Annotated in this window: 33 protein-coding genes and 1 rRNA gene (1 of these 34 running past the window's edge); 29 read left to right on the forward strand and 5 right to left on the reverse strand. The window is 63.8% G+C overall.

Features of this window, described 5'->3' with window-relative positions:
* The first annotated feature begins 91 nt into the window (after positions 1–91).
* Both rrf and ACK6AU_RS01810 read left to right on the forward strand, forming a co-directional pair.
* Positions 92–207 (forward strand): 5S ribosomal RNA (gene rrf / locus ACK6AU_RS01805).
* Positions 208–669: 462 nt separating this feature from the next.
* Positions 670–2550 carry a methyl-accepting chemotaxis protein gene (locus ACK6AU_RS01810; RefSeq protein ID WP_409297435.1) on the forward strand — a complete coding sequence of 627 codons (1881 nt, stop codon included), beginning with the start codon at positions 670–672 and terminating at the stop codon, positions 2548–2550.
* A 69-nt stretch (positions 2551–2619) separates the two neighbouring features.
* Here ACK6AU_RS01810 and ACK6AU_RS01815 read toward each other — a convergent pair whose 3' ends face one another.
* Positions 2620–3384, reverse strand: a complete 765-nt coding sequence (locus ACK6AU_RS01815; protein WP_185702206.1) for a thioesterase II family protein — start codon at positions 3382–3384, stop codon at positions 2620–2622.
* Positions 3385–3616: 232 nt separating this feature from the next.
* Between ACK6AU_RS01815 and lapG the strand changes: the two genes are divergently transcribed.
* Together lapG and lapD are read left to right on the forward strand one after the other, a co-directional pair.
* Positions 3617–4309, forward strand: a complete 693-nt coding sequence (gene lapG / locus ACK6AU_RS01820) for a cysteine protease LapG (protein WP_185702205.1) — start codon at positions 3617–3619, stop codon at positions 4307–4309.
* A 14-nt stretch (positions 4310–4323) separates the two neighbouring features.
* Positions 4324–6270: a cyclic di-GMP receptor LapD gene (lapD, locus tag ACK6AU_RS01825; RefSeq protein ID WP_409297438.1), complete on the forward strand. Its 1947-nt coding sequence runs from the start codon at positions 4324–4326 to the stop codon at positions 6268–6270.
* Between the two features lie 41 nt (positions 6271–6311).
* Here lapD and ACK6AU_RS01830 read toward each other — a convergent pair whose 3' ends face one another.
* Positions 6312–6650 carry a tryptophan synthase subunit beta gene (locus ACK6AU_RS01830; protein ID WP_185702203.1) on the reverse strand — a complete coding sequence of 113 codons (339 nt, stop codon included), beginning with the start codon at positions 6648–6650 and terminating at the stop codon, positions 6312–6314.
* Between the two features lie 161 nt (positions 6651–6811).
* The gene (locus ACK6AU_RS01835) at positions 6812–19180 is read right to left on the reverse strand and encodes a retention module-containing protein (protein WP_409297441.1); all 12369 of its coding nucleotides are present in this window, start codon (positions 19178–19180) and stop codon (positions 6812–6814) included.
* A 361-nt stretch (positions 19181–19541) separates the two neighbouring features.
* Between ACK6AU_RS01835 and ACK6AU_RS01840 the strand changes: the two genes are divergently transcribed.
* The 7 genes from ACK6AU_RS01840 (at position 19542) to ACK6AU_RS01870 (ending at position 29762) form a co-directional block, all read left to right on the forward strand.
* Positions 19542–20894, forward strand: a complete 1353-nt coding sequence (locus ACK6AU_RS01840) for a TolC family outer membrane protein (protein WP_152898918.1) — start codon at positions 19542–19544, stop codon at positions 20892–20894.
* 38 nt (positions 20895–20932) lie between these two features.
* Positions 20933–23089, forward strand: a complete 2157-nt coding sequence (locus ACK6AU_RS01845; protein WP_185701681.1) for a type I secretion system permease/ATPase — start codon at positions 20933–20935, stop codon at positions 23087–23089.
* Positions 23079–24446 (forward strand): HlyD family type I secretion periplasmic adaptor subunit, encoded by a 1368-nt coding sequence (locus ACK6AU_RS01850; RefSeq protein WP_185701680.1) that lies wholly within the window; start codon positions 23079–23081, stop codon positions 24444–24446. The genes ACK6AU_RS01845 and ACK6AU_RS01850 overlap by 11 nt, the downstream gene beginning before the upstream one ends.
* Positions 24447–24599: 153 nt before the next feature.
* Positions 24600–25523, forward strand: coding sequence for a LysR family transcriptional regulator (locus tag ACK6AU_RS01855; protein WP_185701679.1), 924 nt, complete (start codon positions 24600–24602; stop codon positions 25521–25523).
* 116 nt (positions 25524–25639) lie between these two features.
* Complete coding sequence (locus tag ACK6AU_RS01860) at positions 25640–27184, forward strand: MFS transporter (protein ID WP_185701678.1); 1545 nt, start codon at positions 25640–25642, stop codon at positions 27182–27184.
* Positions 27185–27210: 26 nt separating this feature from the next.
* Positions 27211–28281, forward strand: coding sequence for an HlyD family secretion protein (locus ACK6AU_RS01865; RefSeq protein ID WP_185701677.1), 1071 nt, complete (start codon positions 27211–27213; stop codon positions 28279–28281).
* Positions 28278–29762: an efflux transporter outer membrane subunit gene (locus ACK6AU_RS01870; RefSeq protein ID WP_409297445.1), complete on the forward strand. Its 1485-nt coding sequence runs from the start codon at positions 28278–28280 to the stop codon at positions 29760–29762. The genes ACK6AU_RS01865 and ACK6AU_RS01870 overlap by 4 nt, the downstream gene beginning before the upstream one ends.
* Here the strand turns inward: ACK6AU_RS01870 and ACK6AU_RS01875 are convergent.
* Both ACK6AU_RS01875 and ACK6AU_RS01880 read right to left on the reverse strand, forming a co-directional pair.
* A complete protein-coding gene (locus ACK6AU_RS01875) occupies positions 29725–30474 on the reverse strand; it encodes a DUF3142 domain-containing protein (RefSeq protein ID WP_409297447.1) in 750 nt (249 codons plus the stop codon). The genes ACK6AU_RS01870 and ACK6AU_RS01875 overlap by 38 nt on opposite strands.
* Positions 30444–32660, reverse strand: a complete 2217-nt coding sequence (locus tag ACK6AU_RS01880; RefSeq protein WP_409297449.1) for an outer membrane assembly lipoprotein YfiO — start codon at positions 32658–32660, stop codon at positions 30444–30446. The genes ACK6AU_RS01875 and ACK6AU_RS01880 overlap by 31 nt, the downstream gene beginning before the upstream one ends.
* A gap of 230 nt (positions 32661–32890) precedes the next feature.
* Between ACK6AU_RS01880 and ACK6AU_RS01885 the strand changes: the two genes are divergently transcribed.
* The 18 genes from ACK6AU_RS01885 to ACK6AU_RS01970 all read left to right on the forward strand — a co-directional run.
* Entirely contained in the window at positions 32891–34477 is a 1587-nt protein-coding gene (locus tag ACK6AU_RS01885; RefSeq protein ID WP_409297451.1) for a glycosyltransferase family 39 protein, read from the forward strand.
* 155 nt (positions 34478–34632) lie between these two features.
* Positions 34633–35094 (forward strand): aminoacyl-tRNA deacylase, encoded by a 462-nt coding sequence (locus ACK6AU_RS01890; protein WP_185701672.1) that lies wholly within the window; start codon positions 34633–34635, stop codon positions 35092–35094.
* 14 nt (positions 35095–35108) lie between these two features.
* Positions 35109–35354: a DUF2789 domain-containing protein gene (locus tag ACK6AU_RS01895; protein ID WP_068576250.1), complete on the forward strand. Its 246-nt coding sequence runs from the start codon at positions 35109–35111 to the stop codon at positions 35352–35354.
* Between the two features lie 64 nt (positions 35355–35418).
* A complete protein-coding gene (locus tag ACK6AU_RS01900) occupies positions 35419–35664 on the forward strand; it encodes a type II toxin-antitoxin system prevent-host-death family antitoxin (protein ID WP_085598199.1) in 246 nt (81 codons plus the stop codon).
* Positions 35654–35935 carry a type II toxin-antitoxin system RelE family toxin gene (locus ACK6AU_RS01905; protein WP_409297453.1) on the forward strand — a complete coding sequence of 94 codons (282 nt, stop codon included), beginning with the start codon at positions 35654–35656 and terminating at the stop codon, positions 35933–35935. The genes ACK6AU_RS01900 and ACK6AU_RS01905 overlap by 11 nt, the downstream gene beginning before the upstream one ends.
* Positions 35936–36066: 131 nt before the next feature.
* Positions 36067–36495: a MarR family winged helix-turn-helix transcriptional regulator gene (locus ACK6AU_RS01910; RefSeq protein ID WP_185701670.1), complete on the forward strand. Its 429-nt coding sequence runs from the start codon at positions 36067–36069 to the stop codon at positions 36493–36495.
* On the forward strand, positions 36492–38579 hold the full coding sequence (locus ACK6AU_RS01915) for an FUSC family protein (protein WP_185701669.1): 2088 nt from the start codon (positions 36492–36494) through the stop codon (positions 38577–38579). The genes ACK6AU_RS01910 and ACK6AU_RS01915 overlap by 4 nt, the downstream gene beginning before the upstream one ends.
* On the forward strand, positions 38576–38785 hold the full coding sequence (locus ACK6AU_RS01920) for a DUF1656 domain-containing protein (RefSeq protein ID WP_022643266.1): 210 nt from the start codon (positions 38576–38578) through the stop codon (positions 38783–38785). Before ACK6AU_RS01915 ends, ACK6AU_RS01920 begins: the two co-directional genes overlap by 4 nt.
* A complete protein-coding gene (locus tag ACK6AU_RS01925) occupies positions 38782–39672 on the forward strand; it encodes an HlyD family secretion protein (protein ID WP_185701668.1) in 891 nt (296 codons plus the stop codon). The genes ACK6AU_RS01920 and ACK6AU_RS01925 overlap by 4 nt, the downstream gene beginning before the upstream one ends.
* Positions 39669–41114 carry an efflux transporter outer membrane subunit gene (locus tag ACK6AU_RS01930; RefSeq protein WP_185701667.1) on the forward strand — a complete coding sequence of 482 codons (1446 nt, stop codon included), beginning with the start codon at positions 39669–39671 and terminating at the stop codon, positions 41112–41114. The genes ACK6AU_RS01925 and ACK6AU_RS01930 overlap by 4 nt, the downstream gene beginning before the upstream one ends.
* 90 nt (positions 41115–41204) lie before the next feature.
* Complete coding sequence (locus ACK6AU_RS01935; RefSeq protein WP_409297457.1) at positions 41205–41840, forward strand: NADH:ubiquinone oxidoreductase subunit N; 636 nt, start codon at positions 41205–41207, stop codon at positions 41838–41840.
* A gap of 203 nt (positions 41841–42043) precedes the next feature.
* Positions 42044–43546 carry a YdgA family protein gene (locus tag ACK6AU_RS01940; protein WP_409297459.1) on the forward strand — a complete coding sequence of 501 codons (1503 nt, stop codon included), beginning with the start codon at positions 42044–42046 and terminating at the stop codon, positions 43544–43546.
* 282 nt (positions 43547–43828) lie between these two features.
* Positions 43829–46306 carry a poly-beta-1,6 N-acetyl-D-glucosamine export porin PgaA gene (pgaA, locus tag ACK6AU_RS01945; RefSeq protein ID WP_409297461.1) on the forward strand — a complete coding sequence of 826 codons (2478 nt, stop codon included), beginning with the start codon at positions 43829–43831 and terminating at the stop codon, positions 46304–46306.
* Positions 46307–46318: 12 nt separating this feature from the next.
* Positions 46319–48316: a poly-beta-1,6-N-acetyl-D-glucosamine N-deacetylase PgaB gene (gene pgaB, locus ACK6AU_RS01950; RefSeq protein ID WP_409297463.1), complete on the forward strand. Its 1998-nt coding sequence runs from the start codon at positions 46319–46321 to the stop codon at positions 48314–48316.
* 3 nt (positions 48317–48319) lie between these two features.
* Positions 48320–49669 (forward strand): poly-beta-1,6-N-acetyl-D-glucosamine synthase, encoded by a 1350-nt coding sequence (gene pgaC, locus ACK6AU_RS01955; RefSeq protein ID WP_409297465.1) that lies wholly within the window; start codon positions 48320–48322, stop codon positions 49667–49669.
* Positions 49669–50181: a poly-beta-1,6-N-acetyl-D-glucosamine biosynthesis protein PgaD gene (pgaD, locus tag ACK6AU_RS01960; protein ID WP_185701661.1), complete on the forward strand. Its 513-nt coding sequence runs from the start codon at positions 49669–49671 to the stop codon at positions 50179–50181. Before pgaC ends, pgaD begins: the two co-directional genes overlap by 1 nt.
* 483 nt (positions 50182–50664) lie before the next feature.
* Positions 50665–52398, forward strand: a complete 1734-nt coding sequence (locus ACK6AU_RS01965) for a ShlB/FhaC/HecB family hemolysin secretion/activation protein (protein ID WP_409297467.1) — start codon at positions 50665–50667, stop codon at positions 52396–52398.
* Between the two features lie 27 nt (positions 52399–52425).
* On the forward strand, positions 52426–57671 hold the 5' portion of the coding sequence (locus tag ACK6AU_RS01970) for a hemagglutinin repeat-containing protein (protein ID WP_409297469.1). The gene runs 3940 nt beyond the window's last position; only the first 5246 of its 9186 coding nucleotides appear in the window; it begins with the start codon at positions 52426–52428; its stop codon lies off the right edge, out of view.

Genomic DNA, 57671 nt, shown 5'->3' on the forward strand with positions numbered 1-57671 from the left:
CGAAAGCAGTTGGGGTTTTGTCTTTATGTAGAAGCTACTGATTTTGCTGGCACGTTTGACTTCAAGGTCCAACGGATCAGACACAGAATTTCTTGACGACCATAGAGCATTGGAACCACCTGATCCCATCCCGAACTCAGCAGTGAAACGATGCATCGCCGATGGTAGTGTGGGGTTTCCCCATGTGAGAGTAGGTCATCGTCAAGATTGAATTCCGAAACCCCAATTGCGAAAGCAGTTGGGGTTTTGTTTTTCCAGATCAGAAAACCTGAGCGAGCCACCCCTGGGCATTCCCTTTCCCTGCGTACCTATCATCCCCGGGCTCGACTTGCCGCCTTTTGAAGTTGTCCTACAGAGTCAACCTTACAGGCGACTTACCCACAGCCCTTGGCCTCGATGCTACTCCTCCAGGCGGTGCCAGGCCTGGTACTTCCTGTGGACAAGTCTTCCAGCACAAGAGTCACGACCGCTCTAGCGTGCCGCTCGGCGGTATTCTGATAAATTAGGCGAGTAATTCAGATAATTCCCTAAGGGTTCGAGGATTCTTGCCGACAGAGTGTTGAGACATGCGTGCACCAAGTAGAGCGGTCAGAGAATGTCGCCTGCGCTGTTACCTGGAATGTTGCATTCCGTACGCATCCCCACTTTCGGCATAAGAAGTCCCATGAAATGAATCTCAAGTTCAGCCATAAAATCCTTTTGGCCGCCTCTGGCGTAGTGGTTCTGGCTTTTGCGTTGTTCACTCTGTACAACGACTACCTGCAACGCACTACCATCCGACAGAACCTCGAATCCTCTATCCAGCAAGCCGGCGAGCTCACTTCCAGCAGTGTGCAGAACTGGATGAGTGGACGGATTCTGGTGCTCGAGAACCTGGCGCAGAACGTCGCTCATCAGGGGCATAACGCCGACTTCCCGGGCCTGGTCGACCAGCCGGCCTTCACCACGAATTTCCAGTTCACCTACGTTGGCCAGGCCAATGGCACCTTTACCCAGCGTCCCGACGCGAAGATGCCCGACGGCTACGATCCACGCCAGCGTCCCTGGTACAAGCAAGCTGTCGCTGCCGACAAGACCATGCTGACCCCGCCCTACATGGCGGCTGTCGGTGGTCTGGTGGTGACCATCGCCATGCCGGTGAAGAAGCAGGGCGAGTTGCTGGGCGTCGTCGGTGGTGACCTGAGCCTGGAGACCCTGGTCAAGATCATCAACTCGGTGGACTTCGGCGGCCTCGGCCATGCCTTCCTGGTCAGCGCCGACGGTCAGGTGATCGTCAGCCCGGACAAGGACCAGGTGATGAAGAACCTCAAGGACATCTACCCTGGCGCCAACGTACGGATCGAGAACGGCAACCAGGAAGTGGTCCTGAACAAACAGGAGCGCATTCTCTCCTTCACTCCGGTGACCGGCTTGCCGAACGCCGAGTGGTACATCGGCCTGTCCATCGACAAGGACAAGGCCTATGCGCCGCTTAGCCAGTTCCGTACCTCGGCGCTGATCGCAATGTTCATCGCCGTGGGCACGATCGCCGTGCTGCTGACCCTGCTGATCCAAGTCCTGATGCGCCCCCTGGTGACCATGGGTCGTGCGATGCAGGATATTGCCCAGGGCGAGGGCGACCTGACCCGTCGCCTGGTGGTGGTGAGCAAGGATGAGTTCGGTGAACTGGGCAGCTCCTTCAACCAGTTCGTGGAGCGTATCCACGCCTCGATCTCCGAAGTGTCCTCGGCCACCCGCCAGGTCCACGATCTGTCCCAGCGGGTGATGACATCGTCCAACGCCTCGATCATCGGCTCCGATGAGCAGAGCGCCCGTACCAACAGCGTAGCGGCGGCGATCAACGAGCTGGGTGCCGCCACCCAGGAAATCGCCCGTAACGCTGCCGACGCCTCCGAGCACGCCAGCGGCGCCAGCGATCAGGCCGACGACGGGCGCCAGGTGGTCGAGCAGACCATCCAGGCGATGACCGAGCTGTCGCAGAAGATCAGCCTGTCCTGCACCCAGATCGAGACCCTGAACGCCAGCACCGACAACATCGGGCATATCCTCGACGTGATCAAGGGCATCTCCCAGCAGACCAACCTGCTGGCACTCAACGCCGCCATTGAGGCGGCCCGCGCCGGTGAAGCCGGCCGTGGTTTCGCCGTGGTGGCCGACGAGGTGCGCAACCTGGCGCATCGCACCCAGGAGTCGGCGGAAGAGATCCACAAGATGATCACCTCCCTGCAGATCGGTTCCCGCGAGGCGGTGGCCACCATGAACGCCAGCCAAGTATCCAGCGAACAGAGTGTCGAAGTGGCCAACCAGGCCGGCGCCCGCCTGATCAGCGTGACCCAGCGCATCGGCGAGATCGACGGCATGAACCAGTCGGTGGCTGCCGCGACCGAGGAGCAGACCGCGGTGGTGGAAGCCCTCAACATCGACATCAGCCAGATCAACCTGCTGAACCAGCAAGGTGTCGCCAACCTAAATAAAACGCTGAAGGCTTGCGATGCCATGTCGCAACAGGCCAGCCGCCTGAAGCAACTGGTCGACAGCTTCAAGATCTGAAGCCCGCCCCTGGGGTGCTCAAGGCCCGTTCCTGCCTCATGGCAGGGCGGGCTTTTTCATGGCCGGGATTCAGCCCAGGGGTTCGCCCAGCAGCCCCAGGTGGGTATTGATTACCTGCAGCAGGCGCTGGCGTTGGGACTTGATGAAGAAGTGGTTGCCCAGCACCTCGATCAGCTCGAATTCGCGGGTGGTGAACTCCCGCCAATTGAGCATGTGGCTGGCGGTCGCCAGTGGGTCCTCGCTTCCGTAGAAGGCCGTCATCGGTACGTTGAGGCAACCACTGGAAGTGTCGTACCAGGTTTCGAAGAGCTTCAGGCCGGTGCGCAGCAATTGCTCATAGGCTTGCAGGTCGTCCTGTCCACGGGGGATCTCCAGGGGGCTGCCACCCAAGGTCAGGATCGCCTCGCGAAAGGCCGCATCGGGCAGGGTATGCAGCAAGGGGCGGCGGGGCAGGCTGTCAGGGCTGCGGCAGCCGGAGACGAACAGATGGCGGGTTTGCCGGGGAAACCGCTCCTGGGCATATTTGCAGGCCTCATAGGCCAGCAGCGCTCCCAGGCCATGGCCGAACAATGCATGGGGCTTCTGCAGCCAGGGGGCCAGCGCCGCGAAAGTATTTTCCAGCAGGCTCGGCCAGTTGTCACAGGGAGCTTCGTAGCGTCGCGGGCCGTGCCCTGGCAAATTGACCACCACCAGTTCGATATGATCGGCCAATCCGCTGGACCAGACTCGCAGTTGCTCGGCGGCGGCCCCGGCCTGGGGAAAACAGATCAGGCGGATCTGCGTGGCTTGTCCAGAGTTGACCACCAGGGTCCATTGTCGGGTATCGGTATCCACAGCTTTTCCTTAAGCATGGGGCCGGCAGTTCCTCTTCCGGCGCGACAGGGCATCTAAAATAGTGGCTGATGCCGATGAATGCACGCGCTCGTCAGGCTCTCGTGCACAGCAGGCGACGGCTGCCCGCCGCGGAGCACATTCTGCCGGTGACCGATCTCAAGGTGCCATTGTTTTTTGCCGGGCCAGCCTTCACCATCAGCCAATTCACGAAAGCTCCCTTGGATGCGACGCATTGGCGGCACGTTTAGCTCTTTCCCGGACCCTGTGCTGGTTCGGCTCGGCATTGCTGCTGGCCGGCGTGCTGTTGGGCGGCCTGCACGCCGACTGGGACTTCTCCCTGATCAGCCGGCGGGCCACGGCGCTCTATGGGCCCCTGGGCGAAGGCCAGCAACGCATCGACGCCTGGCAGCACCTGCTGGCGACCCAGAAGCAGGTGGCCGAGCGCGAGCAACTGAAAGTGGTCAACCTGTTCTTCAACAAGAACATGCGTTATGTCGAGGATATCGACCTCTGGCACCAGGTGGACTACTGGGAAACACCGATCGAGGCCTTGTGGAAGGGCGCCGGCGACTGCGAGGACTATGCCATCGCCAAGTATTTCAGCCTGCGCCGCCTTGGAGTCGCCAGTGACAAATTGCGCATCACCTATGTCAAGGCCCTGCGCCAGAACCGCGCACACATGGTCCTGACCTACTATTCCACCCCGGACGCCATGCCGCTGGTACTCGACAGCCTGGAGGACTCGATCCGCCCGGCCAGCGAGCGAACCGACCTGTTGCCGGTGTACTCCTTCAATGCCGAAGGGCTGTGGCTGTCGGGAGCCAAGGGCAACAAGCGTGTCGGTGACACCAAGCGCTTGTCGCGTTGGCAGGATGTACTGAAGAAAATGCAGGCCGAAGGATTCCCGGTCGAGACGACTAACTAGGAGCACGAGCCCAGATGTCTTTGTTCAAACAACTGCTGATCGCAATCTGCGTGTTCCTGGTGGTGGCCTTCAGCGGCAGCTTCATGGTCAGCCTGGAAAGCTCGCGCACCCAGTACGTCAACCAACTGCGTTCCCATGCCCAGGATGCGGCCACCGCCCTGGCCCTTTCGCTGACGCCGAATATCGATGACCCGGCGATGGTCGAGCTGATGGTCAGCTCCATCTTCGACAGCGGCTACTACGCCAGCATCCGGGTGGTGGACCTGGCCACCGACAAGACCATCGTCGAACGCAGCGGCATTCCCGAAGTGGGCAACGTGCCCCAGTGGTTCGTCAGCCTCATCGGCCTGGAGCCGGCCGGTGGCGATGCCATCGTCAGCCGTGGCTGGGAGCAGGCGGCCCGGGTCGAGGTGCTCAGCCACCCGATGTTCGCCGTGGCCAAGCTGTGGCAGAGCGCCCTGGGCAGCCTGGGCTGGCTGTTGATCTGCGGAGCGGTGAGCGCGGTGCTCGGGGCGCTGTTGTTGCGTCGTCAACTGCGGCCGTTGGACTACATGGTCAAGCAATCCCATGCCATTGCCCGGCGCGAGTTCCTCAGCCTGCCGGAACTGCCGCGGACCCCCGAGCTGCGCCGGGTAGTTCAGGCCATGAACCAGATGGTGGAGAAGCTCAAGGCGCTGTTCCAGGAGCAGGCCGAGCGCAGCGAAAAACTGCGCGCCGAGTCCTATCAGGACAGCCTCACCGGGTTGGCCAACCGGCGATATTTCGAAATGCAGTTGCATGCCCGGGTCAGCAATCCGGAGCAGGCCAGCTCCGGCTATCTGTTGCTGTTGCGGGTCAAGGATCTGGCCGGACTGAACCAGCGCCTGGGCGGACAGCGCACCGACCAGTTGCTGGTGGCGGTGGGTGAACAGCTGCTGCGTGAATGCAACAAGTATCCCGAGACCCACAACCTGGTCACCCGGGTCCGTGGTGGCGAGTTCGCGGTGCTGGCCCCTGGCCTGGTGCGCGAGGAAGCCATCCATCTGGCTCAGAACCTGGACAGCGCCCTGGGCAACCTGCACGCCACGGGCGCCACCGATGTGGCGTCGGTCGCGTCCATTGGCCTGGCGGCCTTTGCCCATGGCGATTCGCCCCAGGCGGTGCTGAGCCTTGGCGACCAGGCCCTGGCCCAGGCCGAGGCCCAGGGCGATGCCAGTTGGGCTTGTCTTGACCAGAGCGCCAGCGCCCAGGTCGGGGACGATCACCATGCCTGGCACAAACTGTTGGACCAAGCCCTTTCGCAACGGCGCTTCCAGCTGTATTTCCAGCCGGTGGTGGCGGTCCGGGATACCTCGCAGGTCTTGCACAACAAGGTGTTGTCGCGGTTGCTCGACGAACAGGGCCAAACCATTCCCGCCGGGCGCTTCCTGCCCTGGCTGGAGCGTTTCGGCTGGACCTCGCGCCTGGACCTGCTGATGCTCGAACAGGTGCTCGGGCATCTGGCAGGCCATTCCGAGTCCCTGGCGTTGAACCTGTCGGCCGCCACCCTGGCCGATCCGCACGCGCTGAACCGGGTCTTCGATCTTCTGCGCCAGCACGCCGACCTGGGCCCTCGCCTGACCCTGGAGATCGGCGAGGAGCAATTGCCGGACCAGGCCCGCCTGGAGCAGTTGACCCGGCAACTGCGCGAGCTGGGCTTCTCCCTCAGCCTGCAGCGTTTTGGCGGCCGCTTCAGCATGATCGGCAACCTGGCGCGCCTGGGCCTGGCCTACTTGAAGATCGACGGCAGCTACATCCGCGACATCGATCAGGAAAGCGACAAGCGCTTGTTCATCGAAGCCATCCAGCGTGCCGCCCACAGCATAGACCTGCCGCTGATCGCCGAGCGGGTCGAGACCCAGGGCGAGCTGCAGGTGATCCGTGAAATGGGCTTGTTCGGGGTACAGGGGCAGTTGTTCGGCGAGCCCGCGCCCTGGAATTGAGGAGCCGGATCACGCCCCGCCGGCAGGCCGGTAGGGCGGATTCAGATCAATCCGGTTTCATCATCGTTGATCAAGCGGCTCAAGCCACCTAGCGCCTCACGGGCGTTGCTGCGGTCCAGCAGCTTGACCTGGGCCGCTTCCGGCAAGTCGGTGATGCGGATCACGCCCTTGCGGGTCAGGACCTGGATCAGGTCGTCCAGCACCCGGATCATATCCAGGTCACTGTGCTTGAGCTGCTTCAGGCTGACTTCCACCGCCTCGTTGGCGTACCAGGTCTGGATCTCGTGGTGGTCGGCGGGCAGCGTCTCGGTGGCTTCGGCGTAAGCGGCGGCTTCCACGCGAATCAGCTGACCTTGTGCATCGCGTTGCACGTAGAACATGGCATATCCCTCAGGCATTTTTCTCAGCGTCTAGCCGCCGGCAGCATAGGCCAACGCGGTACTCAGGAAGCGAGTATGCGTCGTGCCGGGCCAATCGTCACGGCGCTTGCTGTCTGCCGGGGCCTGGCCACCGCTGGCGAGCGGCGGTGGCCAGGAGCCGATCAGCTGTTGTTGTGGTCGATCTTGATGGTCGGATCGCTGCCGGCGATCAACGAGTTGATGCTGGCATTGGACCAGTTGTTGCCTTCCAGCTTGATCGTCACATCGGCGTTGGCCAGGCCGCCGGCGGCGTTGAGTTTGCCTTCGGAGCTGACCTGCAGGGTCGAGACCCCGTCCACGGTGGTGATCTTGAGGAAGTTGTCGATGGTGCTGGCGCTCTCGCCTTGCAGCAGGTCCCGCAGGTCGATCCGGTCACCTTCGCTGGCCTTGAAGTCCTTGATCACGTCGTTGCCAGTGTCACCGGCCTTCCAGACGAAGGTATCGGCCCCTGAACCACCGATCAGGATGTCGTTGCCCTTGCCTCCGATGAGAGTGTCGTTGCCGGTGCCGCCCAGCAGGATGTCATTGCCCTTGCCGCCGTCCAGCAGATCGTTGCCGCCCTGGCCGAAGAGAATGTCATTGCCGGCACCGCCCAGCAGCGTGTCGTTGCCATCGTGGCTGCCAGACACATCGAACTCGGTGTAGTGCTCGGTGATGTACTGGTGCACGTTGCTAGCAGTGACCTTGCTCACCTCGACCCCGGTCTGCTTGGCCACATAGGCCTGCATGGCCTGGTAGCCCTCGCCGGCCACACCGTTGAAGCTCACCAGGTCGCCGAACAGGATGTCGTTGCCATTGCCGCCGTTGACGGTATCCGCCCCCGGCATGGTGGCCTCGGTATGGCCGATGATCGAGTTGGCCAGGTCCTTCGGATCGATGTTGGTCTGCGGCTTGCCATCGGTGTCATACGGCTTGAGGTCGTTGAGGCTGACACCGCTGTTCAGGCCAATGGCCTCCACTTCCGACAGCTTGCTCAACAACGCGAAGCCGGAATTGGAGTTGTTGGTGGTGCTCCAGTCGGTACTGCTGCCTGAACCGGCACGGTACGACAGCTCATAGGTGCCATCGCCCTGGGCGTGCAGGGTTCCAAGGGTCGCGCTATTCCAGCCGTTATCCCACCAGTTGCTGCTGTAGGTCTGCAGTACCACCGTACCGTTGGCATTCACGCTGAAGATATGGGTGTCATCGAGACGGACAGTGAAGCTATCGCCCAGCTTGTACTTATTGACGTCGATCACATCATCGAGCTTCGGACCGCCGTTGTAGAGCGTCGGGTTGGTCTGCTCGCCGGCCTGGTAGTAGGTCGGCTTGCCGTCGGTGATGAAGTACGTCAGGTTCTTGGCATTGGTGTTGCTGGTGGCCTGGTTGCTCTGGAAGAAGTTGGCCGTGGCCTTGAACACGTCTTCATAGTTGGTGCCGCCGTCGGATTTCATCGAGTCCAGTACGGCCTTGAGCTGGTTCAGGGCATTCGGATCGTTGAGGTTCACCGAAACCGACTTGTTGACCTGGGAGCTGAAGTCCGCGAGGAAGATGTTCACCGTGCCTGAGCCGGCGCCGCCAATGCTGTTTTTCAGGGTATTGAACACCGACGCCAGGGACTCCTTGGCCGCGTTGATGGAACTGCCCATGCTGCCCGAGGTGTCCACCATGAAGGCGATGTTGTAGTTGGTGCCCGGGACCACGGTCAGGCCACCGATGTCGGCGACCACGATGTCGTTGCCTTCGGTGCCGGTGAAGGTGTCGTCGCCGGAAGTGCCGACCACCGGGTTGTACACGGCCGGGTAGACCTTGACCGGGATCTGCGCCGAGGTGCTGGCAGAGCCGCCCAGGGACTCGGTGGAGGTCGAGGTCACGTTGAGGTTGAACGTGCCGTTGTAGTAAGGCGGCGGAGTGACCGTCAGGCTGCCCAGGTTCCAGCCGGTGACGTTGGCCTCGCCGTTGGTTGCCGTCGCGGTGAAGGTGTGCCCGGCGCCATCGCTGAGTACCGAGCCGGCCGGGATGCCGCCGATCTTCACGCTCAGGGTTTCCGAGCCATCGGTATCGGTCAGTGCGGTGGTGATCTTCGCCAGCTTGACGGTGCCGCCTTCGGCGCCTTCATTGAACTTGTAGCCGTCGTAGTAGCCCTCGCCGTTGCTGCCGTGCAGCTCGGAAAGGGTGACGCCGGCATTGTTCAGCGCGGTTTCGTTAGGGTACATCGGGATGTTGGCGTTGCTCAGGTCGACTGGTGCACCGCCATTGACCGACAGGTTGACGTCATAGCTCCCCGGGCCGCTCTGGTTGGCATGGTAGATGTCCAGGGTGTAGTAGCCGCTGGTGGTCGGGGTGAACGAGCCGCTGATGCCGCCACCCGAGCCCCAGACGGCGGTAGCCACGTTCTTGCCGCCAATGGTGATCAGCAGGCTGTCGTCGCCGGTACCACTGAAGCTGTAGGTCTTGCCGGCCTCCAGGTAGATCAGGCCGGACGTTTTCGAACCGCTGCCCCCTGGGACGCTGGCATCGGACTGGGCATTGGTCACCGTCGTGCTGCTGGTGGGTTTGCCGGAGTTGTCGAACACCGCCTTGAGCGCGTCGCCGGTAATGCCGTTGCCGTTGGTTCCCAGGCCGTTGAGGCTGGTCCAGGTCTCCTTGAGCAGGCCGACGGAGTCCACATTGTTGTTCGCCACGCCCAAGCTCGGCGCATCGGCCACCGGAGTGATGTCGATGGTCACCGTGCCGGTGTTGCCCAGGGCCTGGCCGTCGGTGGGCTGGAACTTGATCTGCGCGTAATCCGCCTGCTGGTTGCCCACGCCGTGGCCGCCATAACCATTGGTGCCGGATTCATTGGCATCAGGCGTGAAGCGCAGCTTGCCGGCATCGATATCGGCCTTGCTGAAGGTCTGGTTGTTGGCCACGTCCTTCCAGGTCGAACCGTCGAGGTACTGCAGCTTGCCGTCGCTCGGCAGCTGGGTGATCTTCACGCCGAGGCTGGACGCCGGGCTGTCGACATCGCTGACGCCGAAGTTGTTCCAGGTCAGGGTCAGCGCGGTGTCTTCGGTACCGGTCACGGCGCCGCCGGTGGCTACCGGAGCATCGTTGACCGCCACCACGTTGACCGTGGTGGTGGCGACGTTGGAGTAGTTGCTGCCATCGGTCACGGTCACGGTGATGGTCCGTGGCGTGGTGCTCGGATCTTCACTGTTGTTGGTGAAGGTAATGTTCTTGATCTGCTGCATGTAGTCGGCCAGGGTCGCGTTGCCCGACAGGGTCAGCGTGATCGAACCGTCTTTGCTGTTGGCGTTGATCGTGATGCCGTTGACGCTGTTGCCCAGGTTCAGCGAGTCCCCGGGCTGACGGTTGGTCAGCACGATGGTGGCGCCGGTGAGCATGGTGCTGTCCGGATCGGTGATGCTCAGGTCGGTATCGGCGATCGACACGCCAGGGCCGCTGGTGCCCTCGGTGAAGGTGACCTTGTAGTCGGCGCCGGTGGCACCGCTGGAGTTGTTGGCATCCAGGTCGATGACCGGCGGCGCGTCGTTGTCGATGATCGACGTGGTGACGCTACCGTTGGTGCCGCTGACCACCAGTTTTTCGAAGTTGCCGCCAGTGGCCGAGTCGATCTTGACCACGAAGTTTTCCGTGCTCTCGGTGATCTTGTCGTCGATGGTCGCCACGTTGAAGGTGGCGCTGCTGGCGCCGGCCGGGATCTTCACGGTGTAGACGCCGGTGAAGTCCGAGCCGTCGGTGGCCGTGCCGCTGTAGCTGATCTTCAGGGTGACTTCGGTTTGCGCCGGGTGGGTCAGGCTCACGGTGTAGCTGGCGGCCTGGCCCTCGACCACCGAAGCGCTACCGGTGATGCTGACCGACGTGGTGTCGATGGTATCGGTGACGTTGGTCACGGCCGGCGTGGTATCGGTGACCAGCTTCTCGAAGTTGCCACCGGTAGCGCCGCTGATGCTGGCGTTGACCTTGCCGGCGTCGATGTACACGTCGTCCGCTGGCGCGGCGACGGTCACGGTACCAGTGGTCTTGCCCGCAGCGATGGTGATGACCGCGCCGTTGTTCAGGGTGACGGTCACCGGCGTGCCGGCGGCGTTGCTCAAGGTGGCGGTGTAGACGATCGAGCCGCCCTCGGCCACGGTGCCGGTAGCGCTGAGGCTAAGGGTCGTGGTGTCGACGGTGTCGGTCACGGTGGTATTGACCGGAGTCTTGTCCCCTACGAGTTTCTCGTAGTTGCCGCCGCTGACGTCGGTGATCGAGTTGGTCACGGAGCTGTGGCCGACCAGCGCGTCGTTCGGGGCCGTGATGCTCACCGAGCCAGTGCTCTCGCCAACCGGGATGGTGATTTTTTCACCATTGGCCAGGGTTACGGTCACCGGCGAACCGGTGACCGGCGCGGTGACGGTAGCAGTGTAGGTGATGGTTCCGCCTTCGGCCGCCGAAGGCGTGGCCTTGAGGGTCACGGTGGAGGTATCGATGGTATCGGTGACGTCGGTCACGGCTGGCGTGGTGCTTGGAACCAGCTTCTCGAAGTTACCGCCTTCGGCTTTGGTAATGGTCGCTTCAACCTTACCGGCGTCCTTGTACACATCATCGGCCGGAGCCGGAACGGTGACGGTCCCAGTGGTTTTACCCGCTTCGATGGTGATGACCGCACCGTTGCTCAAGGTCACGGTGACCGGAGTACCGGCAGCGTTGGTCAAGGTAGCGGTGTAAGTGATCTGGCCACCTTCAGCCACGGACGGTGTAGCCGTCAGCGACAGGTTGGTGGTGTCGACGGTGTCGGTCACGGTGGTATTGACCGGAGTCTTATCAGCTACGAGGTTCTCGTAGTTCCCACCGCTCACATCGGTGATGGAGTTGGTCACCGAACTGTGGCCAACCAGCGCATCGTTCGGTGCAGTAACGTTGATCGAGGCGGTAGTTTCACCCACTGGGATGGTGATTTTTTCACCATTGGCCAGGGTGACGACCACAGGCGAGCCCGTCACTGGGGCGGTGACGGTGGCGGTGTAAGTGATCTGGCCGCCCTCGGCTGCCGTCGGAGTCGCTTTGAGCGACACGGTGGAGTCGTCGATGGTGTCAGTGACGTTGGTGACCGCTGGCGCTGGGTTAGTCACCAGATTCTCGAAGTTACCGCCTTCAGCCTTGGTAATGGTCGCTTCGACCTTGCCCGCATCCTTGTAGACGTCGTCGGCAGGCGCAGGAACGGTGACGGTCCCAGTGGTTTTGCCGGCCTCGATGGTGATCACGGCACCGTTGCTCAGAGTCACGGTGACGGGAGTACCGGCAGCGTTGGTCAAGGTAGCGGTGTAGGTGATCTGGCCACCCTCAGCCACAGTTCCAGTAGCACTCAAGCTAAGCCCAGTGTCATCAACGGTATCGGTAACGTTGGTATTGACGGGTGTCTTGTCGGCTACAAGGTTCTCGTAGTTACCACCGCTGACATCCGTGATGGAGTTGGTCACGGAGCTATGGCCAACCAGTGCATCGTTTGGCGCGGTGATGCTAATGGAGCCGGTAGTTTCACCCACTGGGATGGTGATTTTTTCACCGTTAGCCAAAGTCACCACGACCGGAGAACCAGTCACTGGAGCGGTGACGGTGGCGGTGTAAGTGATCTGGCCACCCTCGGCTGCCGAAGGCGTGGCCTTCAGCGACACGGTGGAGTCGTCGATGGTGTCAGTGACGTTGGTGACAGCTGGCGCTGGGTTGGTTACCAGGTTTTCGAAGTTACCGCCTTCAGCCTTGGTAATAGTGGCTTCGACCTTACCGGCGTCTTTGTACACGTCGTCAGCCGGAGCTGGAACGGTCACGGTGCCGGAGGTCTTGCCTGCCTCGATGGTGATGACCGCGCCGTTGCTCAAGGTCACGGTCATTGGAGTACCGGCAGCGTTGGTCAGGGTGGCGGTGTAAGTGATCTGGCCACCTTCAGCCACAGTTCCAGTAGCACTCAAGCTAAGCCCAGTGTCATCAACGGTATCGGTAACGTTGGTATTGACGGGTGTCTTGTCGGCTACAAGGTTCTCGTAGTTACCGCCACTCACATCGGTAATGGAGTTGGTCACGGAGCTATGGCCAACCAGTGCGTCGTTCGGTGCAGTGACGTTGATCGAGGCGGTGGTTTCGCCGACTGGGATGGTGATCTTTTCACCATTGGCCAAAGTGACGACCACAGGCGAGCCTGTCACAGGGGCAGTGACGGTGACGGTGTAAGTAATCTGGCCGCCCTCAGCCGCCGATGGAGTTGCTTTGAGCGACACAGTCGAGTCATCGATGGTGTCAGTGACGTTGGTCACAGCTGGCGCCGGGTTGGTGACCAGGTTCTCGAAGTTGCCACCCTCAGCTTTAGTGATAGTGGCTTCGACTTTTCCAGCATCTTTATAGACGTCGTCAGCCGGAGCCGGGATGGTCACGGTACCAGTGGTTTTGCCTGCTTCGATGGTGATGACTGCGCCGTTGCTCAAGGTCACGGTCACTGGAGTACCAGCAGCGTTGGTCAGCGTAGCGGTGTAGGTAATTGAACCACCTTCCGCGACTGTGCCAGTAGCGCTCAAGCTCAGACCGGTGTCATCAACAGTGTCTGTGACGTTGGTATTGACGGGTGTCTTGTCGGCTATGAGGTTCTCGTAGTTCCCACCGCTGACATCGGTGATGGAGTTGGTCACCGAAGAGTGGCCAACCAGGGCATCGTTTGGCGCGGTGATGTTGATCGAAGCAGTGGTTTCGCCGACTGGGATGGTGATTTTTTCACCGTTAGCCAGGGTGACGGTCACAGGCGAGCCCGTCACTGGAGCGGTGACGGTCACGGTGTAAGTAATCTGGCCGCCTTCGGCTGCCGACGGAGTCGCTTTCAACGATACGGTGGAGTCATCGATGGTGTCAGTGACGTTGGTAACAGCTGGTGCTGGATTGGTTACCAGGTTTTCGAAGTTGCCGCCTTCAGCCTTGGTGATAGTGGCTTCAACCTTGCCAGCATCTTTGTACACGTCGTCGGCAGGTGCAGGAACGGTGACGGTCCCAGTGGTCTTGCCGGCTTCGATGGTGATGACCGCGCCGTTGCTCAAGGTCACGGTGACTGGAGTACCGGCGGCGTTGGTCAGGGTGGCGGTATAAACAATGGAGCCGCCTTCTGCGACCGTCCCGGTAGCGGACAGGGTCAGGCCAGTGTCATCAACGGTATCGGTGACATTGGTGTTGACTGGAGTCTTATCAGCTACGAGGTTCTCGTAATTGCCACCACTCACGTCAGTGATCGAGTTAGTGACGGAAGTATGGCCAACCAAGGCGTCGTTCGGTGCAGTGATGTTGATCGAGGCGGTGGTTTCGCCGACTGGGATGGTGATCTTCTCGCCGTTAGCGAGGGTGACGACCACAGGCGAGCCCGTCACTGGAGCGGTGACGGTGGCGGTGTAAGTGATCTGGCCACCCTCGGCTGCCGAAGGCGTGGCCTTCAACGACACAGTCGAATCATCGATGGTGTCAGTGACGTTGGTCACAGCTGGCGCTGGGTTGGTCACCAGGTTTTCAAAGTTACCGCCTTCGGCTTTGGTAATGGTCGCTTCGACCTTGCCCGCATCCTTGTACACATCATCTGCCGGCGCAGGAACGGTCACGGTGCCGGAGGTTTTACCGGCTTCGATGGTGATGACTGCGCCGTTGCTCAAGGTCACGGTCACTGGAGTACCAGCAGCGTTGGTCAGCGTAGCGGTGTAGGTAATTGAACCACCTTCCGCGACTGTGCCAGTAGCGCTCAAGCTCAGACCGGTGTCATCAACAGTGTCTGTGACATTGGTATTAACCGGAGTCTTATCAGCGACCAGGTTCTCGTAGTTACCGCCACTCACATCGGTAATGGAGTTGGTCACGGAGCTGTGGCCAACCAGTGCGTCGTTCGGTGCAGTGACGTTGATCGAGGCGGTGGTTTCACCCACTGGAATGGTGATTTTTTCACCATTGGCCAGGGTTACTACGACCGGAGAACCAGTCACTGGAGCGGTGACGGTGGCGGTGTAAGTGATCTGGCCGCCCTCGGCCGCCGACGGAGTCGCTTTCAACGACACGGTGGAGTCGTCGATGGTGTCGGTGACGTTGGTGACAGCTGGCGCTGGGTTGGTGACCAGGTTCTCGAAGTTGCCACCTTCAGCCTTGGTAATGGTCACTTCGACTTTGCCTGCGTCTTTATAGACGTCATCGGCTGGCGCGGCGACGGTCACGGTACCGGTGGTCTTGCCGGCTTCGATGGTGATGACCGCACCGTTGCTCAAGGTCACGGTGACCGGAGTACCGGCAGCGTTGGTCAAGGTAGCGGTGTAGGTGATCTGGCCACCTTCAGCCACGGACGGTGTAGCCGTCAGCGACAGGTTGGTGGTGTCGACGGTGTCGGTCACGGTGGTATTGACCGGAGTCTTATCGGCTACGAGGTTCTCGTAGTTCCCACCGCTGACATCCGTGATCGAGTTGGTCACCGAAGAGTGGCCAACCAGAGCATCGTTTGGCGCGGTGATGTTGATCGAAGCAGTGGTTTCACCCACTGGGATGGTGATTTTTTCACCGTTGGCCAGGGTGACTACAACCGGTGAGCCAGTGACGGGCGCAGTGACGGTCGCGGTGTAGGTGATCTGACCGCCTTCGGCTGCCGAAGGCGTCGCCTTCAACGATACGGTGGAGTCGTCGATGGTGTCAGTGACGTTGGTCACAGCCGGCGCTGGGTTGGTGACCAGGTTCTCGAAGTTACCGCCTTCGGCTTTGGTAATGGTCGCTTCGACCTTACCGGCGTCTTTATAGACGTCGTCGGCCGGAGCTGGGACGGTCACGGTGCCAGTGGTCTTGCCGGCTTCGATGGTGATGACCGCGCCGTTGGACAGAGTCACGGTGACCGGGGTGCCGGCAGCGTTGGTCAAGGTAGCGGTGTAGGTGATCTGGCCACCTTCGGCCACGGTTCCGGTGGCGGAGAGGCTGAGGCCAGTGTCATCAACGGTGTCGGTGACGTTGGTATTCACCGGGGTTTTATCGGCGACCAGATTTTCGTAATTACCACCGCTCACATCCGTGATGGAGTTGGTGACGGAGCTATGGCCAACCAGCGCATCGTTTGGCGCAGTGATGTTGATCGAAGCAGTGGTTTCACCGACTGGAATGGTGATTTTCTCGCCATTGGCCAAAGTCACTACGACCGGAGAGCCCGTCACTGGAGCGGTGACGGTCACGGTGTAAGTGATCTGACCACCTTCGGCGGCCGATGGGGTCGCTTTCAACGATACGGTGGAGTCGTCGATGGTGTCAGTGACGTTGGTGACAGCTGGCGCTGGGTTGGTAACCAGATTCTCGAAGTTGCCACCTTCAGCCTTGGTGATAGTGGCTTCGACCTTGCCAGCATCTTTGTAGACGTCGTCGGCAGGCGCAGGAACCGTAACGGTGCCGGAGGTTTTACCGGCTTCGATAGTAATCACCGCGCCGTTGGACAGAGTCACGGTGACGGGAGTACCGGCAGCATTGGTCAGTGTCGCGGTGTAGGTGATGGAACCGCCTTCGGCCACGGTTCCAGTGGCGGAGAGGCTCAGACCGGTATCGTCAACAGTGTCAGTGACGTTGGTATTCACCGGGGTTTTATCGGCGACCAGGTTCTCGTAGTTACCACCGCTGACATCGGTGATGGAGTTGGTGACGGAGCTATGGCCAACCAGCGCATCGTTTGGCGCGGTGATGTTGATCGAAGCAGTGGTTTCGCCGACTGGGATGGTGATTTTTTCACCGTTGGCCAGGGTGACTACAACCGGTGAGCCAGTGACGGGCGCCGTGACGGTCGCGGTGTAGGTGATCTGACCACCTTCGGCTGCTGATGGAGTCGCTTTGAGCGACACGGTGGAGTCGTCGATGGTGTCAGTGACGTTCGTGACGGCTGGCGCTGGGTTGGTAACCAGATTCTCGAAGTTGCCGCCTTCGGCTTTGGTGATGGTGACCTCAACCTTACCGGCATCTTTATAAACGTCGTCAGCCGGAGCTGGGACGGTCACGGTGCCAGTGGTCTTGCCGGCTTCGATAGTAATCACTGCGCCGTTGGACAGCGTTACGGTGACCGGGGTGCCGGCAGCGTTGGTCAAGGTAGCGGTGTAGGTGATCGAGCCACCTTCAGCCACGGTGCCGGTGGCACTCAAACCAAGCCCGGTGTCATCAACGGTGTCGGTGACGTTGGTATTCACCGGGGTTTTATCGGCGACCAGATTCTCGTAGTTACCGCCAGTCACGTCAGTGATCGAGTTGGTGACGGAAGAGTGACCAACCAGTGCGTCGTTCGGCGCAGTGATGTTGATCGAAGCAGTGGTTTCGCCGACTGGGATGGTGATTTTTTCACCGTTGGCCAGGGTGACTACAACCGGTGAGCCAGTGACGGGCGCAGTGACAGTCGCGGTGTAGGTGATCTGACCGCCTTCGGCCGCCGATGGAGTTGCTTTGAGCGACACCGTCGAATCATCGATGGTGTCGGTCACTTCAGTGACGGCCGGAGTTGTACTCGGCACCAGCTTCTCGAAGTTGCCGCCTTCAGCTTTGGTAATGGTCACTTCGACTTTGCCGGCATCTTTGTAGACGTCATCGGCTGGCGCGGCGACGGTCACGGTACCGGTGGTCTTGCCGGCTTCGATGGTGATCACGGCACCGTTGGACAGGGTCACGGTGACCGGAGTACCGGCAGCGTTGGTCAAGGTAGCGGTGTAGGTGATCGAGCCACCTTCGGCCACGGTTCCGGTGGCGGAGAGGCTGAGGCCAGTGTCATCAACGGTGTCGGTGACGTTGGTATTCACCGGCGTTTTGTCGGCTACAAGGTTCTCGTAGTTGCCGCCAGTCACGTCAGTGATCGAGTTAGTGACGGAGGTGTGGCCAACCAGTGCGTCGTTTGGAGCAGTAACTTTGATCGAGGCGGTGGTTTCGCCGACTGGGATGGTGATTTTTTCACCGTTGGCCAGGGTGACTACAACCGGTGAGCCAGTGACGGGCGCAGTGACGGTCGCGGTGTAGGTGATCTGGCCGCCTTCGGCCGCCGATGGTGTTGCTTTGAGCGACACAGTCGAATCATCGATGGTGTCGGTCACTTCAGTGACGGCCGGAGTTGTATTCGGCACCAGCTTCTCGAAGTTGCCACCTTCAGCCTTGGTAATGGTCACTTCGACTTTGCCTGCGTCTTTATAGACGTCATCGGCTGGCGCGGCGACGGTCACGGTACCGGTGGTCTTGCCGGCTTCGATGGTGATCACGGCACCGTTGGACAGGGTCACGGTGACCGGAGTACCGGCAGGATTGGTCAGTGTCGCGGTGTAGGTGATCGAGCCACCTTCAGCCACGGTGCCGGTGGCACTCAAGTTCAGCCCAGTGTCGTCGATGGTGTCGGTAACCGTGGTCACCGCCTTGTCAGGGTTGGGGACCAGGTTCTCGAAGTTGCCGCCATCGGCCTTGGTGATGCCGACTTCAACCTTGTCGCCATTCTTGTAGACGTCATCGGCTGGTGCCGGGACGTTGATCGAACCGCTGGACTTGCCCGCCTCGATGGTGATGACCGAGCCGTTGGACAAGGTGATGGTCACCGGGGTCTGCGCCGGGTTGGTCAGGGTCGCGGTGTAGGTGATCTGCCCACCTTCGGTGACGCTGGCATCGGCGGTCAGGGTTACCGTGGTGGTGTCGATGGTATCGGTGACTTGGGTCACCGCCGGGTTCGGATCGACCGTGACCAGCAGGCCACCGCCGCCGGTGGTGCCGGTCACGCTTACGCTGATCTGACCCGGGTCGATGTAGACGTTGTCCTGGGGCGCCATGGGCACCTGTACGGTCCCGGTCAGCTGGCCGGCGCTGATCACGATGACCGCGCCATTGGACAGGGTGACGCTCAGGTCCGTCAGCGGAGCTTGGGTCACGGTGGCGGTATAGACCAGGGTGCCGCCGGCTTCGGTGATGGTCGGGGTGGCGCTGAGGGTCAGGGTGGCCGGACGCAGGCTATCGCTGCCGCTGCCATTGGGGATGCCCTGGCCGTTACCGTTGGCCAGTCCGCCGAAGTTGTTATCCAGGGCCGAAGTGGCCCGGCCCAGGCCGGCGGTCGGGAAGCCGATGGTGGGGTCTACCCGGCCGGCGGTTTCCTGCAATTGGACGAAGCTGTGGCCACCCCCGGCATTGCCCCCGGTACCGGCGGCGGTCGGGCCGGCGGCAGTGGCTTCCAGGTCGGTGGTCGGGTCGACGCCAGCGGCGATGGCCTGCTGCAGCTCTTCGACCGAAGGTGCGGCTTGCGCGGCGGCCTGGGCCAGGTCGGCGCCGGAATCTGGAGCGGCGCCGCTCCATTGAGTGTCGCGCCCCAGGTCGAGCGTACGGCCATCGGTCAGTTCCAGGCTGACGGCGCCCGCGGGGCCGGTATCCACCTGGTCGCCCACGAACAGGCGGTCGCCTTCGATGAGTACACGCCGGATCCCTTCCGGGGATACCACGAAAACTTGACCGACAATGCTTTTGACGATGGCAACAACACTGCTCATTGAGAACTCTCCGGTGTACCGCTCATTCGACTTCCATGTACCGGCTCGGGCGCTGGCCGCAGCTCAGTCTGGGGGTACATTGCTGTGTATGTGGGAACGGGTAATTGACAGGGTGTCGTCAATATTTTGGCTATATTCTTTCGAAATTAAGTTTATGCCAAACTATTGACCTTCTGGGTGCCATCCTAAACAATCGCTCTATTAATGTCACATTGATATTCACGCGGTAACCTGACTTGAAGTATGTGAACCAGTTCTTAATTTGAACTTTCCGACAGACGGTCGTTGTGGTTGTAGTCATTCGATGTGGTCCCACGTTCTGACGTGAATCTGGACATACCGTCCGAGGAAATTTCTTACCATGCGTTTTCACCTGTTCAAGGCCCTGCCTTTCGCTCTTGCTGCCAGTTTCGTACAGGCGCAGACACTCCCTGAAGCCATGCAGAAAGCACTGGATGTGCACCCGGAAATCCAGGCCGGTGTGAACAGCCGCCTGGCCGCCGACTACCAATTGAAAGCCGCCAAGGGTGGTTACCTGCCCCGTGTCGACATGCTCGCCGGCTATGGCCGTGAGGGCACCGACAACCCCTCTACACGTGCGGGTACTGGCAGCAATCACTGGGAAAGCATGACCCGTGGTGAGTCAAGTTTACGTCTTCAACAGATGGTTTTTGACGGTTTTGCCACGTCCAGCGAAGTGGGGCGTCAACAAGCCACCGTCAACTCCCGGGCCTATTCCCTGTTGGGTACCTCCGAGCGCACCGGCCTGACCGTGGCCCAGGTGTACCTGGACGTGCTGACCCGTCGCCAGTTCGTCCAGCTGGCCGAGGACAACCTGCGCAACCACGAACGTATCTACGACCAGATCAAGCTGCGCACCCAACGTGGCGTAGGCAGCGGCGCCGACCTCGACCAGGCTGAGGCGCGCCTGGCCCAGGCCCGCAACAACCTGATCACCGAGCAGACCAACCTGGCCGACGCCCAGACCAACTACCTGAGCGCGGTAGGGGAGCTGCCCGACCAGCTGGAGCGTCCAGCCAGCTTCATGGCGATGATGCCGGCCAACCTCGACGAGGCTCGCCGCCAGATGCTGGAAAACAGCCCGATCCTGCGTTCGGCCGAGTCCGATATCGTGGCGGCCGAAAAGCAGTACGAAGCAGCCAAGTCGGCGTTCTACCCACGTTTCGATGCGGAGCTTGGGCGTACTGCCGATAACGACCTGGACGGCCAGAACGGCCACAACAACGAATGGCAGGCCATGCTGCGCATGCGCTTCAACCTGTTCGCCGGCGGCAGTAACAAGGCTGACCTGGAATCCAAGGCCTACCAGTCGAACCAGGCGCTGGATATCCGCAACAACGCCCTGCGGGTGCTGAACGAAGAGCTGGGCCTGGCCTGGAACGCCATGAACAACGCCAACTCCCAGGTGCCGATCGCCCAGGAATACGTCGATCGCAGCACCGCGGTACGTACCGCCTACCAGAAGCAGTTCAGCCTGGGCGAACGTACCTTGCTGGACCTGCTCGACAGTGAAAACGAACTGTTCACCGCTTCCCGTCGCCTGGCCGAGATCAAGAACATTCAGTTATTTACTCAGTATCGAATCAAGGCGACCATTGGCGAGTTGCTCAAGAGCCAGGGAGTGGTCGCACCCATGGCTTCCGTCGTGCAGAACGACGTGAAGCCCAAGGTCCAGCTGCCTGGGATGAATTGAGCTAATTTCATCCTTATAGCCAGCCAAGAGTGTCGAGCGTGGAATCAGAAGTCCGTCGAGTGCAGCTCCATCATGATCCACGCGGTATGCATGACGACCCTTTGCTGGACGGTTTGCTGACCCTCTGCTTCCTGCACCAGAAGCCTGCCAGCGCGGCCATGCTGACCACCGGCCTGCCATTGCCGTCCCAGCGCCTGAGCGCCGCGCTGCTGCCTCGCGCGGCGGCCCGGGCCGGGCTCCAGGGTCGCGTCCTGCGGCGCAAGCTGGAACAGATTCCGAGCATCGCCATGCCTGCCCTGCTGTTGCTCAAGGACGGCCGCAGCGCCGTGCTGCTGGGCTGGCAAAGTGATGACCAGGCGCGCCTGTTGCTCAGCGAAAGCGATGGCGGCGAGGTTTGCGTCAGCCGCGAGCTGCTGGCCGACGACTACATCGGGCAGGTGTTCTTCGCCCAGCCCCAGCACAAGTTCGACGTCAACCACGGTTCGCTGATCCCCCGGGCCCGCTCCTGGTTCCGCGATACCCTCAAGCGCTCGCGCTGGCTATACATCGATGCCGTCGCCGCCAGCCTGCTGATCAACATCATCGCCATGGCCGCGCCGCTGTTCGTGATGAACGTCTACGACCGGGTGGTGCCGAACCAGGCGACCGCGACCCTGTGGATGTTGTCCATCGGCATCATCGGCGCCTATGTCTTCGACCTGATCCTCAAGGGCTTGCGCAGCCTGTGCCTGGACCTTGCCGGGAAGAAGACCGACCTGATCATCTCCGCCACGCTGTTCGAGCGCATCGTCGGCATGGCCATGAAGTACCGTCCCCCGCGGGTCGGCAGCTTTGCCCAGAACATCCATGAGTTCCAGAGCCTGCGGGACTTCCTTGCCTCGCTGACCCTTACCAGCCTCATCGACCTGCCCTTCACCCTGCTGATCTTCCTGGTGATCGCCATCCTCGGCGGGCACCTGGTGTGGATCCCGGTGCTGGCCTTCCCCATCGCCCTGGGCATCGGCTATGCGTTGCAGAAGCCCTTGGTGGCGACCATGGAGAAGACCATGGCCCTGGGCGCCGAGCGCCAGTCGAGCCTGATCGAGACCCTGGCCGGGCTGGATGCGGTCAAGGTCAACAACGCCGAGAGCGAGCGCCAGTACCAGTGGGAGCAGACCATCGGCACCCTCAGCCGCCTCGAACTGCGGGTTAAGATGCTCTCCAGCCTGGCGATGAACATCACCCTGCTGATCCAGCAACTGGCCGGGGTGGTGATGATCATCTTCGGCGTGTACCAGATCATCGACGGCAACCTCAGCATGGGCGGCCTGATCGCCTGCTACATGCTCAGCGGCCGCGCCCTGAGCCCGCTGGCTTCGCTGTCCGGGCTGCTGACCCGCTACCAGCAGGCCCGCGTCACCATGACCTCGGTGGACCAGATGATGGAGCTGCCCCAGGAACGCAACTTCGACGAGCGTCCGCTGAGCCGCAGAGTGCTGCAGGGCGCCATCGAATGCCGGCAACTGAACTTCACCTACCCGGGCCAGCAGAATCCGGCGCTGAAGAACATCAACCTGGTGATCAAGCCGGGCGAGAAGATCGGCATCATCGGCCGCAGTGGCTCGGGCAAGAGCTCCCTGGCCAAGTTGCTGGTGGGCCTCTACCAGCCCGACTCCGGAGCCTTGCTGGTGGACGGCGTGGACATCCGCCAGATCGACGTCAGCGAGCTGCGCCACAACATCGGCTACGTGCCCCAGGACATCCAGCTGCTGGCCGGCAGCCTGCGCGACAACCTGACTTCCGGCGCCCGCTACGTCGAGGACGAACTGGTGCTGCAGGCCGCCGAGCTGGCGGGGGTCCACGAATTCGCCCGGCTGCATCCCCAGGGGTACGAGCTGCAAGTTGGCGAGCGCGGGCAGAACCTGTCCGGCGGCCAGCGGCAGAACGTCGCGCTGGCCCGTGCCCTGTTGCTCAACCCGCAGATCCTGCTGCTCGACGAGCCCACCAGCGCCATGGACAACACCGGTGAGGAGCGGCTGAAGCAGCGCCTGGAAGCGGTGGTGCAGACCAAGACCGTGGTCCTGGTGACCCACCGGGCCTCGCTGTTGTCGTTGGTCGACCGGCTGCTGGTGGTCGACCGTGGGCAGATCCTGGCCGATGGTCCGAAGGCAGTGGTCATGGAAGCGTTGAAGAAGGGGCAGATCAGTGTTGCTTAAGCCGGAAATCAGGGACTCGATCCGCCGTTATTTCAAGGGCAGCGATTCCCTCCAGGGGCAGCCGCTGCCCGAGGTCAACAAGGCCCTGATCGAAGATGCGCCACGGGTCATCCGCCTGACCATCTGGGGCATCATCGCCTTCTTCCTGTTCATGGTGCTGTGGGCCAACTTCGCGGTGATCGACGAAGTGACCAAGGGCGAGGGCAAGGCGATTCCTTCCTCCAAGGTGCAGAGGATCCAGAACCTGGAAGGTGGAATCGTTGCCGAGCTGTACGTCAAGGAAGGCCAGGTGGTAGAGGCCGGCGCGCCGCTGATCCGCCTGGACGACACGCGCTTCCAGTCCAACGTCGGCGAGACCGAGACCGTGCGCCTGTCCATGCTGCTGCGGGTCGAGCGCTTGAGCGCCGAGGTGGAGGAGCGTCCGCTGAACTTCCCCGAGGACGCGCTGCGGGACGCCCCGGGCCAGGCGGCCAGCGAGAAATCCCTGTACGAGAGCCGGCGCCAGCAGCTGCATGACGAGATCGGCGGCATGCAAGAGCAACTGATCCAGAAGCAGCAGGAGCTGCGCGAGTTCAACTCCAAGCAGGCGCAGTACCGCCAGCAACTGGGCCTGCAACGCCAGGAAATCAGCATGTCCGAGCCACTGGTGGCCCAGGGCGCGGTGTCGCCGGTGGAAGTGCTGCGGCTCAAGCGGGCCGAGGTCGAGACCCGTGGCCAATTGGACGCCACCACCCTGGCGATTCCCCGCGCCGAGTCGGCGATCAAGGAAGTGCAGCGCAAGATCGACGAAACCCGCGGCAAGTTCCGCAGCGAGGCCCTGACCCAGCTCAACGAGGCCCGCACCGAGCTGAACAAGGCCAGCGCCACCGGCAAGGCCCTGGAGGACCGGGTCAGCCGGACCATGGTCACAACGCCGGTGCGTGGCATCGTCAAGCAGTTGATGGTCAACACCATCGGCGGGGTGATCCAGCCGGGCAGCGACATGGTGGAGATCGTGCCGCTGGACGACACCTTGCTGGTGGAAGCCAAGATCCGTCCCCAGGACATCGCCTTCCTGCATCCGGGGCAAGAGGCGATCGTCAAGTTCAGCGCCTATGACTACACCATCTACGGCGGCCTCAAGGCTCGCCTGGAGCAGATCGGCGCCGACACCATCACCGACGAAGACAAGAAGACCACCTATTACATGATCAAGCTGCGCACCGAGCGCAGCCACCTGGGCAGTGACGACAAGCCGCTGCTGATCATCCCCGGCATGGTGGCCTCGGTGGACATCATCACCGGCAAGAAGAGCATCCTCAGCTACCTGCTCAAGCCGATCATCCGCGCCCGCGCCGAAGCCCTGCACGAACGCTGATCCCTTCCCTGCGCCATGCTCGCTCGCCGGACGGCCCTTCGGGGCCGCCTGTCCCGGCAAGCCGTGGCGTGGGTTGATCCCGCTCAGGATCGCGACCCGCAAGCCTGCTAGGATTGCGTTCCAGTCATTATCGACCAGTCATGAGTGCTCAGAATGCAACTTCCGGACATGAATCTCCTGGTGGCCCTCGACATCCTGCTGGACGAGGGCAGCGTGGTAGGCGCCGCACGCCGCATGAACCTCAGCCCGGCGGCCATGAGCCGGACCCTGACGCGAATCCGCGACGCCCTGGGCGATCCGGTGCTGGTACGTGCCGGGCGTGGCCTGGTGCCGACGCCCAAGGCCCTGGAACTGCGGGCCCAGGTGCATGATCTGGTGGAGCAGGCGGCGCTGGTGTTCCGCTCGGCGGACACCATCGACCTCGCCTCGCTACAGCGGCGTTTCAGCGTGCGCGCCAACGACTTCTTCGTCGGTGTCTACGGTGGCCGCCTGATCGATATCCTCGAGCGCCAGGCGCCGCTGTGCGAGCTGCGCTTCGTCCCCGAGGGCGATGGCGACGACGAGGCCCTGCGCGAAGGGCGCATCGACCTGCGCATCAGCAATACCCGGCCCCTGAGCCCGGAAGTGAAGGTGCAGAACCTGTTCACCACCAACTTCGTCGGCCTGGTGCGCGAAGACCACCCGGTGCTGGCCGAAGAGATCACCGCCGAGCGGTTTGCCGCCTACCCCCATATCAGCATGTCTCGCCGTGGCATCGCCCGTGGGCCGATCGACGCGGCGCTGGCCGAACAGGGGCTCAAGCGCCGGGTGCCGATGATCGCCCCGGGCTTCCACGCCGCGATGTTCATGCTGCCGGACTCGGACCTGATCCTGCCGGTACCCAAGGAGTCCCAGTTCAGCGTTCGGCGCCTGGGGCTGCGGCTGCGCTCCTTCGTGTTGCCGATCTCCCTGCCGACCCTGATCCTGACCCAGTCCTGGCACCCGCGCTACGACAAGGACCAGGCCCACAAGTGGTTTCGCGAAGTGGTCCGCACCTGCTGCCACGAGACCTGGAAGGAAGCCCAGCAGGCGTCCTGACACAAGGGGATAATCATTGCGTCTGGTGCATTTATTAAGTTCCGATAAGTCAGTTTTCGTCAGCACTGCCTGTTCATAAACTGCTCTGGTATTTCTTTACCTGGAGCAGTACGTCCATGAGTTCCCTCGCTGTCGCTGCGCCTGCTTCGGTCGAAGCCGCCAGCAAGCCGGCAGCCCCCCCTGCGCAAACCTTCGGGCTGCGGATCGTCATCGGCCTGGTGGGCGTCCTGCTGGCGGTGCTGGTCTCCGGCCTCAACGAGATGGTGACCAAGATCGCCCTGGCGGATATCCGCGGTGCGCTGTTCATCGGCTACGACGAAGGCACCTGGCTGGTGGCCTGCTACACCGCCACCTCGGTGGCTGCCATGGCGTTCGCGCCCTGGTGTTCGGTGACCTTTTCCCTGCGGCGCTTCACCCTCTGCGCCATCGCGCTGTTCACCCTGCTGGGGATCCTGTGTCCCTTCGCCCCCAACTACGAGAGCCTGTTGCTCCTGCGGACCCTGCAAGGCCTGGCCGGTGGCGCCTTGCCGCCGATGCTGATGACCGTGGCCCTGCGTTTCCTGCCGGCCAACATCAAGCTCTACGGCCTGGCCGGCTATGCCCTGACCGCCACCTTCGGCCCGAGCCTGGGCACGCCGCTGGCGGCGCTGTGGACCGAGTACGTGGGCTGGCGCTGGGCCTTCTGGCAAGTGGTGGTGCCGTGCCTGCTGGCCATGGCGGCGATCGCCTACGGTCTGCCCCAGGACCCGCTGCGCCTGGAGCGTTTCAAGCAGTTCAACTGGCGAGGCCTGCTGCTGGGTTTCCCGGCGATCTGCATGCTGGTGATCGGCATCCTGCAGGGCAATCGCCTGGACTGGTTCGAGTCGCCATTGATCACCCTGTTGCTCGGTGGCGGCCTGATCCTGCTGGTGCTGTTCATGATCAACGAGTGGTCGCAGCCGATTCCCTTCTTCAAGCTGCAGATGCTGGGCATCCGCAACCTGTCGTTTTCCCTGCTGACCCTGGCCGGGGTGCTGGTGGTGCTCACCGCGGTGATCATCATCCCGTCGGCCTACCTGGCCCAGGTCCAGGGCTACCGGCCGTTGCAGACGGCGCCGGTGATGCTGGTGATGGCCCTGCCACAGTTGATCGCCCTGCCGCTGGTGGCGGCCCTGTGCAACCTGCGCTGGGTCGACTGCCGCTGGGTGCTGGGGATCGGCCTGGGCATGCTGACCCTGTCGTGCCTGGGCGGTACGCACCTGACTTCGGTATGGATCCGTGACGATTTCTATGTGCTGCAACTGCTGCAGATCTTCGGCCAGCCGATGGCGGTGCTGCCCTTGCTGATGCTCGCCACCGGCAGCATCGCACCGGTGGAGGGGCCTTTCGCCTCGTCCTGGTTCAACACGGTCAAGGGCCTGGCGGCGGTGGTCGCCACCGGGGTCCTGGACGTGCTGACCACCCACCGCCTGCACCTGCACTCCACCCTGCTGGTGGACAGCCTGGGCAACTCGCCCCTGGTGGACGACCGGGTGCCTGGCCTGGCCGCGCGCCTGCACCAGCAGGCGGTGGTCCTGACCTGTGCCGACCTCTATTTCTGCATGGCAGGGGTGGCCGCTGCGCTGATCCTGCTGATTTTCTGGCTGCCGACGCGGATCTATCCACCGCGGGCGCCTGTTTGAACGCTGAACGATACGGAAGAATTCCCATGACTATTGCAAGCAAAGACAAGATCGCCGTCGCGGTGGCGGCGGTAGCGGCCCTCGGCGTGCTCGCCTACCTGGTGGCGCCGGGGCTGTTCGGCCGCTCCAGCGAACAGAGCACCAACGATGCCTTCATCGCCGCCGACTACACCCTGGTGGCGCCCCGCGTGGCGGGGTTCATCAAGGAGGTGCTGGTGGAAGACAACCAGCAGGTCAAGGCCGGGCAACTGCTGGCGCTGATCGATGATCGCGACCTGCGGGCCGCGGCCCAGGCGGCGGACGCCGAGACCCTGGTGGCCAAGGCGCAATTGCAGAACGCCCGGGCGACCCTGGACCGCCAGAGCTCGGTGATCGCCCAGGCCCAGGCCGCGGTGGTGGCTGCCCGGGCCGAGATGGATTTCGCCCAGCATGAACTCAATCGCTACAACCACCTGGCCGGGGTCGGCGCCGGCACCGTGCAGAACGCCCAGCAAGCACGTACCCGCATCGACCAGGCCAGCGCCCGGTTGGCGACGGCCACGGCGGCCCTGGCGGCGGAGCGCAAACAGGTGGAGATCCTCACCGCCCAGCGCGATGCCGCCGAAGGTGGCCTGAAGCGGGCCCAGGCGGCCCTGGAAATGGCCAGCTACGAGCTGTCCTACACCCGCATCGTCGCCCCGGTCGATGGCATGGTCGGCGAGCGCGCGGTGCGGGTCGGTGCCTACGTCACCCCCGGCAGCAAGATCCTCGCCGTGGTGCCGCTGCAGCAGGCCTATGTCGTGGCCAATTTCCAGGAAACCCAGCTCACCGCCATGCACGCCGGGCAAGTGGTCGAGGTGCGTGTCGACAGCCTCGGCGGCGAGACCCTGCATGGCCGCGTCGAAAGCCTGGCCCCGGCCACTGGCGTGACTTTCGCCGCGGTGAAGCCGGACAACGCCACGGGCAACTTCACCAAGGTGGTGCAGCGCATCCCGGTGAAGATCCTCCTGGACCCCGACCAGCCCATGGCCGAGCGCCTGCGTGTGGGCATGTCGGTGGAAGCCAGCGTCGATACCCGCAGCTCCGCCACCAGCGCCCGCGAGGTGACCCAGCGATGAGCCGCGAATACAGCAGCCACGGAGCCCGTACTCTGCTGGCGGTGAGCTTGTTGGCGCTGGCCGCGTGCACTGTCGGCCCGGATTTCCAGCGGCCCCAGGCCACCCGGCTCCAGGCCTGGCCCACGCCGGCGCAGGCCGCCGACAGCCAGGCGGTGGACAGCGCCCTGCAAGAGCGCTGGTGGGAAGTGTTCGCCGACCCGCAACTGTCGGCCCTGAGCCGTCGGGCCCTGACCGACAACCTTGACCTGCAACTGGCCACCAGCCGCTTGCAGCAGAGCCGTGCAGCACGCCAGGTGATCACCGCCCAGCGCTATCCCGGCACTGCGGCCAATGGTGGCTACGGACGCAAGCGCAACAGCAGCGAAGGCCTGAGCGACCCTTCCGGGCACCAGGGCAAGTCCGATTTCAACCTCTGGGAAAGCGGCCTCTCGGCCTCCTGGGAGCTGGATTTCTGGGGCCGCGTGCGGCGCGAGACCGAGGCCGCCGATGCCAGCCTGGAGGTGGCGGAAAACGACCGGCGCGCAGTGTTGCTGTCGGTGCTGGCGGAAACCGCCCAGGACTACATCCAATTGCGCAGCGTGCAAAGCACCCGGGCCGTCACCGAGCAGAACCTGGAGGTCGCGCGCCACAGCCTGAAGCTTTCGCAATTGCGCCTGGCCGACGGGGTGGCCACCGACCTGGACGTGGCCGAGGCCGCGGCCCAGGTCGCCACCATCGAGGCGCGCCTGCCGCAATTGCAGCAGCGCCAGGCGCAGTTGATCAATGCCCTGAGCCTGCTGTTGGGCGAGCCACCCCAGGCCTTGCAAAAGGAGTTGGCCGGCGATGCGCCAGTGCCGCAGCCGCCGGTGCGGTTGGCCATCGGCCTGCCTTCGCAACTGGCCGAGCGCCGTCCGGACATCCGCCAGGCCGAGGCGCGGTTGCATGCGGCCACGGCCAGCATCGGCGTGGCCAAGGGGGATTTCTATCCGCGCATCACCCTGTCCGGCAATTTCGGTTCCCAGGCCATGCAACTGGCGGATTTCGGCTCCTGGAACTCCCGGCAGTACAGCTTCGGCCCGCAGTTCAGCCTGCCGCTGTTCGACGGCGGTCGCCTGCGCGGCGTGCTCAAGCTGCGTGAAGCCCAGCAGCAGGAAGCGGCGGTGGCCTACCAGCAGACCGTGCTGCGGGCCTGGCATGAGATCGACGACCAGCTGACTCGCTACAACGCCAGCCAACTGCGGCGCGACAGTCTCGCCGAGGCGGTGCGGCAGAACCAGATCGCCCTGCGTACCGCGCAGCAGCAGTACATCGAGGGGGTGGTGGACTTCGTCAACGTCCTGACCGTGCAGGGCGCCTTGCTGGCCACCCAGGAACAGCTGGTGGAAAGCTCCGCCGGGGTGTCCCTGGCCATGGTCGGCTTGTACAAGGCCCTGGGCGGTGGCTGGGAGTCGGTGTATCCGCTGGCTAGCCAGGGTTCTGCAGGAACACCACGTATCCCCTGAACCAGGGGCTGTCGCGCAGCGCCTGGGGCTCTTGCCAGTCGCCGCCCTGGATCAGGCCGACCTTGTAGGGCAGGCCCATGCGATCCAGGCGCGGCAGATAGGAGGCATAGTTGGGAATGCTGTAGCGGCCCTGGTAAGTCTGCACCACCACCTCGTCCACCACGCCCTTGAGCTGGCTGATGGCTTGCGGGTCGCCGTTGCTGCTCCAGTCCATCAGGCCGGTGATGCTCAGGCGGTACTGCGCGGGCAGGCGCTGGCGCAGATCCCGCAGGAACTGCCCGTAGCGCTCCAGGTCACGGGTGCCGCTGTCGAAGTCGATCTGGATACCCACCACCTGGGTGCCGCTGTCTTGCCAGCGTTGCACCTGGCCGAGCAACTGGCTGTAGATCGTTTCCGGCCAGGCCAGGGTATGGGCGCGATAGACCACCCAGACCTGGTCCTGGCTCAGGCGCGACACCGGCAGGCCCTGGGCGATGAGCTCGACACCCCGTGCCGGCTGGCGCCGCGAACGGCTGACCTGGCCCTGGAGGATGTACAGGGTCCTGGCCTGGGCCAGCACCGGTTGGGTCTTGACGCCGCTCCACAGCCAGAAGGCATCGTGGTCGGCGGCATCCACCGCTGCGGCCGCCGGATTCGTCCAGCACAGCCACAGTGGCAGCAGGCAGCAGCCCAGGTAGTTCCTCACCAGTAGTAACGCAGCGACTGGGCCCACTGGGTGTCCCCCAGCTTGGTCTTCAACTGGCGGAACCAGGCCTTGCGTACCTCTGGCTCCACGCCCTGGCCGCCACAGCGGTTGTTGCCGGAGGAGGCGTAGCAGTAGATCCCCCGGTACAGGGCGAAGGCCCGCTCATCGCGGCTGGCCTTGGGGTTGTCGATCACCTTGCGGTAGCTGTCGAGCCGCGAGTAGGTGCTGCCCGGGAACTGGTCCGGGGTGCCGCCCAGGCGCTCGGCCTCGGGCTTGGTATCCAGGGGCATCTGGTCGAAGTTGTTCAGCCGTATGAACTCCGCCAGGCACAACAGGCCGGCGGGGGACTTGGGGTCTTTGCGCAAGGTCGCCGCGGTCTCGGCAATGCCCGGGCATGTGTAGTTGGCGCTCTCGCCCGCCTCGCCCTGGCCATTCCAGTTGAACACCTGCAGCGAAGGGCCGTCGGCGTAGATGTAGCCCAGGTAGTTGCCGATGTTGTCGTTGGACAGGACGCCCTTGCCCTGGCTCGTATCCAGGCCCTGGTTGACGCTGTGCAAGTCTTCGCTGAAGGCGGCGTACTGGCCACGGGTCAGGCTCTTGTAGAGCAGGACGAAGTACGCGGTGTTGCGTTCTTCGAGCGAATCGGCCTGGCGCGCTTGCTGGCGCAGCAGTTCGGGCGAGGCCACGTGGCGCAGGAGGATGGCGCGCACCTGGGCGGACTCGATCGGCGAGTCGGCGGCGAATACCTTGGCCAGCTCGCCGCTGCGCTCATAGGTGTAGGCCAGGGCCAGTTCCAGCTGCTCACGTTGCAACGGTTGCTTGGCCAGGGGCAGCAGTTGCAGCCACAGCTGCGTTGCGCCCTTCCAGTCTTGCTGGGCCTGCATGGCCAGGCCGCGCAGGGTCTGCTGGCTGAAGGCCAGGTAGTCCAGTTGGGCTGGAGTCTGCGTTGGCAATTGCTTGAGCGCTGCCGCTGGCTGCTGCTCGACAAACAAGGTGAAGGCCGCTTGCAGATAGTCGTACAAGGCCGGTTGCCCGGCGAACAAGGCTTTGTGTTGCACCAGGGTCTCTCGGGTCAGTCTGGTTGACGGATCGAGGCGCATGTCCATCAGGTCTCGCACCGCCAGCAGCAGCGGGACCTGGATATCGGCCTTGGGATTGTCCAGCAACTTGTAGTCGATCTCCGCCACCAGGTCGTCCTGGCGCTTGTCGTCGGGGCTGTCCGACCTCCGGGTCAGTTGCTGGCCGTAGTCATCGGCCAGGGCTCGGGTATCGCCTTGCAGCCAGTGCACGCGGCGGATCAGCCCCTTGGCGGACACGCTATAGAGCCCTTGTGGATAAGTTGTCAGATAGGCATCGAAGCCTGACCCGGCCTGTTGCAGCGCCGACTTATCCACATGCTCCAGGTTGACCGTGCCCCATTCGTCCAGGGCGCTCTGCTGGGCCTGGTTGAGGGCGGTGCGCGCCAGCATGTAGGTGGCCGTCTCGGCCAGCCAGGGCAGGGCGTTGTCCTTGAGGCTGGTGAAACCCCGGGTCGCGTCATCGAAGTGACCGTCATAGAACTGGACGCTGGCCTGCAGGTAGCTGGCCAGGTCGCGAGCCGGCGCGGAAGCCAGGTTCTGCGGCAGAAGGTCGGCCAGCGGGTTGGCTTCCCAGGAACAGGCTCCCAGCAGTTTGATCCGGGCCTGGGCCAGGGCCTGGCGTTCGGCCGGGCTCAGTTGCGGGTGGTCCAGTTGGGCGACGAAGGCCAGGGCGCTGGTGTCCGAGTTGCTGCGGCAGCGGCTGCCCTCGCCCTCGATGAAGTTATCCCCCGCGGCCTTCTGGTTGTCGCGGGAAATGCCCAGGGCCTGCAGCCGGCTGTTGAGCTCGGCGGCAGCGGGAGACAAGGCGGCGTTGGTGCTATCGCCGTCGTGCTCGTCCGCCGGGTCCAGTGGCCGCAAGCGGTAGGTCGGGAAGGGCACGGGGCCGAAACCCAGGCTCAGGTCATCTTTGTTCAGCGCCCGGGGCACTAGCGCCAGGCTGCCCTGGTCGGCCATCAACAGGCGCAGGTTGACCCGGCTGTCGTTGCCTGGGCTGAGGAAGGGCAGGTTGCTGCAACCGTCGAGTCGACTGGAGTAGAGCTTCCAGGCCGGGGCACAGAAGTCGTCGGAGCTGGCCTGGGCCTGGTTGGTGCAGAGAGTGGCCAGGATCAGCGATGAGAGGAGTGCGATGCGCATGAATTGTCCCTAATTCAGGAGGCCATCAGGACAAGCCTTCAGCTGTTGATGAGTGAGGTGGACGGCCCGATGCGCGGATTATATGGCCATCCGCCTGGATCTGCTGTGCGCCGATCGACAGCGTGGATGTGCGCAACCATAAGTCCCGGACAAGCCCCGGGGGTTCTGGCCTACAATCAGCGCGTCATGGCTTCCGGGTGGGAGCGAAGATCTATCGGCAGAGGGTGGTGATGGGCGTACCGAGTACCGAGCAAACGGCCAAGCAGCTATATCGCCAGGCTGTCACGCATTCGCAACCCCTGGCGCAATTGCTTCGCGAACCCTGGCTGGTGCCGTTGCTGCTGTTGGCCCTGGCCTTGCGCTGTTACGAGCTGACGGCGGCGGCGATCTGGGGCGACGAGGGCTCCAGTGTTTTGTTGGCCCAGTTCCCGTTGTCCGGCATCTGGGCGCATGCCGCCTACGATGTCCATCCGCCGCTGTATTTCGTTCTGCTGCATGGCTGGATAGGGCTGTTCGGCGACTCGATCCTGTCGATCCGCCTGATGAGTGCGTTGCCTGGGGCGCTCGCGGTATTCCTCGGGACCTGGTTGATGCACCTGGTCGCCGGTCGGCGGGCCACGTTGCTGGCCTGCCTGCTGCTGGCGCTGCTGCCTACCGCCGTGCGCTACAGCCAGGAAGTGCGCATGTATTCGCTGCTGGGCGTATGGCTGCTGGGGGCGACCCTGGCGTTGGTCTACTGGGTGCGCGCGCCCCAGCGTCGACGCTACCTGGTGATTTATGCGTTGCTGATGGCGGCCGGTTTCTATACCCACTACTTCACGGCGTTCTGCGTGGTCTCGCACTGGCTCTACCTGGCCCTGGCCCGACCCCGGCATGAGTCGGCGCGGCATTTCCTGCGGCGCCGGAGCTGGTGGTGGGCCAATGTCGCCATCGTGCTGCTGTTCCTGCCCTGGCTGCCGGGGCTGGTGGACCTGGTGTTGCATATGGAGGAGTTGAAGGCGGGTGGCGATGTCGGCTGGGAGCCACCGGTCACCTTGCGTTCATTGCCTTCGATGATCTGGCAACTGTTGGCCCAGGACGATGGCGAAGGCATGCCCGGTTGGTTGTTCGTCAGCCTTCCAGCCTTGCTGGCGGCGGTGCTGGCCTACCTGCTTTGCAGCGACCGCAGCCGCTCCCGCCTACCGACCTTGCTGGTGATCTACAGCGTCTTGCCCCTTTTGCTGGTGTTCGCGGTGTCGTTCATTTCCCCGGTATTCATCGAGCGCTACCTGACGGTGCCAGCCCTCGGGCTGCCGTTGTGCCTGGCCCTGGCCGTCGACCGGCTGGCGCAACGCTTCAAGATCCTGGCCGTGGCGCTGCTGCTGGTGGTGTTGGCGGTGTTCGGCGTGGGCCTGAAGAACAACTACACCGTGGATGCCGACGACCAGTTCGACAACATGGTCGAGTACATGAATCGCCACATCCTGCCTGGCGACCAGGTGGTACTGGGTGACATGTTCTGGTACCTGACCTGGGGCTACTACGATCGGAGCCATATCGCTCCCCGGTTGTACACGCCGCCGACAGCGGCAGGTGTGTCGACCCGCCCCAACCGCTACGGCTTTGGCACCTTGATCGATGAGAATGCCGGGGTCTACCTCGACCGCCTGGAGGACTTGCCCCTTGGCAATGGCCGGGTCTGGCTGGTAATGAGCCGGGTCGATCCGGATGAGTTCCCGTCGATTCCCGGCCATTGGCGAAAGCTCGACCAGCATGCCGGTGGCGATACCCAGGCGATCCTGTATGAGACCTGCGGCCTCGCTTGCCCGGGGCGCTGAGCGGGCGTGCGCCCGCCTGTGGATAATTCGCCCGGCCCGCCGCGAGCGCCCGGGATCACCGTTGGGAAGTTGCTCCGGCACCTGGCTGCACCCGGCCTAGACTTGCATCAGGGAGTCACAGTCCTGTCCCCGTCGGCGGGGCATCGAGGTGCATCATGCGTATGGCCAGAACCGTGCAACACAGTCTGGAACAAGCCCATTGCCAGTTCGACCTGGTCACCCATCCCCACTCGGCCAGCAGCCTGGAAACGGCACGGGTGGCGGGGGTGCCGGCGGAGCGCCTGGCCAAGTCGGTGATCCTCGATGACCGGCACGGGCGCTACCTGATGGCGGTGCTGCCGGCCAGCCGCCACCTGGACCTGAGCAAGCTAAGCGGCAGCGATCAGTGGCGAGTCACCCGGGAAAGCACCCTGGCGTACCTGTTCAACGACTGCGAGCGCGGCGCGGTACCGGCCCTGGGCGAGTCCTATGGGCTGGACGTGGTCATCGATCCATTGCTGACCCGCCAGAAGGACATCTACCTGGAGGCCGGAAACCACCACAGCCTGGTGCACATGAGCATGGCCGAATACCTGCGCATGGTGCCCAATGCCGAGATCTGCGAAGTCTGTCACTGATCAGGAGTTTTCCCATGGAATCACCGACCCACACCCTGCCAGCGCTGTTCAAGCAACTGGGGCTGGCCGATGACCCGGTGAGCATCGAGCGTTTCATCGCCTCCCATTCCCCGCTGAAACCGGAACTGCACCTGGCGGATGCGTTTTTCTGGAGCAAGAGCCAGGCGGATTTTTTGCGCGATGAAATCCTCGACGATGCCGACTGGGCCGAAGTGGTGGACCAACTGGATGTGCTGTTGAGGAAGGGGCGGGGAGGATGATGAGCTGTGGTTGTTGGGAGCGATGATTTAGACCAGAATCATGACCTCAATTGAGGTCATGAAAATGCAAAGTATCCTGGCTGACAAAGCCGTCAGCGTATCTGAGTTGAAGAAGAATCCTTCAGCGGTATTGAACGGCGCTCAAGGTGGGCCGGTGGCTGTGTTGAACCACAACCGGGTCATGGGCTACATGATTCCTGCTGAAGTTTTCGAAGCGTTGATGGAGCGTTTGGACGACCTGGAACTGGCCGAGATCGTTCGGGCGCGTAGTCAGGAGACTCCCGTCCCGGTCAGTCTGGATGACTTATAAACTCGAGTTCCTGCCTTCGGCGCTCAAGGACTGGAACAAGCTGGGCCATACGCTTCGCGAGCCATTCAAGAAGAGGCTCGTGCAACGGCTGCAAATGCCCCAAGTCCCAGCAGATGCCCTGTACGTTTTACCCGACTGCTACAAGATTAAGCTCAAGGCCTCGGGTTATCGGCTGGTCTATAAGGTTATCGAGCAGCGCGTTGTGGTGGCTGTTGTCGCGATCGATAAGCGCGAGCGCGGGGCTGTTTACGAGCAAGCCAGGAAGCGTTGAAGCACATTCGGAACGTGATCCGGATATTTGTTACAAAACTTGACTGAAAATATTTGTTGCTGTCATATTGATAGTTAGCAAACTATCAGTGTGCGAACAGTCTTGTGCCCCATTCCCTTGAATCTCTTCACATGAACATCAGCAGTGGCATGGTGGTCGCGGCGCGGCATTGGCGCCGGATCTGCCAGAACACGCTGATCAATTTCGGGGTTTCCGAAGCCTGCGCCGTGCCCTTGTTGATGATCGGGCGGCTGGGCGAGGGTGTGCGTCAGGTTGCCGTGGCCCATGCGGCCGGGATGGAGAGCCCGTCCCTGGTGCGCCTGCTGGACCAGCTGTGCAACGCCGGCTATGTCTGCCGCAGCGAAGACCCCCATGACCGCCGGGCCAAGTGCCTGAGCCTGACCGACAGTGGTCGCGAGCTGGTGCAGGCAGTGGAGGGCGAACTGGTGCGCCTGCGTCACGAGGTCCTGGCGGGCATCAGTGCCCAGGACCTGGAAGCGGCCTTGCGGGTGATCCAGGCCTTCGAGTCCGCCAACCACTCTCCGGTGCAGTCATCTTGAAAGGCTTTTTCACTGGCGTGCCTCCCGCGCGGGACTGGTTCTACGGCGTGCGCACCTTCGCCGCATCGATGATCGCCCTGTACATCGCCATGCTGATGCAGATGCCTCGCCCGTACTGGGCCATGGCCACGGTGTACATCGTTTCCAGCCCGTTCGTCGGCCCTACCAGTTCCAAGGCGCTGTACCGCGCCGTCGGCACCTTCCTCGGCGCCTCGGCGGCAGTGCTGCTGGTGCCGATGTTCGTGCAGAGCCCCTACCTGCTGGTGGTGATCATCGCCCTGTGGACCGGCATCCTGCTGTTCCTGTCCATGCACCTGCGCACCGCCAACAACTACGCGTTGATGCTGGCCGGCTATACCTTGCCGATGATCGCCCTGCCGGTGGTGGACAACCCCCTGGCCGTATGGGACGTGGCGGAAGCGCGAACCGAGGAAATTTTCCTCGGCATTATCTGTGCGGCGGTGATCGGTAGCCTGTTCTGGCCCCGGCGTCTGGCCCCGGTGTTCGTCGGGTCGGCGGGCAAGTGGTTCGCCGATGCCGCGACCTACAGCCGGCGCTTCCTCACCCGCGATGTGCGGCCCGAGGAAGTCAGTGCCCTGCGCGCCTCGATGGTGGCGACCTTCAACACCCTGGAAATGATGATCGGCCAGTTGCCCCACGAAGGCGCGCGGCCGCAGACGGTACGCAACACCAAGGAACTGCGCGGGCGGATGATCCACCTGCTGCCGGTGGTGGATGCCCTGGACGACGCCCTGTCTGCCCTGGAGCGCCGGGCGCCGGAGCTGGCCGAGCGCTTCGCGCCCTTGCTGGCCAAGGCCGACGAGTGGCTGGACAGTACCGCCCAGGATGCCTCGACGCAGCGCTGGCAGGCCCTGCGCGGCGAGCTCGAAGCCCTGCAGCCCGATGCCCGGGCCCTGGACGACCGGAGCCAGTTGCTGTTCTCCAATACCCTGTACCGCCTGGGCGAGTGGATCGACCTGTGGCAGGACTGCCGCAGCCTGCAGCACGCCATCCAGTGTGAAAGCCAGGACACCTGGCGCGCGGTCTACCGCCATTGGCGCCTGGGCCGGCTGACGCCGTTCCTCGATCGCGGGCTGATGCTCTATTCGGCAGGCTCCACGGTACTGGCGATCATCGTCGCCTCGGTGCTGTGGATTCTCCTGGGCTGGACCGACGGTGGCAGCGCGGTGATCCTGGCGGCGGTGGCCTGTAGCTTCTTCGCCGCCATGGACGACCCGGCACCACAGATCTACCGGTTCTTCTTCTGGACCGCGCTGTCGGTGCTGTTCGCCAGCCTCTACCTGTTCCTGATCCTGCCCAACCTGCATGATTTCGCCATGCTGGTGCTGGTGTTCGCCGTGCCCTTCATCTGCGTCGGCACCCTGACCGTGCAGCCCAGGTTCTACCTGGGCATGCTCCTGACCATCGTCAACACCGCGTCGTTCATCAGTATCCAGGGCGCCTACGACGCCGACTTCCTGAACTTTTCCAACTCCAACCTGGCAGGCCCCATCGGCCTGCTATTCGCCTTTATCTGGACCCTGGTCGCGCGGCCGTTCGGTTCCGAGCTGGCGGCCAAGCGCCTGACCCGCTTCAGCTGGCGCGACATCGTCAGCCTCTCGGAGCCGGCGACCCTGGCCGAACACCGGCACATGGGCGCGCAAATGCTCGACCGGCTGATGCAGCACCTGCCGCGCCTGGCCATGACCGGCCAGGACACCGGCGTTGCCCTGCGCGAACTGCGGGTGGCGCTCAACGTGCTGGATCTGCTGGCCTATGCGCCACGGGTCCAGGGCGTGGCCCAGGGTCTGTTGCGCCAGGTGGTGGCCGAGGTGGGCGAGTACTTCAAGGCCTGCCTCAAGGCCGGTGAGCGCCTCGAGGCGCCGAGCCCGCTGCTGATGACCCTGGACCGCACCCGCCAGGCCCTGGACAGCCAGCGTCTGCAAGGCGACGACGAAACCCGCCGGCACCTGTTGCACGCCCTCAGCGGCCTGCGCTTGGCGCTATTGCCGGGCGTCGAGTTCGTGGCCTCGGGAGACCGTGCAGAACCCCTTCCCCCTGGCATCGATGGAGCGCCCCTATGATCGGTGATCTGGATATCAGCGGGGTGTTCCTGCCCACGCTGCTGGTGTTGATGGGCATCACCTATGGCGTGTACCTGCTGGTGCACGGCTTGCTGACACGCCTGCACTTCTATCGCCTGGTCTGGCACCGGGCACTGTTCAACGTGGGTCTCTACGCCTTGTTGCTGGGCGTCGTCGACTCTCTCAGCCGATACCTGATGACATGAAAAAACCTTTATTGACCATCGGCCGTGTGGTCCTGACGTTATTGGTGGTGACCTTCGCGGTCGTGGTGGTCTGGCGCATGGTGATGTACTACATGTTCGCGCCCTGGACCCGGGACGGGCATATCCGTGCCGATATCGTGCAGATCGCTCCGGATGTCTCCGGGCTGATCCAGCAGGTCGAGGTCAAGGACAACCAGTTGGTCAAGCGTGGCCAGGTGCTGTTCAGCATCGACCAGGACCGCTTTCACCTGGCCTTGCGCCAGGCCCGGGCGAACCTGGCCGACCGCCAGGAAACCCTGGCCCAGGCCCAGCGCGAGGCCAAGCGCAACCGCGGCCTGGGCAACCTGGTGCCGCGCGAGCAGCTGGAAGAGAGCCAATCCCGCGAGGCCCGGGCCCAATCGGCCCTGGCCGAGGCCCAGGTGGCGGTGGACAGTGCCCAGCTCAACCTCGATCGCTCGGTGGTGCGCAGCCCGGTGGACGGCTACGTCAACGACCGTGCGCCACGGCCCCAGGAATTCGTCACCGCCGGGCGCCCGGTGCTGTCGGTGGTGGACAGCAACTCCTTCCATATCGACGGCTACTTCGAGGAAACCAAGCTCGACGGCATCCATATCGGCCAGGCCGTGGATATCCGCGTGGTGGGCGATCGCGCGCGCCTGCGCGGGCATGTGGAGAGCATCGTCGCCGGGATCGAGGACCGTGACCGCAGCAGCGGCAGCAACCTGCTGCCCAACGTCAACCCGGCCTTCAGCTGGGTGCGCCTGGCCCAGCGGATCCCGGTGCGCATCGCCTTCGACGACGTGCCGGCGGACTTTCGCATGATTGCCGGGCGCACCGCTACGGTGGCGATCATCGACGACCAGCCCCGCCAGGAGCGCGGGCAATGAACCACGGCGCGCGCGTGGCCCTGCTCGGGCTCGGCTTGCTGCTCTCGGCGTGCCAGGTCGGGCCGGATTACCAGTTGCCCAAGGAGGCGGCGCTGCAACGCCCGGACCTGCAAGGCGAGCTGGCGGGCCAGGGCGCCAATGTGGTTTCGGCCCCGGTGCCCGGCGATTGGTGGCGCCTGTACCGTGATCCGCGCCTGGACCAGCTGGTGCAGCAAGCCCTGGCTTCCAGCACCGATTTGCGTGTGGCGGCGGCCAACCTGGCCCGCGCCCGGGCCCAGGTGGACGAAGCCCAGGCCGCCGGCGGCTGGAGCGGTGGGGTCAAGGCCGGGGTCGAGCGCCTGCAGGAGTCCGGCGAGGCCTTCCTGCTACCGGAGAAAGTGCCGGTGGCCAACGTCGGCAACCTGTCCATCAGCACCTCCTACCAGTTCGACCTGTTCGGCACCCTGCAGCGCGGCATCGAGGCGGCCAAGGCCAATGCCGATGCGACCCAGGCCGCGGCGGACATCGCCCGCATCACCCTGGTGGCGGATGTGGTACGGGCCTACACCCAGGTCTGCGCGGCCAACGAGGAGCGGGAAATCGCCGAGCATTCCCTGGCCCTGCAAGCCCAGAGCACCGAGCTGACCCAGCGCCTGCGCGACGCCGGGCGTGGCGACGAAACCCAGGTCACCCGCTCCCAGACCCAGTTCAAGTCCCTGCGGGCCGAGTTGCCGCGCTACGAAGCGGCGCGCCAGTCGGGGCTGTTCCGCCTGTCGATGCTGCTGGCCAGGCCGGTGGACCAGTTGCCAGCCGGCACCGCCAGCTGCGCCGAGCTGCCGCATATCGCCCAACTGTTGCCGGTGGGCGATGGCGCCGCGCTGCTCAAGCGCCGTCCCGATGTACGCCAGGCCGAACGTCACCTGGCGGCGGCCACCGCGCAGATCGGCGTCGCCACCGGGGCCCTGTACCCGGACATCAGCATCGGTGCCACCGTGGGCACCGTGGGTATCCTCGATAACCTGGGCAAGGCTTCCACCAATCGCTGGGGCTTCGGCCCGGTGATCAGCTGGACGGTGCCGGCCAACGGTGCCCGCGAGCGCATCCGCGAAGCCGAGGCGACGAGCCAGGCGGCCCTGGCGCATTTCGACGGGGTGGTGCTCAACGCCATTCGCGAAACCCAGACCGGCCTGGCCCAGTACAGCGCCCAGCTGCAACGGCGCGATGCCCTGGCCGACGCCGAGCAGTCGGCGCAGGTGGCGGCGGACCAGACCCACCGGTTCTTCCAGGCCGGGCGCGCGTCCTTCCTCGCCGACTTGCAGGCCACTCGTACCTACACCGACATGCGTGCCCAGCTGGCGGCGGCCAACACCCAGGTGGCGATGAGCCAGATCGACTTGTTCCTGGCCCTGGGCGGCGGTTGGGAAAGCGGACGAACGCAAGCTCCGCCAGTCACTAAACCCTGAGGCCGTTGCTATGCTTTGATCAGTTGGCAAGACGCCGAGTGCCGGGCGCCTTGCCATGATCAAAGCGTGATGGCCATGGGGATTCCAATAATGAAAAACCCTTATGCTCCGGGCTTCTGGTGCGCGCTCTGCGCCCTGATACTGCTGTCTGCCACCTACTTCTACGGGGTCATGCTGGCCCATCAGATCGACAAGGCCATGGTGTTTCTCGACAGTGCCAGCGCCTTGATCGCGGTGCTGGCCATCGCTGTGGTGGCCTGGGCCTCGTTCCAGGGCCAGAAGATCAAGAAAAGACAGCTCGAGCAGAGCAAGACCCTGGTGGCCATCTGGGACACCAAGGTGGCCCTGCGTCGGGTCGAGACCGTCTTCGACCGTTACTTCTGGGGCAGCTATTGGCAGCCTGGGCGGACCTTCGCCGAAGTCATGGGCGAACTCACCGGCACCCCGCTGGAAAAAAGCCTCGAAGCCCTGAAGGCGCAGTGCATGCGGCTCGACAAGCAAGCCGACGACGGCCACCACTGGCTGAGCAATGCCCGGGAGCTGTCGGATGTCGCCACGGCCATGGCCCGCGAGCGCTACCAACTGGATTTCTGCGACCCCCGTGGCGAGTCCCGAGGCAACAGCGCGGTGATCGATCGCGACTTCGAAGTGCTGGTCTACACCTGGAGCGCCCGGCTCAAGAGCTTCGACCATCAGCTCGATGCCCTCGAGCTCGAATACTCCTAGCCGCAAGCCTGGAGCCAGCGCCCCCCTGCCTTTTGCTTTCGCTTGGCGCTTGCAGCTTGCAGCTTGCAGCTGCACCACTGTTGCGCTCCAACCCATCGCCAATGCTAATCTGCGCCGGTTTCACGCGGAGTCGAGCCGCGACCCGTCATGGGTTCAGGGAAGACCAGCGCACTTTCAAACTATGGATATCGATCGGGTCAAGCATGAATAAATCAGCAGGCGTACTTCTAGGAATCGTCGTCGCAGTGGGTGCAATCAGTGCCGGCGGCGCCTGGTACACCGGCACCAAGCTGGAGGGGGTTCTGCAGCAGCAGATCGTCGAGAGCAACAAGGAGCTGCAGGCAGTGCTGATCGGCTACGACGCCACGGCGAGCCTGGAGCTGGTGTCCCTGGACCGCGGTGTGTTCAGCAGCAACGCTCGTTATCGCCTCAAGGGCCAGGGCGACCTGTTCCGGGGTGACCTGGAGCTGCTGATCAGCGACCACATCGAACACGGCCCGCTGCCGTTCTCACGCCTGGTCCGCCTCAAGTGGCTGCCAGTGATGGCCTCCAGTCGCTACGAACTGGAAAAGAGCCCGCAGACCGAGAAGTGGTTCGCCGCCACCAAGGGCGCTGTGCCCTTCAAGGGCGTGGTCAACGTCGCCTACGATCTGTCTGCCGATGGCACCCTGGAACTGGCCCCGGTGGACCTGGCCCTGGATGAACAGAGCAGCCTCAAGTTCTCCGGTCTGAACGCCACCATCAGCGTCAGCGACAGCCGCCAGAAGGCCAAGGTCGATGGTTATGTGGATAGCCTGAGCCTGGCCATCAGCGCCCCCGACCAAGCTCCGGGCAAGCTGGAGGTCAACGGCCTGACCCTGGCCAGCAACCTGACCAAGAGCAGCTTTGGTTACTACCTGGGCCAGAACACCCTGGAACTGAGCAACACCAAGGCCACCTTCGGCGACAAGCAGTCGGTGCTGACCCTGAAGAACTTCGAACAGAAGACGTCCAGCGAGGAAACCGGCAGCAACGTCTCCGGCCGCGCGGATTACCGCGTGGGCGAGATCGCCTTCGACGGCAAGACCGTGGGTTCCGCCGAGATGCTCTGGAGCATGAAGAACCTGGACAGCCAGGGCATGGTCGACCTGGTGCAGATCTATCAGAACGTCTTGCAGCCATACCAGAAGGCCGCGACCGAGGCGGCCGCCCGTGGCGAGCCGGCTCCGGAGCTGCAACTGACCCCAGCCGAGGAAACCAAGGTACGTGACGCGGTGAACAAGGTCCTGGCCGCCAAGCCGCAGATCGCCCTGGAAAGCCTGGCGCTCAAGACCGGCAACGGCGAAAGCCGCTTCAGCCTGGGCCTGGACCTGGCCAAGCCGCAGAACCTGGAGCTGCCTACCGCAGAGCTGGGCAAGCAGCTGATCAGCCAACTGGATGCCAAGCTGTCGCTGTCCAAGCCGATGGTCGCCGACGTGGCGGCCCTGCAGGCCCAGGCCGAAGGCATGACCGACGCCAAGCAGATCGCCGAGCAGAGCGCCGCCACCGCGGAAATGCTCAGCGCCATGGCCGTTGCCACCCAGTTGGCCAAGCTGGACGGCAACAACGTGGTCTCGGCCCTGCATTACGCCAATAACGAAGTGAACTTCAATGGCCAGAAAATGACGGTCGAGCAGTTCATTGGCTTCGTCATGAGCAAGGTGGCTGGCGCAGGCGCGCAGCAGTAAGCGACCGCCATCCGATCGCCCCTGGCGATCGGCTGCATCACCCTAGACGCCCGGTGCCGTGGATGCCACAGCCCGGGCGTCGTGCTGTCCAAGGCCCCGGTGCACGGGCCTTTGGGGAGGTTTTGCCGATCTGACCCTGAATAATTATGGCGTTGCAATTTCTGAACTAACCTACGTGAAAGACTTCTCCCGGAAAGCTTCGCCCGGTCGCTTGGTCCCGGTCGCCGGGTCGTACAGGCATGGACGCAGTACTCCGGCCAGCCATGTAAAGGTGCTGACGAAATGCAACGCACTGTTCATCCTGCTCGCCGCTTTGGCCTGCGCCCGCTGTTTCGTCTGGCACTGTGCAGCCAACTGCTGTTGCCGGGCCTGGTATTCGCCGACGCCGCCTATGACCAACTGATCATCCAGGCCCGGGCGGGCAGTTATGCCCCGGCCCTGGATCACTTGCGCCAGGTACCGGCCAACCAGTTGACCAACGGGCTGGTCAGCGACCATTTGCAGATCGCCAGCTGGGCCGGGCTGGATGCAGAAGTGGTGAATGTCTACGAGAGCCAGGGGCGCAATCGCGTGCTGCCGGTACAGGCCCTGACCGCCACCGCCCGGGCCTATCGCAACCTCAAGCAGTGGGACAATGCCACCCGGCTCTATCGCCAGGCCCTGGAGCGCGACCCCAATAACGCCGACCTGCAACTGGGCCTGGCCCTGACCCAGGCCGATGCCGGCCAGCCCGCCGAAGCCGTGGCCCGGGCCCGGGCGTTGGTGGCCGCCAAGCCGGAGGATCCGAACCGGCGCCTGGCCCTGGGCTACGCCCTGACCCGGGCCAATCAGCCCCAGGATGCCCTGGTGGAATACGACCAGGCCTTCGTGCGTGCCGGCGAGCGGCCCGACGTGCTGCGCGAGTACATCCATGCCCTGCAACGCGCCCGCCTGCCGGAGCCGGCCGTGCGCCTGGCGCACCAGCATCCGGGGTTGATCGACCCGGTCATCCAGCGGCGCATGGAGGGCGACCTGGCCGCCGAGCGGGTGCGCCTGTCGGAGCTGGCCAGCCGCAGCGAGAAGGAGCGCTTCGTGGTGGCCGATCGCGCCCTGGCCGACTATGACGCGCTGTTCGCCGCCTGGGGCAACGATCCCAAGGCCCAGGACGATGTGACCCGCTGGCGCATCGACCGCCTGGGCGCGCTCAAGTCCCGGGCGCGTACCGCCGAGGTGATCAGCGAGTACGAGCAACTGACCGCCGCGGGCGTGGCCATCCCCACCTACGCCCTGCGCTGGGTCGCCTCGGCCTACCTCGACCAGCGCCAGCCGGAGGTCTCCGCCGACCTGTACCGCAAGGTGCTCAGTGCTCCGGACGCCGACCCTGGCAATCGCGTCGAAGACACCACCGGCCTGTACTACTCATTGCTGGAAAGCGAACAGCCAGAGGCGGCGCTGAAGGTGGCCAACGACCTGGCCAATAGCGAACCCCAGCGCATCCAGCTGGTGGGGCAGACGGTCGGCGATCCCAACGACGACTGGCTGGACGCGCAACTGCTGGCGGCCCAGGCCGGCACCTACGGCAATGCCCTGCCCGATAGCGAACAGCGCCTGGACGACCTGGCCACCAAGGCCCCGGGCAACGTCAATGTGCGCCTGGCCCAGGCCAACCTGTACCTGGCCCGCGACTGGCCGCGCCGGGCGGAATACCTGCTCAAGGAAATCGAGAGCGTGGCGCCGCGCGATGTCGCCCTGGAAGTGGCCCAGGGGCATACCGCCCAGGACCTGCAGGAATGGCGGCAGCTGGATGCGCTGACCGACGACGTGGTCGCGCGCTATCCAGAGAACCGCGCGGTGCAACGCCTGGCCCGGGAGCGTGAGGTCCACGACATGGCCGAGCTGCGGGTCTCGACCTATGGCGGCAAGAGCAATGGCGGCGGCAGTAATGGCCCGGGGGCGGTGTCCGGCAGCCGTGATTTCGGCATCGAAAGCCGGCTCTACAGCCCGCCCATCGATGAAGACTGGCGCGTATTCGCGGGTGTCGGCTACGCCATGGGCGACTTCCAGGAGGGCAAGGGCCATCACCGCTGGCAATTGCTGGGCGTGGAGCGGCGCACCCGTGACATGACCCTGGAGGCCGAGGTGTCCAACCACTCCTACGGCTACGGCAGCAAGACCGGTGCCCGGGTGGCCCTGGCCCGGGACATCGACGACCACTGGCAGTACGGCGGCAGCCTCGACTACCTCACCGCCGCGACCCCGCTGCGGGCCCTCAAGAACGACATTCGCGCCAATGGCGGCAGCGCCTTCCTGCGCTGGCGGGCCAATGAAAGCCGGGAATGGAAACTGTCCCTGAGCCCCTCGCACTTCAGTGATGGCAACAACCGTTTCGAAGCCCTGCTCACCGGCCGCGAAGGGGTTTATCGCTCACCCGGGGTCCAGGTCGACCTGGGCCTGGAGGTCGGTAGCAGCCACAACACCCGGGACGACGCGCCGTACTTCAATCCCAAGTCCGACTTCAGCGTCTTGCCGACGGTGAACGTCAACCATGTGCTCTACCACCGCTATGAAACCTCCTGGAGCCAGCAGTTCCAGTTCGGCGTCGGCACCTACAGCCAGCGCGACTATTCCACCGGCGGTGTCGGCCTGGTCAGCTACGGCCAGCGCTATAGCTGGAACGACGTGTTCGATATCGGCGCGGTGCTGAGCGTGATCAACCGACCCTACGACGGTGAGCGGGAAACCGACTTGCGCCTGGCCGTGGACCTTACCTATCGCTTCTAGAGGACGGTGACGATGAGCCTGATCGAGCGTTGCATCCTCTTGCTGGGCGCGCTACTGCTCAGTGCTTGTTCCCAGCCCGCCGCAGACTTCGTCGCCCCGGCGCAACGGCCACTGCCGAACAACGAAGCGCCCTGGCCGAAAAACCATGTGCTGGGCATCGCCTACCACGATATCGAGGATCGCAACCCGGACCAGCGCGTGGTGGCGGTGCGCACCGATCGCATGCTCCAGCAACTGGCCTGGCTGCGCGAGAACGGCTACAAGCCGGTCACCGTGGACCAGATCCTGGCGGCCCGCCGGGGCGGTCCGGAGTTGCCGGCCAAGGCCATCCTGCTGAGTTTCGACGACGGTTACTCGAGCTTCCATACCCGGGTCATGCCGGTGCTGCGCAGTTATCGCTGGCCGGCCCTCCTGGCCCCGGTGGGCACCTGGATCGACACCCCGGCCGACCAGCCGGTGAACTTCGCCGGCGACCTGCGGCCGCGCTCGCAGTTCCTGACCTGGGCGCAGATCCGCGAGATCTCCCGTTCCGGCCTGGTGGAGATCGCCGCCCACACCGACAACAGCCACCTGGGTATCCTCGGCAATCCCCAGGGCAACATGCAGCCTGCTGCCGCGACCCGACGCTACGACCCGCGCACCGGGCGCTATGAAAGCGAGGCGCAGTTCCAGGCGCGCATGCGCAAGGATGTGAGCACCATCTCGGACAAGATCCTGGCCGCCACCGGCTATCGTCCGCGGGTCTGGGTCTGGCCCTATGGCACGGCCGATGGCTCGACCTTGCAGGTGGTCGACAGCCAGGGCTTCAAGCTGGCCCTGACCCTGGACGACGGCCTGGACCGTCTCGACAACCTGATGAGCAGCCCGCGTTTCCTGGTGGTCTCGGACCCTGACGGCATCCACTTCTCCAACAGCATCGTCGGCACCGAGACCATGGCGCCCATGCGCGTGGTGCACGTGGACCTGGACAACGTCTACGACCCGGACCCCAAGCAGCAGGAGATCAACCTCGGCAAGCTGGTGCAGCGTATCGCCGACCTGGGGGCCAATACCGTGTTCCTCCAGGCCTTCGCCGATCCCAAGGGCGACGGCCTGGTGCAATCGCTGTACTTCCCCAATCGCCACCTGCCGATGCGTGCCGACCTGTTCGACCGGGTCGCCTGGCAATTGCGCACCCGCTCCCACGTCAAGGTCTATGCCTGGATGCCGGTGCTCAGTTTCGACCTGGATGCCAGGCTGCCCCGGGTCACGCGTTGGGACCCGCAGACCGGCCAGGTGGCGGTCGATCCGAAGCAATACCGGCGCCTGTCGCCTTTCGACCCGCAGGTACGCCGCCTGATCGGCGACCTGTACGAGGATGTGGCGCGCATGACTTCGGTGGACGGCATCCTGTTCCATGACGACGCCGTGCTCTCGGATTTCGAGGACGCCAGCCCCGGGGCCCTGCGTGCCTATGCCGCCCAGGGGCTGCCAGGCTCCATCGCTGGGCTGCGCGACGACCCCGCCGCGTTGCAACGCTGGACCCGCTTCAAGAGCCGTTACCTGATCGACTTCACCCATGAACTGGCGGCCAAGGTCCGGGCGGTCCGTGGGCCCCAGGTGCAGACCGCGCGCAACCTGTTCGCCGAGCCGATCATCAATCCTGAAAGTGAAACCTGGTTCGCCCAGAACCTCGACGATTTCCTCGCCAGCTATGACTGGACCGCGCCCATGGCCATGCCGTTGATGGAAGGGCAAAGCGCACGGCACTCCGGGCCCTGGCTGGAGGCCCTGGTGGATCAGGTGCGCACGCGCCCCGGCGCGTTGCAGCGCACGGTCTTCGAACTCCAGGCCCGGGACTGGACCCAGAAGCCCGCCAGTGATTTGCCCGCCATGCAGATGGCCGACTGGATGGGCCGGCTCAAGCGCCAGGGCGCCATCAACTTCGGTTACTACCCGGACAACTTCCTCGAGAACTCACCGGACCTGAAGACCTTGCGGCCCGCGCTCTCCAACAAATGGAGTCCATGAATCATGCTGGATCGTATCTTCGCTGTAGTGGTCTTGGCCTTGGTCATGGGGGTGCCCCTGGGCCTGATCTTCGTGGTGACAGGCGAGTTCCTCATGGATTTCGTCTTCTACTACCCATTGTTCATGTCGGCGCTGTGGATCGCCGGCGGCCTGTATTTCTGGTTGCACTGGGAGCGCCACTGGCCATGGGACGACGACACCTTGCCGCCACCGCTGGCCGGCGAGCCGCTGATCAGCATCCTCATCCCTTGCTACAACGAGGGGGATAACGTCGCCGACACCATCCACGCGGCCCTGGCCCAGCACTATCCGAACATCGAAGTGATCGCCATCGACGATGGCTCCAAGGACAACACCGGGCCGATCATCGACCAGTTGGCCGCCCTCGACCCGCGCCTGCGGGTGCTGCACCTGGCGCAGAACCAGGGCAAGGCCGTGGCCCTGCGCATGGGCGCGGTGGCGGCCCATAGCGAATACCTGGTGTGCATCGACGGCGATGCGTTGCTGGCGCCCAACACGGCGGCCTACCTGGTGGCGCCGATGCTGGATAATCCGCGCCTCGGGGCGGTGACCGGCAACCCGCGCATTCGTACCCGCTCGACCCTGGTGGGCCGGGTGCAAGTGGGCGAGTTCTCCTCGATCATCGGCCTGATCAAGCGCACCCAGCGGGTGTTCGGCAAGGTCTTCACCGTCTCCGGAGTGATCGTCGCCTTTCGCCGCACGGCGCTGCATCGGGTGGGCTACTGGAGCCCGGACATGATCACCGAGGACATCGACGTCAGCTGGAAGCTGCAGCTGGACCATTGGTATGTGTTCTTCGAACCCCGGGCGCTGTGCTGGATCCTGATGCCAGAAACCCTGCGCGGCCTGTGGAAACAGCGGCTGCGCTGGGCCCAGGGGGGCGCCGAGGTGCTGTTCAAGAACATCCGTGGCATCTGGGAGTGGCGGCATCGCTACCTGTGGACCCTGTTGTTCGACTATTGCCTGTCCACCGGTTGGGCCTTCACCTTCCTGCTATCGGTGATCTTCTGGGCCCTGGGCAAGTTCATCGTCATGCCCGAGGCCATCGCGGTGCACACCATCGTGCCGCCGGCCTTCACCGGCCTGGTGCTGTCCATGGTCTGCCTGACCCAGTTCGCGGTGAGCATCCTGATCGACCGCCGCTACGAGAAGGACCTGTGGAAAACCATGTTCTGGGCGGTCTGGTACCCCCTGGCGTTCTGGTTCATCAGCCTGTTCACCACCCTGGTGAGCTTTCCCAAGGTGTTGTTCAGCGAGCACCAGAAGCGCGCGCGCTGGGTCAGCCCCGACCGCGGCATCAAGCCCATCAATGACAAAGAGGAGGTGCGCTGATGAAAATCATCCGCACCCGCCAGCGCCCGTTCCTGGTGATAGTCGACGTCTTCTTCACCCTGTTGGGCTGGGCTGGGCTTCTCTATTTGCTGGTCCGGGGTCTCTGGCCGCTGCTCTATACCCACGAAGGGCCCAGGTTCGAGGCCGGTGTGCTCGATGCCCTGACCACCCTGCAGTTCTATGGGCTGGTGGCGGTCATCAATGCGGTGTTGCTGATTTCCTGGGCTCGCTATCGCCAGCGCCGCAATCGCAAGTATCCGCCACGCCTGCCGGCCCCGGTGGTGGACGACAAGCGCCTGAGCGAGACCTTCAAGCTCAGCGACGAGACCTTGGCCCAGATGCGCCAGCCCGGCAGCCTGATCGTGCACAACGATGCAGAGGGCTGGATCAGCCATGTCACTACCCAGTTTTACCGCGTCCTGCCCGAAGACCAGCCCCATCCACCGCTGGTGGCCGAACCGCCACCCCGGGTGATCCACTTGCGCTCGGAGGGGGATGAGGACAAGGCCTAGGGATCAGCGGGAAACCGACCTGACTGGTTTGAGTGCACCGAGCCCGGATCTGACGATCCGGGTTTTTATTGTGCTGAATTTTGTATGTTCAAGATCAGATGTTTATCTAGTGCATTTAGGAACTTTCTGAATATTGATCAATTATTGATGTTTCCCGTGACTGCGCGTTAGTTGCGCGAATATGCTCCTCACGCTCCATTCGAGGTTCAGGCCAGGCCATCCGGAAAATAGTTGAAAGGCCATGGAATCAAGGGTTTGGCCGGTGCGAGCTTGTGTTCAGAGGGGTAAATGACCCCTTGATACAAAAAGAACTCCCCCTGGGTTTATTGGCGTTTGGAGCGCTGTTTTCCTTTAGCCGGGAAGTTCTTTGAATAAACAGCAAATGTTGATTTTAAGTAGTTGTTGATTAATTGACGCCAGTGTAGTGGCACATTAATATCGCCGGCTCTGTTGACCCTGCCGTATGTTTTCGAAGGACCGAACATGTTTTTTCCTACCCTCGGGATGAGGTTGTGTTGTGTGCTGTCCTGCCTGGTGTTTTTGGCTGGCTCACTGAACAGTGCTTCTGCTGCCCCGCTGAACAATCCCGGCGACCAGGATCTGATCCGCGAGCGCCAGAACCGCCTGCTGGAAGAGCAGCAACGGCGCCTCGAAGACCTCAAGGACCTGCCTGGCAAGAGCGCGCTGCCGGTGGCGCCGATGGCCCCGACCGACAATCGCTGCTTCCCCATCGAACACATCGAGCTCAAGGGCGCCGACGCCCTGTCCACCACCGAGCGCGAGCGCCTGCTCAAGCCCTACATCGGCCAGTGCCTGGGCGTGGCCCAGCTCAACGAGTTGCTCAAGGTCATTACCGACCACTACATCGCCAAAGGCCTGGTCACCAGTCGTGCCTACCTCCCGCAGCAGGACCTGTCCCGCGGGCACTTGCAGGTGCTGGTGGTGGAGGGCCGCCTTGAAGGCCTGAAGGCGGCCGAAGGCAGCAAGCTCACGGCGCGCGAGCTGGACATGGCGTTTCCCGGGAGCGTCGGGCAACTGCTCGACCTGCGGCAGATCGAGCAGATGGTCGACCAGCTCAACCGCCTGCCGTCGAACCAGGCACAGATGGAACTGGCCCCCGGCCAGGCGGTGGGCGGCAGCGAGGTGCTGGTCAAGAACACCCCGCAAAAGCCCTGGCGGGTCGGTCTGTCCCGCAGCAACGACGGGCAGAAGAGCACCGGCGAGCAGCAATGGGGCAGCTCCTTGGAATGGGACAGCCCCCTGGGCCTGGCCGACCAACTGGTGCTGCGCGGTGGCCACGACGCCATCAGCGACCACCAGAAGACCTCGCGCAACGCGATGCTCTACTACAACCTGCCGCTGGGCTGGTGGAACCTGAACTACAGCTACAGCCAGAGCGAGTACCGCTCCCAGGCCCAGGGCCAGGGTTTCAACTTCAAGCAGACCGGCGACAGCCAGAACCACCAATTGCGCGTGGAGCGGGTGATCCATCGCGACTCGGTGAGCAAGACTTCGCTCAACGCCGGCCTGACCCACCTGCGCACCAACAACTACATCGAAGACAGCAAGCTGAGCACCAGCAGCAACCGCTTGAGCGAAGTGCAGTGGGGCATCAACCATGGCCGGCGCATTGGCGGGGCCTTCGTCAACCTCGACCTGGGCCTGCAAGAGGGAATCGGCCTGTTCGATGCCCAGCGCCAGTCCGAGCGCGACCGGTACGGCAACCGCCAGGCCAACGCCCGCTACCGCAAGTACACCGCCACCGCCAGCTACCTGCAGCCGTTCAAGCTGTGGGACGAGTCCCTGGTGTTCAGCAGCCTGGTCACCAGCCAGCGCAGCGAAGACATCCTGTTCAGCTCCCAGCGCATGAGCCTGGGCAGCCAGTCCTCGATCCGCGGCTACAAGGACCAGAGCCTCAACGGCGACAGCGGCTACTACTGGCGCAACGACCTGCGCTGGAGCCGCCCGGTGACCTGGGACTGGCTGCGCCCGGTGTTCGCCGAGTACGGCACGGGGCTGGGGTATGACGTGGGTGCCATTCGCCATGACCGCTACAACGCCGAGCAGCACGGGCGGGTGTCCAGCGACTCCGTCGAGTTGTTCGCCCGTGGCCAGCACCTGGCCGCCAGCGTGACCTTCGCCCACTCCCTCGAGCGGCCAGATGCCCTGAGTGACCGCGAAGCCCCGATCTATTTCCGCCTGGATCTTTTTCTCTAATTTCGCTCTTTACCCGAGACAGCCGACATGGACGTTCGTCAGTTTGCCTTCCTGGCCCGCCAGCCCTCCGCCGCCCTGCAATCGCGTGATTCGTTCTGGGGCCTGCCTAAGCGTGGCCTGGCGTTCATCCTGGCCAACGCGATGTTCTGGCAGCCGTTGCTGGTGATGGCCGACGGCATCGTGGTCAACGGCAGCGGCACCACGCTCGGCCAGGCGGGCAATGGCGTGCCTGTGGTCAACATTGCCGCGCCCAATGGCGGCGGCCTGTCCCACAACACGTTCAGCGACTACAACGTCGGCCAGCAGGGCGTGATCCTCAACAACGCCACCGACCGTACCCAGTCCACGCAACTGGGCGGGATCATTCTCGGCAACCCCAACCTGGGTGGCCGCGCGGCCAATGTGATCCTCAACGAGGTCAACGGCGGCAGCCCCAGCCAGCTCAAGGGCTACACCGAAGTGGCGGGGCGATCGGCCCATGTGATCGTCGCCAACCCCTACGGCGTCACCTGCAATGGCTGCGGCTTCATCAACACCCCGAAAACCACCCTGACCACCGGCAAGCCGGTGATCGAGAATGGCCAGTTGCAGCGCTACCAGGTGGACCAGGGCAGCGTGGCCATCGAAGGTGCGGGGCTCAACGCCAGCAATATCGACCAGTTCGAGATCATCACCCGCAGCGCCAAGGTCAACGCCCAGATCCAGGCCCGGCACCTGGCGCTGGTCACGGGCGCCAACGACGTCGACGCCCAGACCCTCAAGGCCACCGCCCGGGCCGCCAACCCGGCGGATGCACCGCAACTGGCCATCGACTCCTCGGCCCTGGGCGGCATGTACGCCGGGGCGATCAAGCTGGTGGGCACCGAAGCCGGCGTGGGGGTCAAGCTCGACGGCAAGCTGATCGCCAGCGGTGGCGATATCCAGCTCGACGCCAACGGCCAGTTGCGCATGGTGGAGGCCACTGCCGAGAAAGGCGCGGTGGTGATCAAGGCCCAGGGCCTGGAGACCCAGGGCGCGGTGTATGCCGGGACCGATCTCAAGGTGCAGACCCAGGGTGACCTGAACAACCACAGCACCCTGGCGGCGGCCCACCGCGTCGACCTCGGCAGTGCCGGGCAGTTGAACAACCGGGGGATCATCGAGGCCGGGGTCAACCTCGACAACAGCCGCAACCCAGGCGGCGATGTCACGCTGACTGCGCAGACCCTGAACAACAGTGGCAAGAGCGTGGTGGCCAGCCGCGATCTGACGGTCACGGCAACCCAGACCCTGAACAACCAGGGCGGTACTCTGAGCGGTCAGCGCCAGGTGAAGGTCAGTGCCGGTGCCCTGGATAACCAGAAGCAGGGTCGAGTGCTCAGCGCCGATGGCCTGCAACTCGATGCCGACCAGGTGCACAACGGCCAGGGCGGCTTGATCAAGAGCCAGCGCTTGCTCAAGGCCAACCTTGGTCACTTGGGCAACAGCGGCGGCGAGTTGTCCAGCCAGGGCGATGGCACCCTGGTGCTGGCGGGTATGGACAACCTCACCGGCGTGGTGCTGGCGCAACAGACCCTGGCCATCACCGGCAGCGCCGAGCTGGACAACCAGGGCGGCCTGCTCTCGGGCTGGCAGGGCCTGAGCCTCAACGGCACGGGGTTGAACAACAGCAACAAGGGCACCGTCTCCAGCCTCAAGGGCAGTGTCGACGTCACCCTCAGCGACGCCTTGAACAACAGCCAGGGTGGCGCCCTGGTCAGCCATCAAACCCTGGACGTCAAGGCCGCCAGTCTCGACAACAGCCAGCAGGGCGTGATCTCCAGCGCTGGCGAGCAAAGCCTCAAGCTGCGCGACCTGCTGGATAACAGCCAGGGCGGTTCCATCGACAGTGCCGCGACCCTGACCCTGCAGGCCATGGTCCTGGGCAACCAGGGCGGCACGCTCAACGCAGCCGGCGACCTGGTGTTCACCGGCAGCGACCTGGACAACGGCCACGGCTCCTTCACCGGCAAGGGTGCCGTCACGCTCGATCTGCTGGGGCGCTTGATCAACAACCAGGGCACCCTGTCCGCCGCGGGCCCTTTGCTGCTCAAGCGCAGCGCTGCGGTTGAAAACCAGGGCGGTGAGCTTTCCAGCCAACAGTGGTTGCGGCTGTTCGCCGGACGATTGGACAACCGCCAGAAAGGTCGGGTAGCGGCCAATGACTCGGTGCTGGTCAGCACCACGGGCCAAGTGCAGAACGGCGACGGCGGGGAGATTCTCAGTCGCCAGGCCGGCCTGCAGATCGATGCCGGGCGCCTGGACAACACCAAGGGCCTGCTGCAGGCCAAGAGCACCCTGGGCCTGGAAGTGGCGACCGATGCCGGCAACCAGGGCGGGCAGGTCATTGCCCAGCAGGGCGACCTGACGCTCAAGGCGGCGAGTTTCGACAACAACGCGGGCAAGGTTTCGGCCCTCAACGGCGGCGCCACCTTTGAAACTGCTGCCGATGGCCGCCTCGACAACCGCGACGGCGCGCTCTTCGCCCAGCAGGCTTTGCATATCCGCGCCAAGGACCTGGACAACAGCGCCGGCCAGATCAGCGCCCGGCAGATCGAGCTGGAACTGGCTGGCGCCCTGGACAACCGCCAGGGCCTGATCGAAAGCCGCAGCACCCTGGCGACCGCTGCCGCCAGCCTGGACAACCAGCACGGGCAACTGCGGGCCCTGGGCCTGGCCAGCACGACCCGGTTCAGCATCGGTGGCACCTTCGACAACCGCGACGGCGCCCTGGAAACCGCCAACAACGACCTGGCCTTCGCTGCCGGCGGCTTCGACAACCGTGGCGGCAGCCTGCTGCACAGTGGCCGTGGGGTGTTCGGCATCTCCATGGCCAACCTCGAGGACGTCGGCGGCCGCTTGAAGACCGCCGGCCACCTGAGCCTGGAAGCCGAGCGCTGGACCAACAGCAGCTCGATCCAGGCCGACCAGTTGCTGGTCAGGGTCGATCACCTGACCCAGACCGCCGACGGCCAGCTCCTGGCGGGCAACGGCCTGACCGGCAGCGGCAGCCACTGGAGCAACGACGGTCTGATCGGCAGTGACGCCGCGCTCAACCTCGACCTGAACGGCAACTACAGCGGCAAGGGCCGCCTGAGCAGTCTTGGGCAACTGGACCTGCATGCCGCCCAACTGGACCTGGCGGACAGCGCCAGCATCGCCGGCGGCGCCAACAGCACCCTGAAGATCGACGGCGCGCTGAACAGCGCCGGGCGCATCACCGCCAGCCAGAAGCTGCTGCTCAACGCCGCCAGCATCAACAACCTCGGCACCCTGGGCAGTGGTGAAGACCTGAGCCTCAACGCTACCGCCCTGGTCAACGACCATGGCCTGATCTCCAGCGGCGGCAATATGCAGCTGCTGACCACGAGCTTCACCAACCGCTATGCCCAGGTGTACAGCCTGGGCAACGTGCTGATCGCCAAGGACGACCGGCAAGCCAGGGCCGACCTGCTGGACAACCGCTCCGGGGATATCGAAAGCCTGGGCAGACTGACCATTGCCGCCAGCACCCTCAACAACGTCAGGGACGTGCTGCAGTACATCGAGCACGAGAAGAGCGCAGCCAGCATCACTCGTTTGTCTTGCGCCCTGATCCCCGGCGCTGGCTGCGACGACCGCGGTGGTGGCCGCATCAACGGCCTGTGGGAAGTGGCCGAGACCGATCGCCTGCGTGTGACCGACAGCAGCGCCGCCGCCAGCCTCAACAGCGGCGCCGACTTGCAGATCGATGCCCAGACCCTGACCAACACCAGTAGCCTGATCGCTGCGGCCGGTGATATCGACATCAAGGCCCAGACCCTCAACAACCAGGGCCTGCAGCCCCAAGAGATCACCACCCTGCGGCGCTACTGGAGCTTCGTCAACGAAACCGGCAACGCCGCCGCCCGGGCCGCCGCGTTCAACGCTCGCAACAACCCGACGCCTTCGAGCAGCTTCGCCTCGGACCTCAGCGCCTTCATCGCCTGGACCGGAGTGATGCTGTCTTCCAGCAGCAAGGTGGTGGACGGCGACCAATCCTTCGCCGCCACCATCCAGGCCGGTGGCAAGGTCAACCTCAAGGCTGACCAGACCCTCGATAACAGCGTGATCCGCTCCTTCTACGAGTACGTCGGCGCCGGCAAGACCCTGACCGACACCGGCGTAGGCAACGGCTACTCGACGGCGATCCGGATCAACCCGCAACTGCCCCCGGAACTGGCCCAGCAACAGGTCAACCCCCTGGAACTGCCGGGCTTCACCCTGCCCACCGGCGGCAACGGCCTGTTCCGCCTCAGCGGCCAGGGCAGCACCCTGGCCCAGGCCCCGACGCCTGCGCAGATCGCCGGCCTGCCGGATACCGCGAGCCTGTCCCGGCCACACAAGTACCTGATCGAAACCAACCCGGCCCTCACCGACCTCAAGCAGTTCATGAGTTCGGACTACCTGTTGTCCAACCTGGGCTACAACCCCGATGAAAGCGCCAAGCGCCTGGGCGACGGCTTCTACGAACAGAAGCTGATCCGGCAAGCGGTAACCGCCCGCACCGGCCAGCGCTTCATCAATGGCCAGGACACCGACGAGAAGCTGTTCAAGTACCTGATGGACAACGCCGTCAAGAGCAAGCAGCAGCTCAACCTGGCGGTGGGCGTGAGCCTGACCTCCGAGCAGGTGGCGGCCCTGACCCACGACATCGTCTGGTTGGAAAATGCCGAAGTGAATGGCGAGCAGGTGCTGGTGCCGGTGCTGTACCTGGCCCAGGCCAACAACCGCCTGGCGCCCAATGGCGCGTTGATCGCCGGCAAGGACCTGAACCTGATTGCCGGCAAGGACTTGAACAACGTCGGCACCCTGCGCGCGGCCAATGACCTGTCGGCGGTGGCGGGGCAGAACCTGGTCAATAGCGGGTTGATGGAGGCGGGCAACCGTCAGGGCCTGCTGGCGGGCAACCACCTGGTCAACCGCGCCGGCGGCATCATCGCCGGGCGCGACGTCACCCTGACCACCACTCAGGGCGACGTGATCAACGACCGCACCCTGACCACCCACCAGAGCAGCAGCGAAGCCTACATCCGCGAGCAACGCCGCGACTTCCTCGACAGCGCCGCCCGCATCGAAGCCGGCAACAGCCTGAGCATCGATGCCGGACGCGACCTGAACAACAACGGCGGTGTGCTCAAGAGCGGTGCGGATACCAGCCTCAAGGCGGGGCGTGACGTCAACCTCAGCGCGGTGGAGCAGGTGGTCGGCAACGACCGGGGCACACGCCACAATGA

The sequence above is a fragment of the Pseudomonas sp. KCJK8993 genome (genome assembly GCF_046230915.1).
Taxonomy (GTDB): domain Bacteria; phylum Pseudomonadota; class Gammaproteobacteria; order Pseudomonadales; family Pseudomonadaceae; genus Aquipseudomonas; species Aquipseudomonas piscis.

Excerpts from the sequence above, each read along its gene's own strand:
- ACK6AU_RS01810 (WP_409297435.1), top strand. The coding sequence starts at position 670 with ATGAATCTCAAGTTCAGCCATAAAATCCTTTTGGCCGCCTCTGGCGTA.
- lapD (WP_409297438.1), top strand. The coding sequence starts at position 4,324 with ATGTCTTTGTTCAAACAACTGCTGATCGCAATCTGCGTGTTCCTGGTG.
- ACK6AU_RS01830 (WP_185702203.1), bottom strand. The coding sequence starts at position 6,650 with ATGTTCTACGTGCAACGCGATGCACAAGGTCAGCTGATTCGCGTGGAA.
- ACK6AU_RS01835 (WP_409297441.1), bottom strand. The coding sequence starts at position 19,180 with ATGAGCAGTGTTGTTGCCATCGTCAAAAGCATTGTCGGTCAAGTTTTC.
- ACK6AU_RS01840 (WP_152898918.1), top strand. The coding sequence starts at position 19,542 with ATGCGTTTTCACCTGTTCAAGGCCCTGCCTTTCGCTCTTGCTGCCAGT.
- ACK6AU_RS01855 (WP_185701679.1), top strand. The coding sequence starts at position 24,600 with ATGCAACTTCCGGACATGAATCTCCTGGTGGCCCTCGACATCCTGCTG.
- ACK6AU_RS01860 (WP_185701678.1), top strand. The coding sequence starts at position 25,640 with ATGAGTTCCCTCGCTGTCGCTGCGCCTGCTTCGGTCGAAGCCGCCAGC.
- ACK6AU_RS01865 (WP_185701677.1), top strand. The coding sequence starts at position 27,211 with ATGACTATTGCAAGCAAAGACAAGATCGCCGTCGCGGTGGCGGCGGTA.
- ACK6AU_RS01870 (WP_409297445.1), top strand. The coding sequence starts at position 28,278 with ATGAGCCGCGAATACAGCAGCCACGGAGCCCGTACTCTGCTGGCGGTG.
- ACK6AU_RS01880 (WP_409297449.1), bottom strand. The coding sequence starts at position 32,660 with ATGCGCATCGCACTCCTCTCATCGCTGATCCTGGCCACTCTCTGCACC.
- ACK6AU_RS01885 (WP_409297451.1), top strand. The coding sequence starts at position 32,891 with ATGGGCGTACCGAGTACCGAGCAAACGGCCAAGCAGCTATATCGCCAG.
- ACK6AU_RS01890 (WP_185701672.1), top strand. The coding sequence starts at position 34,633 with ATGCGTATGGCCAGAACCGTGCAACACAGTCTGGAACAAGCCCATTGC.
- ACK6AU_RS01895 (WP_068576250.1), top strand. The coding sequence starts at position 35,109 with ATGGAATCACCGACCCACACCCTGCCAGCGCTGTTCAAGCAACTGGGG.
- ACK6AU_RS01900 (WP_085598199.1), top strand. The coding sequence starts at position 35,419 with ATGCAAAGTATCCTGGCTGACAAAGCCGTCAGCGTATCTGAGTTGAAG.
- ACK6AU_RS01905 (WP_409297453.1), top strand. The coding sequence starts at position 35,654 with ATGACTTATAAACTCGAGTTCCTGCCTTCGGCGCTCAAGGACTGGAAC.
- ACK6AU_RS01910 (WP_185701670.1), top strand. The coding sequence starts at position 36,067 with ATGAACATCAGCAGTGGCATGGTGGTCGCGGCGCGGCATTGGCGCCGG.
- ACK6AU_RS01920 (WP_022643266.1), top strand. The coding sequence starts at position 38,576 with ATGATCGGTGATCTGGATATCAGCGGGGTGTTCCTGCCCACGCTGCTG.
- ACK6AU_RS01925 (WP_185701668.1), top strand. The coding sequence starts at position 38,782 with ATGAAAAAACCTTTATTGACCATCGGCCGTGTGGTCCTGACGTTATTG.
- ACK6AU_RS01930 (WP_185701667.1), top strand. The coding sequence starts at position 39,669 with ATGAACCACGGCGCGCGCGTGGCCCTGCTCGGGCTCGGCTTGCTGCTC.
- ACK6AU_RS01935 (WP_409297457.1), top strand. The coding sequence starts at position 41,205 with ATGAAAAACCCTTATGCTCCGGGCTTCTGGTGCGCGCTCTGCGCCCTG.
- ACK6AU_RS01940 (WP_409297459.1), top strand. The coding sequence starts at position 42,044 with ATGAATAAATCAGCAGGCGTACTTCTAGGAATCGTCGTCGCAGTGGGT.
- pgaA (WP_409297461.1), top strand. The coding sequence starts at position 43,829 with ATGCAACGCACTGTTCATCCTGCTCGCCGCTTTGGCCTGCGCCCGCTG.
- pgaB (WP_409297463.1), top strand. The coding sequence starts at position 46,319 with ATGAGCCTGATCGAGCGTTGCATCCTCTTGCTGGGCGCGCTACTGCTC.
- pgaC (WP_409297465.1), top strand. The coding sequence starts at position 48,320 with ATGCTGGATCGTATCTTCGCTGTAGTGGTCTTGGCCTTGGTCATGGGG.
- pgaD (WP_185701661.1), top strand. The coding sequence starts at position 49,669 with ATGAAAATCATCCGCACCCGCCAGCGCCCGTTCCTGGTGATAGTCGAC.
- ACK6AU_RS01965 (WP_409297467.1), top strand. The coding sequence starts at position 50,665 with ATGTTTTTTCCTACCCTCGGGATGAGGTTGTGTTGTGTGCTGTCCTGC.